Raw genomic sequence first — 54,818 nt, forward strand, 5'->3', positions numbered from 1 at the left:
AGGTAGGCCCAATAACCCGTGCCCGCTATGGGATCGAGCAACCTGCCTTCGGCGTGGTCGGCCACGAACTGCACGGTGTCGGGATCGGGGATGGTCCAGCAGTAGCGGCGTACCAGCCATTGCCGGTTCGGCGAGCGGGCCATGTTCTCTTCGACCGTGCAGTTCGTGGCCGACCACGCCGAAGGCAGGTTGCTCGATCCCATAGCGGGCACGGGTTATTGGGCCTACCTGCTGACCCAGCTGGGCGTCGACGCCCAGATCGTCGCGAAGGATTGCGCCGAAGCGGCGGCCCTGCACCCAGACCGAACACTGTTTCTCTCCTGGCCGCCCCACGACCAGGACGTCGGAGCGCGAATACTGCTGGCCTACAACGGGAATCGTCTCATCTACGTCGGCGACGGCCGCGGCGGCGGCACGGGTGACGACCAGATGCATCAGATTCTCGAAACACGGTGGAGCGAAGTCGATTCCCGCCAACCGGTGCTGTGGTGGGGCCAACGCGACCGGGTGACGGTGTACGAACGGAGGGGTCCGTAAAGGGCTTGGGAGCCGCCGCCGAGTAGGGCATGCTGGCGGTATGCATGTGATCAACGGAGTGCGTGACCCGGCGGCGAGCTTTCCCCTCGACAACGCGGCGGACGACGCCGGCGAGCGCCGACAGGCCAATCGCGCCGTTGCCGTCAGCGCCGTCGGACTGGCGCTGACCGGCCTGGTCGAATTGGTCATCGCGCTGCTGTCCGGCTCGGTGGCGCTGCTGGGCGACGCGCTGCACAACCTGTCGGACGTCTCCACGAGCGCGCTGGTGTTCATCGGCTTCCGCGCGTCGCGCAAGCTGCCCACCGAGCGGTATCCCTACGGCTACGAACGCGCCGAAGACCTCGCCGGGATCGGGGTGGCGCTGGTGATCTGGGGCAGCGCCGTCGTCGCCGGTTTCGAAAGCGTCACCAAGCTGCTTCGTCACGGCGGAACCGGTTACGTGGGCTGGGGCATCGGCGCGGCGGTCGTCGGCGTGCTCGGCAATCAGCTGGTGGCCCGCTACAAACTGGTGGTGGGCAGGCGAATTCGGTCGGCGACCATGGTGGCCGACGCCAGGCATTCGTGGCTGGACGCGTTGTCGTCGGGCGGTGCGGTGCTCGGGCTGATCGCCGTGGCACTGGGCTGGGGCTGGGCCGACGCGGTCGCCGGGATCGTGGTCACCGGGTTCATCTGCCACGTCGGCTGGGAGGTGACCGCCGACATCGCGCACCGCCTTCTCGACGGCGTCGACCCCGACATCATCACCACCGCCGAGGCCGTCGCCGCCTCGGTTCCCGGTGTGACGCATGCGCACGCCCGGGCCAGGTGGACCGGGCGGACCCTGCGCGTCGAGGTGGAGGGATTCCTGAACGCCGGCACGTCGCTGGCGGCCTCCGACCAGATCGGTCGCGGCGTCGCCGCGGCACTGGCGCCACAGATCCCGCAGATGCAGAGCTTCACCTGGACGGCACGCGCGGCCTAGCCCTTCAGCGGCGGAACCTCTCCCGCAGCTGCGGGTCGTTCTCCCACCAAAGCCCCGACGGCGCAGGGGGTTCACTGTCCGGCCCCTCGGTCTGGGCGCTTCGCGCCTCGGCCTCGTCCAGTTCGGCGTCGACTGCGACCGCGTGGGCCTTCTCGTCGCGAGACATGGCGCGCATCAGCAGCAGCACGAACGGCCACCCGACCAGATCCCCGAGGATCCACAAGACGCCGGCACCGATCGTCTGGTCGAGCCGCGGGTCGGGGCCCCAAGTCCGTTGCAGTCCGGCGTAATACGCCGCGCCGATCAACGAGCCCTGCCAGATGACCAATCCCAGGACACCGTCGCCCAGTGCCTCGGCCACGCTGATCAGCAGCGAGATCGACTGCGGGTAGCGGTGCGGTACCGGGTCTTCCTGCAGCCGGGCATAGAAGTAGCAGAAGCCCAAGGCCACCAACAGGATTCGCGTGGGCGCACCGATCCACTCGGTCCGCAGGGCGGCGGTGTACCAGGGCGTCAGGTACAGCAGCCACGGCGTGGCGAGCATCGCCACCGACGTGGTCGCCGGATGCACGAGCACGCGCGCGAACCGCGTCGCCAACAACCGATCGATGCGGTCACGGCCCGCCGGCCCGACGGCGTCGCGGAAGACGGTGACCGGCTTGGCCTGTGCGATGAGAAACGGCACGACGTAGAGCAGCAGCAACACCTGCAGCGCGCGCACCCAGAACAGGACGTATGCGTAGGCACCGAGCGCACTGATCGTGGCCAGCAGCCACATCAGCATGGCCGCACCGAAGCAGGCGGCATTCGCGGCACGGACCGGACGTTCGGCGCCACGGGTGCGCCGGTAGCACCAGGCATATCCGGTGGCGAGCACCGCGACGACGGCCGCGGAGACGAGGTCGACATGCCAGGTCGCAGCGGCCGCGTCCCAAGTCAGCGGTCCGGGATCGACGCGCACGGCCACCAGCCTATTGCGGGCGCGATCGGCTCAGTTGCCGACGGCCCCATCAGGCTTCGGACCGCGGTCCTCGCCGGTGATGTACTTCGGGCAGTAGTGGGCGGCAGCGAGGTAGGTGAACTTGGCCGCGGCGGCGCCTTGGAAGGCGGGATTCTGGTTGCGCAGGTCGGTCACGATCTTCGCGTCGGACTGGCCGTCGTCGAGCAGATCGCACACAGACTTGCCGATGGTGATCGCGTTGCCGCCGTCCTGGTAGGTGAGGCCCGCGTCGCGGAGGTCTTTGAGGAAGTCCTGGTCGTTGTCGATGTCCGCGTGCGCAGGCGCGGCCAAGACGATCATGGTTGCGAGGCTGGTCAGCCCCAGGAGAAATCGCATAACGCAGTGATTGTCGCAAACCCGTCGGTGATCGGCATCTCGAAGCTGGACCGGGGCGTGAACTCTCGCCCGCGCGCTTGCCCCGCTGTGGCGCACCGTCTGCGGTCGCGGTGGACGGCAACGCGCCGTGGGCCCCGAAATCGCGGACCTCGACTGCGCCGGGCGGACGCATCGCGGGTGGTCCCGAACGACCACTCAGCAAATCGATCGGACGTGCGCCTGAGACGCTCTCCCGTTCAACGTCTGCCGTATCGATCACCGAGATACTAAGGGTGAGATGTTGACGACAGATTTCGTCAACTCCATGTTGGCGCGCGGAAGTGTAAAAACCAGATCAAATTCACCGCACACGGGTCGCGCGCGAGCGAGCACCTACGACGAACCTGTGGTGGTCACGCTGGTGGCGGACGAGCTCTTACTCACCACGTATGGGCAGTACGCATTGGCGGCGATCGCCGCGAATGCGTTCGCCTTGTCATCGCTCAGGTCGGAGTTCTTCGATTCCAAGGTGCTCACGACATCCGACATCCCCGTGCCGTTTACTACCGTCTTACACACCCATTTACCCGCCCCGACGGCCGCATCGGAGTCGGAATAGGTGATGCCGGCCTTATCCAGTGACGCGATAAATGCGTCGTCAGTGTCATCGGCGTGGGCGGGCACCGCCATTCCGACTGCGGCGGCGATGCTTGCCACAATGAGAAGGAGTTTCATGTACCTCAGATTGACAGAGAAGCGAAGGCCACGCATCTCGTAGAGCAAACTTTGACGCACGTCGTACGGCCAGCCCCATCATGTGCGCGGCATGGCTCACGACCTCGTCAACCTGAGGTTGACAGTGCCCGGGCGTCAACCTAGCGTTGACGCCATGCCCGAGCCTGTCCGCATCGCCTACCCGATCCGCCTCGACGAACTCATCGACGCCATCAAGTCCACCCGACCCGACGTGCTGGACCAGCTGGCCGACGCCGTCCTGGCCGCCGAGCACCTGGGCGAGATCGCCGACCATTTGATCGGCCACTTCGTGGACCAGGCCCGCCGCTCCGGCGCGTCCTGGACCGACATCGGCAAGAGCATGGGCGTCACCAAGCAGGCCGCCCAGAAACGCTTCGTCCCGCGCGCCGAGGCCGCCGCCCTCGATCTCGAACAGGGGTTCGCGCGCTTCACCCCGCGGGCGCGAGGCGCGGTGGTGGCGGCGCAGAACGCCGCGCACGAAGCGGGCAACGGCGAGATCACCCCCGATCACCTGCTGCTCGGTGTGCTCGGCGATGCGGCCGCCCTGGCGACGGTGCTGCTGCACCTGCAGAAGGTCGACACCGAGGCGCTGCGTGCCGCCGCGACCGGGGCGATCTCCGCGCTGCGCGCGGATGCCGAACCCCCACAGCTCATTCCGTTCAGCGGGCCGGCACGCAAGGCGCTCGAACTGAGCGTGCGCGAGGCACTTCGCCTCGGCCACAACTACGTCGGCACCGAGCACCAGTTGCTTGCGCTGCTGGAGTTGGAGGGCGGGGACGGCCCGCTGCACCGATGCGGCGTCGACAAAGACCGGATCGAGGCGGATCTGATCGCGGCGCTGCAAACCCTGTCCGGCGGCGGGAATCTCGCGCCGGGCACGGCCGGAGGCGGCTGACGGGTGCGGCCGACCCCTCCCTTCAGCCTCACCGCGTATGCGATCATGCGAGGGTCCCTGCAACGGCGCCGAGGAGGCACGACATGGCGAAGACGCACCGCTGGCCGATGATGGCGTCCGCCTTTTTGGTTGCCGTTGCCGGCGTCATCACCGTCGGCGTGGGCGCGGTTCCGCTGCCCCGCGCGTGGGCCGGGGATGCGCCGATCGGCCACATCGGTGACACGCTGCGGGTGGACAACGGCACGTTCATCGCCGACGTCACCGTGAGCGGCGTGGGTCCCTGCGACCCGCCACCCGGATTCGGCTACACCCGCGAAGGCACCTACAAGGGCTTTCCGGGCAGCACGGTCGAGCGCGCCGACGTGACCATCCGCGCGATCCGGGTTCCCAACCCGTACGTCATGGCGACCGTGATGGATTTCAACGGCGTGACCCCCAACGCCGACGCCTACAAGCCGCGGGCCTCCGATGCGCCCGACGCGCTGGACAACGTGCTCGTTAACGCCCCGAACGGGGCGATCGTGCGCGGCGGCGTGTATTGGGACGCCTACCGCGATCCCGTCTCCACCGTCGTCCTGCTGGACAAGAAGACGGGCTATCACCTCGCGCAGTGGAACCTCTGACCGGAACGTTGCAGATCGCGCCGGCGGATTCCGGTGACGCCCTAGACCTGGCCGCCGTTGCGGCACAGACCTTTCCGTTGGCATGTCCGCCGTCGGCGACCGCAGACAACATCGCGTCGTTCATCGACGCCAACCTCTCGGCCGCCCACTTCGCGCGGTATCTGGGCGATCCGGATCGGGCCATCGTCACCGCGCGCCAGGACGGCCGGATTATCGGTTACGCCATGCTGGTTCGCGGTGTCTCCGAGCACGCCGGCGTGCAGCAGGCCGTCGAAATCCGCCCGGCCGCCGAGCTGTCGAAGATGTATGTCCTGCCCGATCACCATGCGAGCGGGGCCGCGGCGGCGCTGATGGAACACATGCTGGCCCTCGCCGCCGACTGGGGCGTTCGCTGCGTCTGGCTGGGCGTGAACCGGGCAAATCAACGGGCCCAACGCTTTTACCTCAAGAGCGGGTTCACGATCACTGGCACCAGGACGTTTCAACTCGGCGCCGGCGTCGAGCGCGACTATGTCATGATCCGCGAGCTGGATTAGCCGCCGCGGTCAGCGCCAGCAGCCGGGAAGTGGCCCGCAGATACTTCTTTCGGTATCCCCCGGCCAGCATCTCCTCGCTGAAAATGGTGTCCAGCTTGGTGCCCGAGGCCACCACGGGAATGCCCGCGTCATAGAGCCGATCGGTCAGCGCCACCACCCGCAGCGCGACGTTCTGATCGTCGAGGCCGTGCACGCCGGTGAGGAACACCGCGCTCACCCCCTCGATCAGCGTCAGATACCGCGACGGGTGCATGGTGGCCAGGTGCGCGCACAGCGCATCGAAGTCGTCGAGCGTCGCGTTGTCGACCCGCGCGGCGCGCGCGGCCACCTCGTCGTCGGACAGCGGCTGCGGTGCGGGCGGCAGCCCGCGGTGCCGGTAGTCGGGCCCCTCGATCCGCACCGTCGTGAAAATGCTTGCCAGCGTGTTGATCTCGCGCAGAAAATCCTGCGCCGCGAACCGGCCCTCACCGAGCTGCTCGGGCAGCGTGTTGGAGGTGGCGGCCACCGAGACCCCGCGCTCGACCAGCGACGAGAGCAGCCGCGATATCAGCGTGGTGTTGCCCGGGTCGTCGAGTTCGAATTCGTCGATGCAGACCGCCGTGTAATCGGCCAGCAGGTCGATGCACTCGACGAAGCCGAACACCCCGGCCAGCTGGGTAAGCTCACCGAACGTCGCGAACGCCTTGGGCGCCGGGCCATCCGGTGACCCGCCGGGACCGTCGCCGGGCAGCTCGTAGTAGGCCGAGGCCAGCAGGTGCGTCTTGCCGACGCCGAACCCACCGTCCAGGTAGAGCCCGACGCCGGGCAGAATCTCCCGTCGGCCCAACAGTTTTCGCCGTCCGGCGCGACGCTCGACGGCCTGCCGGCAGAAGTCTTGACATGCCACCACCGCGGCGGCCTGCGTCGGCTCCGCCGGATCGGGCTGATACGTCGCGAAGCTCACGTCGGCGAAGGTCGGGGGTGGTCGCAACTGAGCGATCAGCCGCTGCGGCGACACCGTCGGGTGCCGATCCACCAAATGAGCCACGCCGCCCGAAGCGCCCGCGGAGGTGGACCCGTGCATGCAGGAACTGTAGCGGCGTGCTGCAATCAGACCCATGCCCGACTCTGGCGGCCCGGAGACTTCCGCGACGTCCGCGAACTCGGAGACGCCGCTGTCACTGCTCGGCTCGGTTCGCGGACTCGACGACGGCGACCTCCCCCGGCTCTACGAGTATCCCGAACACGACGGGACGTGGGTGCGCGCGAACTTCATCACCAGCGTCGACGGCGGGGCCACCACGGGCGGCAGCAGCGGCGCGATGGGCGGCCCGGGCGACCGGTTCATCTTCAACCTGCTGCGCGAGCTCGCCGACGTCATCGTGGTGGGCGCGGGCACGGTGCGGATCGAGGGCTACTCGGGCGCGCAGGTCGGCGCCGCCGAGCGTCAGCGGCGGCAGGCCCGCGGCCAAAGCGAGGTCCCGCAGCTGGCGATCGTGACCGGCTCGGGCCACCTCAACCGGGATATGGCGGTGTTCACCCGCACCGAGGTGCAGCCGCTGGTGCTCACCTGCACCGCGGCGGCCGAGCAGACGCGCCGCGCGCTCAGCGGCCTGTGCGAGGTACTCGACTGCTCCGGCCGCGATCCCGAGAAGGTCGACGAGGCCGCCCTGCTGGCGGCCCTCGGCGCGCGCGGCATGCGCCGCATCCTCACCGAGGGCGGGCCGACGCTGCTGGACTCGCTGATGCGGCGCGACATGCTCGACGAGCTATGCCTGACGATCGCGCCCTGCCTCGTCGGCGGCCAGGCACGACGCATCGCGACCGGCTCGGGGCAGCTGCTCACCCGGATGCGGTGTGCCCACGTCCTGACCGACGACGCCGGCTACCTTTACACCCGCTACGTCAAGGCCTAGCTACTGTGGTCGGCATGAGTCGGCCGTACACGTGCGCCACGATCCTGGTTGCGGTGACCGCGTTGCTGGCCGGCTGCGTCCCGGGCCTGGCCGCAGATCCGCGGTTCGCCACCAATTCCGGTGCGCGACCGCAGGGTGCGGCGACCTCGAAGCCGGCGCCGAGCGGCCCACCGCCGATCGCCGCGCCCAAGAACGACTTGGCGTGGCACGACTGCACCTCGAGGGTGTTCGCCGACGCGGCCGTCCCCGCCGCCGCCGGCGTTCAGCTGGACTGCGCGAACTACGACGCCGACCTGGACCCGGTCAACGGCGGGGGCGGCACCCTGAGCATCGGCGTGGTGCGCGCCCGCTCCGACAAGACACCACAGGACGCCGGGCCGCTGGTCTTCACCACCGGCTCGGATCTGCCGTCCTCGGCGCAACTGCCGGTCTGGCTGTCGCGGGCCGGCGCCGACGTGCTCGCCACCCACCCCATCGTGTCCGTCGATCGCCGCGGCATCGGGATGTCGAGCCCCATCGACTGCCGCGACAAGTTCGACCGTCAGCAGATGCGCGACCAGTCGCAATTTCAGACCGGCGACGACCCGGTGGCGAACCTCTCCGAGATCTCCAACACCGCCACCACCAACTGCGGCGACGCGGTCGGGATCGGGCCCAACGCATCCTCCTACGACGACGCGCACGCCGCCTCCGACATCGAGCGGTTGCGCGCCCTGTGGGACGTGCCCACCCTCGCGCTGGTCGGCATCGGCAACGGCGCGCAGGTGGCGCTGGCCTACGCCGGATCGCGGCCCGACAAGGTCGCCCGGCTGATCCTGGACTCACCGGTTGCGTTGGGCACCAACGCAGAAGCCGCCGCCGAGCAGCAGGTCAAGGGGCAGCAGGCCGCGCTCGACGCGTTCGCCGCGCAGTGCATCGCGGTGAACTGCGCGCTGGGCGCGGATCCGAAGGGCGCCGTCAGCGCCCTGCTGGCCGACGCCCGTGCCGGTAAGGGCCCCGGCGGCGCGTCGGTGGCGCAGGTGGCCAACGCCATCACCGTCGCGCTCGGCTACCCCGCCGGTGGCCGCGTCAACGCCACCACCAACCTGGCCAACGCGCTCGCAAGCGCCCGCTCCGGCGACACCAACGCGCTGAACAATCTGATCAACCACGCCAACGCCATCCAGGACTCCGACGGCCAGTTCGTCAACGTGTGCAGCGACGCGGTCAACCGCCCCACCCCGGACCGGGTGCGCGAGCTCGTCGTCGCCTGGGGCAAGCTCTACCCCGACTTCGGGACCGTCGCCGCGCTCAACATGGTCAAGTGCGTGCACTGGCCCACCGGGTCGCCGCCGCCCACGCCGAAGACCCTCAAGGTCGACGTGCTGCTGCTCGGCGTGCAGCACGATCCGATCGTCGGCACCGACGGCGTCGCGGCGACCGCGGCCAGCATCATCAACGCCAACGCCGCCAGCAAGCGGGTGATGTGGCAGGGCATCGGCCACGGCGCCAGCATCTTCTCGGGCTGCGCCGTTCCGCCGCTGATCGGCTACCTCAGCAGCGGCAAATTGCCCAACACCGACACCTACTGCCCGGCCTGACGCTGCTTTCCGGCGTCCGTGGGCGCCGGTGTACGGTGCGCTGGTGACGGCAGCTGAATCGACCCGAACCGGCTTGCGTGATTGGACCCTGACCACCTTTGGCCCCCGCACCGGCCCGCTGAGCACGTCGACGGTGCTGCGGATGGCGCTCTGGCCGGTAGCCATCATGTCGGTGTTGCACCGCAGCATCATCCTCACGCTCAACGGCAACATCACCGACGACTTCAAACCGGTGTATCGCGCGGTCCTCAACTTCCGGCACGGCTGGGACATCTATAACGAGCACTTCGACTACGTCGACCCGCACTACCTGTACCCGCCGGGCGGCACGCTGTTGATGGCGCCGTTCGGATACCTGCCCTTCACGCCGTCGCGCTACCTGTTCATCCTGATCAACACCGTGGCCATCCTGATCGCCTGGTATCTGCTGTTGCGGATGTTCAAATTCACGCTGTCCTCGGTGGCCGCGCCCGCCCTGCTGCTGGCCATGTTCTGTACGGAAAGCGTGACCAGCACGCTGGTGTTCACCAACATCAACGGCTGTGTGCTGCTGGCGGAGGTGCTGTTCTTCCGGTGGTTGCTGGACGGCAGGGTCGGGCGCCAGTGGTGGGCCGGCTTGGTGATCGGCCTGACGCTCACCCTCAAACCCGTACTGGGCCCACTGCTGTTGCTGCCGCTGCTGAATCGCCAGTGGCGAACGCTGGTGCCGGCCATCGCGGTCCCCGTCGTCGTCAACGTGGCCGCATGGCCTTTGGTGAGCGATCCCATGGACTTCGTCACGAAAACGGTGCCCTACTTCCTGGGCACCCGGGACTACTTCAACAGCTCCGTCGAGGGCAACGGCGTGTACTTCGGCCTGCCCACCTGGCTGATCGTGTTCATGCGAATCCTGTTCACCCTGCTGATGATCGGTGCGATGTGGCTGTTGTACCGCTACTACCGCACCCGAGACCCGCTGTTCTGGTTCACCAGCTCGTCGGGTGTGCTGCTGCTGTGGTCGTTCCTGGTGTCATCACTGGCCCAGGGCTACTACTCGATGATGCTGTTCCCGTTCTTGATGACGGTGGTGCTGCGTAACTCGCTGATCCGCAACTGGCCGGCCTGGCTCGGGATCTATGGCTTCATGGCGCTGGACGACTGGCTGATCTACAAGTACATGAGATACGGCCGCGCGTTGCATTATCTCAAGATCACCTACGGCTGGTCGCTGCTGCTGATCGTCGCCTTCACCGTGCTGCTCTTCCGCTATTTGGATGCCAAGGCCGAGAACCGGCTGGACGACGGCATCGATCCCGCGTGGCTGACGGCCGAGCGCGAGCGCGAGGCGATCGCGCCCGCGGCGGAGCCCGGCGCAGCGGCTCACGTCCGCTGAGCCTCACGCCGATCGCGGACGCTGCCGGCCCGGGCGCGGCGGATCGCCGCCATGCGCGCTAGCGTGGATGCATGACCTCCCCCGACGTGTCGCAGCCCAAGGTGCAACTGAGCGACGACGAGTGGCGCAAGAAACTCAGCCCGGAAGAGTTCCACGTACTGCGCCAGGCCGGCACCGAGCGGCCCTTCACCGGTGAATACACCGACACCAAAACCGAAGGCGTGTATCAGTGCCGGGCCTGTGGTGCCGAATTGTTCCGCAGCACAGAGAAGTTCGAGTCGCACTGCGGCTGGCCGTCATTCTTCGACCCGGCGAAGTCCGACGCGGTGATCCTGCGGCCCGACCATTCCATGGGCACGACGCGCACCGAGGTGCTGTGCGCGAACTGCCACAGCCACCTGGGCCATGTGTTCGCCGGCGAGGGCTACCCGACGCCGACTGACCAGCGGTACTGCATCAACTCGGTCTCGCTGCGGCTGGTGCCCGCGGGCGGATAGCCCGGGGGCCGTCTCCCATAGTTCGTCAACGCCGCGACACGTAAACCACGCACACGACACGCCGAAATCCGGCGCCGTGGTTTAAGTTTCGCGGTACCCGGGGCGGCTGTGAGCCCTCTCAGTCCACCCGGGTGGCGTGCACTTCCCAGAACGGGGCGTGCGCCCGCACGCCCTCGAGCCACGGCTCGATCACCCGGAAGCGCTCCAGTAACTTCTCCGCCTGGTCGGCCACGTCGGGGTTGCGCTTTGCCATCGCCTCGATGGACTCGACGCTGACGTTGACCCGATAGGTGGTCGTGCCCAGATAGGTGATCTCCCAGCCACCGCCCGGCAGCACATCGCGAAAGTCGTTCTCGGACAACGACCGCAGCATCTTGAAGCCATTGACGTTGTGCTCGCCGAACTCGAACATGTACAGCCGCGCGCCCGGCTTGGTGGCGCGGTGCAGCGCCTCGACATAGGACCGCCGCAGCTCGGGCTCGGTACTGAAGGTGTGGTAGAAGGCGCAGTCGACCACCGTGTCGAACCGGCCGTCGAACCCCTCCAGCTTCGTCGCGTCGGCCAGCTCGAAATTGACCAAGACCCCGGCCTTTTGGGCGTTCTCCCGGGCCCGCTCGATGGCGCCGGCGGACCCGTCGATGCCGGTCGCCGAATATCCCTTGGACGCGTAGTAGATGGCGTGATGGCCCGGGCCGGTGCCCGGGTCGAGCACCTCGCCCTTGATGGCGCCCAGCGCGACGAGCTGCTGGACCACCGGCTGCGGTCCGCCGATGTCCCACGGTGTGGCGGCCGGCAGGCCGTGCGATGTCCGCTGATCGCGGTACATCTCCTCGAAGCGGGTGGGATCGGTCGGGTCGAATGGCGTTGTCATTTGGCGCCGCTTCTCCTCATCGCTTCGCTCTGCATCGTCGCCGGCGCGGTCATGGCAGGGCGTTCACCAGCTGCTCGACCGCAACCCGGGGACCGGTGAAGAACGGCGTCTCCTCGCGGGTGTGCCGGCGCGCGTCGGTGGCGCGCAGTTCCCGCATCAGGTCCACGATGCGGTGCAGTTCGGGAGCCTCGAAGGCCAGCAGCCATTCGTAGTCGCCGAGCGCGAACGCCGGGACCGTGTTGGCGCGGACGTCCTTGTATTCGCGCGCGGCCATGCCGTGCTCGGCCAGCATGCGGCGGCGTTCCTCGTCGGGCAACAGATACCACTCGTAGGACCGCACAAAGGGATACACGCAGATGTAGGCGCCGGGTTCCTCGCCGGCAAGGAACGCCGGGATGTGGCTCTTGTTGAACTCGGCCGGCCGATGCAACGCCACGCTGCTCCACACCGGCGAACTGGCCCGCCCCAGCGCCGTGGTGCGCCGGAAATCGGCGTAGGTGGCCTGCAGCGCCTCGACGCGTTCGGCGTGGGTCCAGATCATGAAGTCGGCGTCGGCCCGCAGCCCCGCGACGTCGTAAAGACCGCGCACCACGACTCCGCGCTCCTCCTGCTGCTTGAAGAACGTCGACGCTTCATCGATGACGTCGTCGCGCTGGTCACCGAGCTCACCGGGCTCTACGGAGAACACCGAGAACATCAGGTAACGGATCGTGGAGTTGAGCGAGTCGTAGTCGAGCTTGGCCATGGAACCTATCGTGCCACCTGCGCATCCAAGTCACCGATGGCCCTGATCACACGCTCGGCCGCGCGACCGGCAGCGCCGACGCAGGCCGGCACGCCGATGCCGTCGAGGTAACTGCCGGCCACCGCGAGCGTCGGGGGCAGGCCCGCCCGCACCTCGGCGACCAACTCGGCATGGCCCGGCCCGTACTGCGGCATCGCGTCGGTCCAGCGCTGAATGCGGACGTCGACGGGGTCGACGGTCAGCCCGAACACGGTGGCCAGGTCGCCCAGCGCCCAGGTCAGCAGCTCGCCGTCGGAGGTGTCGGCCGCCACGCGGTCGCCGAACCGCCCGAACGACAGCCGCAGCAGCTGCGCGTCACCCCGGGCACCCCACTTGCGCGACGAGAGCGTGATGGCCTTGGCCCGCAATCGCTCACCGGTGGCCACCAGCACACCCGAACAGTCCGGGAACGCGGTATCGCCCGGCACGGCGAGCGCCATCACCACCGACGATGCGCTGGCGATGCGGCCGGCCGCGGCGACGCTGCGCGGGGCGATCTCGCTCAGCAGCCGGCAACACTGCCCCGCCGGCACGGCCAGGATCACCGCGTCGGCGGCCCAGCGCGCGCCCGTGGCGTCGAGCACCGTCCAGCCGGCGTCCGCGGGCTCGAGCCGCGACACCGCCGCGCGCACCCAGCGCGGGCGCCCGCGAGCGAGCAGCTCATCGATCAGCACCTGGTAGCCGCCCTCGAGCGACCCGAACACCGGGGCGCCGGTGGCCGGCGGCAGCGCCCGCCCCACGGCGTCGGTGAGGCTGGTGGCGCCGCGGTCCAGCGCCGCCGCCACGGCCGGGGCGGCGGCGCGCAGGCCGATGGTGGCCGACGAACCCGCATAGACCCCGCTGAGCAGCGGATCCACCGACCGGGCCACCACCTGCTCGCCGAATCGCTCGCCCACCAGGTCGGCCACCGCGGGATCGCCGCCCGGTTCCCATGCCAGCGGGCGGGTGGGCTCGGCTTCGATGCGGGCCATCGTGGCCTCGTCGACCAGTCCCGCCACCGACGCCGCCGACGACGGGATCCCGACCACGGTGCCCGCGGGCAGCGCACGCAGTTCCTGCCGGCTGTAGATCAGCGGGCGCGCGCCCGTCGAAACCCGTTGGCGTCCAGACAAATTCAGTTCGTCCAGCAGTGCGGGCATTTCGGGTCGGCGCAGCACGAACGCCTCGGCACCCAGGTCCATCGGCACCCCGCCGACCACCTCGGTGCGCAGGACGCCGCCGAGTCTGTCTCCCGGATCGAACAGCGTGATCGCGGCGTCGTCGCCGACGGCCATACGGAGCCGATAGGCCGCCGTCAGACCCGAAATACCGCCCCCCACAACACAATACGCGGGAGAAGTCATAGGGAGTGGACCAGCGACACCAGGTCGGTCAGCACGCCGGGATCCGTTTCGGGCAGCACGCCGTGGCCGAGGTTGAAGACGTGACCGGCGGCGCCGGCGTCGATCGCCCGTCGGCCGTCGTCCACGACCGCGCGCGCCGCGCGCTCCACCACCGGCCAGCCCGCCAGCGCCACCACCGGATCGAGGTTGCCCTGCAACGCCGTACCGGGCTGCACGCGGGTGGCCGCGTCGGCCAGGGAAGTGCGCCAATCCACGCCCACCACATTCGCCCCGACCGACGACATGGCGCCCAGCAGTTCGGCCGTGCCGACCCCGAAGTGGGTCATCGGGACGCCGTAGTCGGCCAGCGCGGCGAACACCCGGGCGCTGTGCGGCTGCACGTAGCTGCGGTAATTCGCCAGGGACAGCGCACCAGCCCACGAGTCGAACACCTGGATGGCGTCCACTCCGGCCTCCAGCTGCACCCGCAGGAAGCCCACGGTGATGTCGGTCAGCTTCTCCATCAGCGCGTGCCACGTGTCCGGCTCCGCCAGCATCATCGCCTTGGTGCGCGCGTGGTGTCGGCTCGGGCCGCCCTCGATCAGATAGGACGCCAACGTGAACGGGGCGCCCGCGAAGCCGATCAGCGGGACGTCGCCGAGCGCGGCCACCAGCAACGACACCGCGTCGGACACCGGCTGAACCCGTTGCCGCTCAAGGGGTTTGATTGCGGCCACGTCGGCGGCGGTGCGCACCGGCGACTCGATCACCGGCCCGACCCCGGCGACGATGTCCAGGTCGATGCCCGCACCGAGCAACGGCACCACGATGTCGGAGAACAGGATCGCCGCGTCGACGTCGTGGCGACGCACCGGCTGCAGGGTGATCTCGCAGACCAGCTCGGCGTCGAAGCAGGCCGACAGCATGTCGGTCTGGGCCCGCAGCGCCCGGTATTCGGGCAACGAGCGACCGGCCTGCCGCATGAACCACACCGGCACCCTGTTGGGTTTGCGGCCGCTCACGGCCGCCAGATACGGCGACTCGGGAAGGTCGCGGCGAGTACTCATCAGCCTCAATGCTGCCATGACCGGAGAACACCGAACTGCGCTGCGTACGATCAACGACCGCGACCGTTTGAACGTCAGGAGCTCGGAGATGCCAGTGAGTCAGCCCCCAGCGAATTACGACGCGTTTCCCAGCCTGCGCTGCGAACTCGGAGACAACGGGGTGCTGACGCTGGTTCTCGACTCCCCCGGCCTGAATTCGGTCGGGCCGCAGATGCACCGCGACCTCGCCGACATCTGGCCGGTGATCGACCGCGATCCGGCCGTGCGCGCAGTGCTGGTCCGCGGCGAAGGCAAGGCCTTTTCCTCCGGCGGCAGCTTCGACCTGATCGACGAGACGATCAACGACTACGAGGGCCGGCTCCGGATCATGCGCGAAGCCCGCGACCTGGTGCACAACATGATCAACTGCGACACCCCCGTCGTGTCGGCCATCCGGGGGCCTGCGGTGGGCGCGGGCCTGGTGGTGGCCCTGCTCGCCGACATCTCGGTGGCGGGCCGGACCGCCAAGCTGATCGACGGGCACACCAAGCTGGGCGTGGCGGCAGGCGACCACGCCGCCATCTGCTGGCCCCTGCTGGTCGGCATGGCCAAGGCCAAGTACTACCTGTTGACCTGCGAGACGCTGCTGGGCGAGGAAGCCGAGCGGATCGGGCTGGTGTCCACCTGCGTCGACGATGACGACGTGCTGTCCACCGCCACCCGCATCGCCGAGAATTTGGCGCAGGGCGCGCAGAACGCGATCCAGTGGACCAAGCGCAGCCTCAACCATTGGTATCGCATGATGGAGCCCACCTTCGAGACCTCGGTGGGCCTGGAATTCCTCAGTTTCAGCGGCCCCGACGTGCAGGAAGGCCTGGCCGCGCACCGCGAGAAGCGCCAGGCGCGTTTCACCCGCTGACCGCGGCCTGAGCTGCACATATAGCTTTGGTGGAGGCCTGGTAACGGCTTGGTCGCGGCCGGTTTGAAACGCGGCGCGCCTGTCGCGGCGTGTCGGGCTGTAGGTCTAGCGTCGATCCCTGTGACCCGTGCCGTGACGACGCAGAACGGTCGGGATGAACAGGAGCGGCGCCAAGTGACCTCATCCGAACCGGCCCCCTTCCGCGAGGCGGTGGAGGCGATGAACGCCGTCGTCGTGCGGTCGGAGATCGAGTTGGGTCCCATCCGGCCGCCGCAACGCTTGGCTCCCCACAGTTACGCCCTGGGCGCCGAGGTCAAACATCCCGACAGCGACATCATTCCCGAGCGGTCCGACGGCGACGCCTTCGGACGGTTGATCCTGCTGTACGACCCCGAGGGGGCCGACGCGTGGGACGGGACCATCCGCATGGTCGCCTACATCCAGGCTGACCTTGACCCCAGTGAGGCGGTCGACCCGCTGCTGCCCGAAGTAGCGTGGAGCTGGCTAGTCGAGGCACTGGAGTCACGTATGGAACAAGTCGTCGCCCTGGGCGGCACCGTCACCGCCACCACATCGGTGCGCTACGGAGATATCTCCGGGCCGCCGCGCGCCCACCAGCTCGAGCTGCGTGCGTCGTGGACCGCGACATCGCCCGCGGTCGGCGGGCACGTCGAGGCGTTCTGCGAGGTACTGGAGCACGCCGCGGGCCTACCCCCCGCCGGAGTCACCGACCTGAGCTCGCGGTCACGCGCCTAGCATGGGCGAACCGTCGGCCGACGGGCCGGGCGGCAGCGTGCCCGGCGACGTCGGCACCGACCCCGCGCCCACCCCGCTGCCGCACCCTACCGAGGGGGTGCCGCCCATCTCGGTAAGCGTGCACGAGATCGAGGCCGCCGCGCAGCGACTGGACCGCGGGCGCGGACCGTTCGCGGTGGACGCCGAGCGGGCGTCGGGTTTCCGCTACTCCAACCGGGCCTACCTGATCCAGATCCGCCGGGCCGGTTCCGGCACCGTGCTGATCGATCCGGTGAGCCACGGCGCCGACCCGCTCGAAGCCCTGCGGCCGGTAGCCGAGGTGCTGGGCAGCGACGAATGGATCCTGCACTCCGCCGATCAGGACCTGCCATGCCTGGCCGAGGTGGGCATGCGGCCGCCGGCGCTCTACGACACCGAACTCGCCGGACGGCTGGCCGGATTCGAACGGGTGAACCTGGCGACCATGGTCGAGCGGCTGCTGGGTTTCGGGCTGGCCAAGGGGCACGGCGCGGCCGACTGGTCCAAGCGGCCCCTGCCCGCCGAGTGGCTCAACTACGCCGCGCTGGATGTGGAACTGCTCATCGAGCTGCGCGCCGCGATAGCCGACGTGCTGGCCGAGCAGGGCAAAACCGATTGGGCCGCACAGGAATTCGACTACCTGCGCGACGCGGGTACGAAAGATCCGGCCGCCGCCGTGCGGCGGGACCGGTGGCGGCGAACGTCGGGCATCCATCGGGTGCGCGATCAGCGAGGCCTGGCCGCGGTCCGCGAACTGTGGTTGACGCGCGACCGGATCGCGCAGCGCCGCGACATCGCCCCGCGCCGCATCCTGCCCGACTCGGCCATCATCGATGCCGCCCTGGCCAACCCGACGACCGTCGAGGAGCTTGTCGCGTTGCCGGTGTTCGGTGGGCGCAATCAGCGGCGCAGCGCCGCGACATGGCTGGGGGCGCTGGACGAGGCCCGGCGGAACAAGAACCCACCCGGAGACAGCGAGCCGCCGAACGGTCCGCCGCCGCCGGCGCGGTGGAGCAGGCGCAAACCGGAGGCCGCCGCCCGGCTGGAGGCCGCGCGCTCGGCGCTGTCCGAGGTCTCCGAGCGGGTGCACGTCCCCACCGAGAACCTGGTGTCGCCGGACCTGGTGCGACGGCTGTGCTGGGACTGGGCGCCCGCGCCCGATCCGTTCGACGCCGTCGAGACGTTCCTGCGCGCCGGGCAGGCGCGGCCGTGGCAGCGGGAATTGGTGGATCCCGTTCTGGCCCGGGCGTTACAGGACCCGCCTGCGGAGTCCGAGGACTAGTTGCGCGGTGTTGGCGCTTTGAGTGTGAATCGTGGGCCTCGGGTGTGAGCGCTGGGCGGAAAAATCGCCGAAATCCCGCCCTGAGCGCACACTCAAAGCCCTGGATGCACTCGCGATCGCGGCCTTAGTCGAGGTGCTCGCGGATCTCCGCTTCGGCGACACCGCTGCCCAGCGCGGCGACCCAACCGGTGATGCGGCGGGCCACGTCCTGATCGGTCAGCGCCAGATCCGACAGCAGCTCACCGCGTGAGGCGTGCTCGTAGAACTGCTGCGGCAGCCCCACATCGCGGCACGGAACGTCGATCTCGGCGCGGCGCAGGGCGGCGGACACCGCCGAGCCCACCCCGCCGTTGACCCCGTTGTCCTCGCACGTGACCACGAGCTTGTGCTGGGCCGCCAATTCCAGAACGCTCTCCGAGACCGGCAGCACCCAGCGCGGGTCGATGACCGTGACGCCGATCCCCTGGTCCTGCAGCCGCCTGGCCACCGCCAGCGCCATCGGCGCGAACGCGCCGACGCCGATCAGCAGCACGTCGTGGTTGCAACCGGCGGCCGGGCCCGCGAGGACGTCGACGCCCGAGATGCCCGATCCGCGGCGCTCGATCGCCGGGATGTCCTCGCCCACATCACCTTTGGGGAAGCGCAGCGCCGTGGGGCCGTCGTCGACGTCGAGCGCCTCACCGAGTTCCTCGCGCAACCGGGTGGCGTCGCGGGGTGCGGCCACCCGCATGCCGGGCACGATGCCCAGCATCGACATGTCCCACATGCCGTTGTGGCTGGCGCCGTCCGAACCGGTGATGCCGGCCCGGTCGAGCACCAGGGTGACGGGCAGCTGGTGCAGCGCCACGTCCATCATGATCTGGTCGAAGGCCCGGTTGAGGAACGTCGAATAGATGGCCACCACCGGGTGCATGCCGCCCATGGCCAGGCCGGCCGCCGACGTCATCGCGTGCTGCTCGGCGATGCCGACGTCGAACAAGCGGTCCGGGAACTGCTGCCCGAACGGGGTCAGCCCGGTCGGGCCGGGCATGGCCGCGGTGATGGCCACGATGTCGCGGCGCTTCCGGGCGTAGCCGATGAGGGCGTCGGAGAACGTCGCCGTCCAGCCCGGGCCGGCGACCTTGGTCGCCTGGCCGGTGACCGGATCGATGACGCCGCAGGAATGCATCTGCTCGGCCTCGTCGTCCTCGGCCGGCGCGAAGCCCATCCCCTTGCGGGTCACCACGTGCACGATCACCGGGCGGCCGAAACCGCGGGCGTGGCGCAGCGCGGCCTCCACCGCGCGTTCGTCGTGGCCGTCGACCGGGCCGACGTACTTCAGGCCCAGATCGGTGAACATCAGCTGCGGCGACAGCGAGTCCTTGATGCCGGCCTTGACGCTGTGCATGACGCGGTACGCGATCTTGCCGACCAGCGGCAGCGCGCGCAGCGCGTCGCGGCCCTTCTCCAGCGCCTGCTCGTAGGCCGGCTGCAGCCGCAGCGAGGCGAGATGGTCGGCGACACCGCCGATCGTCGGGGCGTAGCTGCGGCCGTTGTCGTTGACCACGATGATGACCGGGCGGCCGGAGGCGGCGATGTTGTTCAGCGCCTCCCAGCACATGCCGCCGGTGAGCGCGCCGTCGCCGACCACCGCGACCACGTGCCGGTTGCGGTGCCCGCTCAGTTCGAAGGCCTTGGCCAGGCCGTCGGCGTAGGACAGCGAGGCGCTGGCGTGGCTGGATTCCACCCAGTCGTGCTCGCTCTCGGCGCGCGACGGATATCCGGACAGCCCACCCTTCTTGCGCAGGCTTTCGAAGTCGTGGGAGCGGCCCGTCAGCATCTTGTGCACGTAGGCCTGATGGCCGGTGTCGAAGATGATCGGATCGTGGGGTGAGTCGAACACCCGGTGCAGGGCGAGGGTCAGCTCGACCACGCCCAGATTCGGCCCCAGGTGTCCCCCCGTGGCAGCAACCTTGTGAATCAGAAACTCGCGAATCTCGGCGGCCAGTTCGCGAAGTTCATGTTGGGAAAGGTGCTGCAGATCGGCGGGCCCACGGATCTGTTCCAGCATCCAGTCAGTCTACGCAGCGGCGGCGAGCACACCAGGTAAGCGGCCGGCGGCCGGCCTAGGGCGGCCCGAAGAGGTCGGCCAGGGTGCCGTGAAGTTCGGGATCCGCCAGGATGACGACCTCGTCGCCGGTCTGAAGTTCGGTGTCGCCCCGCACCGGAACCAGGCCGGTGGCCCGGACCACGATGCTCACCCAGATGTCGCCGACACGATCACCGAGACCCTCGACCGTGCACCCCTGCGCCTCAGACCCGGAGGCAACGCTGAAGCGGTGGACACCCTCCGGTTCGTCCGCGAGCCGGACACCGATCTGCCACGGCTGGGTCTCGACCGTGCGCATGGGCAGACGCAACAGCCGAGCGACACCCGGCACGGAACCGCCTTGCACCAGTACCGAAAAAATGACGACGACGACGACGATGCCGTAGAGGCGTTCCGCGTCGGCGACGTGCGCGGCCCGCAGGAATTCGCCCAGCAGAATCGGCACCGCGCCCTTGAGCCCGGCAAAGAGGACGAAGATGCGTTCGTTTCGCTCGAGCCGGACGCGAAACAGGCTGGACCCCACCGCCAACGGTCGGATCACCACCGTCAAGGCCACACCGAGGACCAGCCCCGGGATCCAAACATCGGGATGGGCAAGCACATTGAGGTCGACGGTCAAACCCAGAACGACAAACGCGACGATTTCAGCCAGTCCGGCCAGGGCAGCGTGGAAACGCTTGATCTCCGGCTTGTAGGGCGCGCGGGCGTCGCCGATCACGATGCCGGCGACGAACACCGCGAGGAATCCCGAGCCGTGCGCCAGGGTGGCGATGCCGTACAACATCAGGCAGGATGCCAGCGTTCGCAGCGGGTACAGACCTTCGCTCGGCAATGCCACCCGGCGCATGAACGCGAGCAGGGCACGGCCGCCAACCACCCCGACCGCCAGGCCGATCGCCATTTGCAGAGCGAATTTAGCTCCCACGCCGGCGAATCCGGCCGCGCTGAGACCACCGGCGGCGATCAGGCTCGACATCAAGGAGATGCCGACCGGATCGTTGGCACCGGACTCGCCCTCCAGGATCGTGCCGATGCGCCCCCTGATCTCGCGTTTGCCCAACACAGAGAAGACCACGGCGGGATCGGTAGGAGCCACGGCTGTGGCCACGAGTACCGCCGGGAACCAGCCGATTCCGCAGACGTAGTGCACGATCAGTGCCGCCCCACCGGCGGTGAGCGCGGTTCCCAGCACGCCCACCGACAGGATCGGGACGGCCGCCGCGCGAAAGCGCGCCGGCCCGATATGCATGCCGCCGTCGAACAACACCAACACCAGCGCGATGGTGATGACCCGCTCCACGGTCCGCTCGGACGGTGGTTGTACCGCGGGCAGCGCGCGCACCGCCACGGCGGCTCCGACGAGCACCAGCAGGGCCACCGGGATCTTCACCCGCTCGGTGAGGCGGTTCGCCAGCACCGCGACCAAACCGACTGCGCTGGATAACAAGACGACCAGCGCGTAACGAATTGTTTCGCTCACAACGGCCGCAATCGCGTGCGGCTGAGCCCATATCGTGCATCCGACCGGCACGACCCGACGGTCGCGGCGCGATCTCTGGTGGTAGACACCCAAGCCTTTCGGTTGGTCGACAAAGACATCGCCGACCAGACTTCCCGGCACACCGCAACGGAGTTTAGCCGCTCCCGGGAAGAATCTCCCGTAGAGGCATGGCGGCGACGGGTCTAGCGTCGGCGCTCACCTCATCGTGGACTCCCGACCTCTCTTTCACTTGCGGGTCAGCAGCGCGACGCATTCGGTGTGATGCGTCAGCGGGAAGGCGTCGAAGACTTTGATCTGCTCCACGGTGTATCCGTGCCCGAGGTAGATGCCGATGTCGCGGGCGAAAGATGCCGCCTCACAACCGATGTGCACCACCCGCGGAATGCCGGCGGCGGCCAGCAGATCGATGACCTCGCGCCCGGCCCCCGCCCGCGGCGGATCCAGCACCGCGACGTCGGCGCGCCCGCGCTGCGCCACCAGCGCGCGCCGCACCGAGTCGGTGACGATGTGCACCTGCGTCAGATCGGCCAAGGCGACCCGGGCGGCCCGGGTCGACGCGCGCGACGTATCGACACTGAGCACCCGCCCGGACGGGCCCACGGCATCACCGAGCACCGCGGCGAAAACCCCTGCGCCGCCGTACAAATCCCACGCACGCATGCCGGTGCCCAGCTGCGCCCAGTCGGCGACCAGCTCGCTGTACACCCCCGCCGCGTCGCGGTGCGCCTGCCAGAAGGCGGTTACCGGCACCTGCCAGCTGCGCCCGGCCACTCGCTGCACCGCCTCGTAGCGACCCTCCACCACCTTGGTCGCGGTCTGCCTGCCCTGCCGCAGCGTGCGCACCACGTGGCGCGCGCCGTCGTCGTCGACGGCCACGTGCAGCTGGGCGGCCGGCGGCCACTCGAGGTCGGCGATCCCGTCGAGCATCCCCGCCGGCAGCTGCGCACAACGCAGGTCGGTCACCAATTCGTCGCTGTGGTACCGGTGAAAGCCCGGGCGACGGTCGGGGCCCACGTCGAGACGAACGCGGGTGCGCCACCCGGTCGGCGCGGAATCCGCCAACGGCTCGGCCTCGCCGCTCCACGCATGCCCGCCGAGGCGCTCGAGCTGGTTGGCCACCACCTCGGCCTTCAGCGTGCGGGTCACCTCGGGGTCGGCGAACGCCAGGTCGCAACAACCGGCGCCGTCCACCCCGGCGATTGGGCACAGCGACGCGATACGGCCGGCCGCCGCATCGATGACCTCGATAACCTCTGCGTGCCAATAGGATCCGCGATCCGCGGTGACCCGGACACGCACCCGCTCACCGGGCAACGCATACCGGACGAACACCACACGGCCTTCGTGGTGCGCGACGCAGCTGCCGCCGTTGGCCGGGGCGCCGGTGGTCAGGGTCAGCTCCCCCACGGCGGGTGGGGTCGCGCGCGGCGCACGGGTCGATTCGCGGGTCAATCGAAGATTCCCCGACGAGCGTCACCCGGCGCCACATGCGGCTGCAGGGTCTTGCGCCGTTCCGACGAACTCAGCTGCCACGGAACCGAAGTCACCATGACGCCCGGCATGAACAGCAGGCGGCCCTTGAGCCGAAGAGCACTCTGGTTGTGCAGCACCTGCTCCCACCAGTGGCCCACCACGTACTCCGGAATGAACACCGTCACCACGGTGCGCGGCGACTCCTCCCTGGCCCGTTTGACGTATTCCAGGACGGGACGGGTGACTTCACGATACGGCGAGGCAATGACCTTGAGCGGGACGCTGATATCGCTTTCTTCCCACTTGCGCACCAGCTCGCGGGTTTCCGCGTCGTCGACGCTGACCGTCACGGCCTCGAGAACGTCGGGCCGCGTGGCCCTGGCGTAGGCCAGCGCGCGCAACGTCGGCAAGTGCAGCTTCGACACCAGCACCACCGCGTGATTGCGGCTGGGCAGGACCACGTCGTCTTGGGCAGCGGCCTGCTCTGCCAGTTCGCGGTTCACGGTGTTGTAGTGCCGGTGAATCATTTTCATGATTCCGAACAACAGGCTCATCGCGAACAGCGCGATCCACGCCCCGGACGCGAACTTGGTCACCAGGACCACCAGCAACACCGTGCCGGTGGACAGCAATCCGACCGTGTTGACCACTCGCGAGCGCATCATCTTGCGCCGCGCCCGCGGATCGGTTTCGGTGCGCAGCAACCGGGTCCAGTGCCGCACCATGCCGATCTGGCTCAGGGTGAACGAAATGAACACGCCGACGATGTAGAGCTGAATCAGGGCGGTGACCTCGCCGCGGAACGCGATGATCGCCAGCAGCGCCGCGCCCGACAGGAACAGGATGCCGTTGGAGAACGCCAATCGGTCTCCGCGGGTGTGCAATTGGCGCGGCAGATAGCTGTGCTGCGCCAGGATCGAGCCGAGCACCGGGAACCCGTTGAAGGCGGTGTTGGCCGCCAGCACCAGAATGAGGGCGGTCACCGTGGCGATCAGCAGGAACCCGATGTGGAAGCTGCCGAACACCGTTTGCGCCAGCTGGGTGACCAGAGTCTTCTGGTAGTAGCCCTTCGGCGCCCCGCCCAGTTGCGTCGCGGGATCCTCGACGAGCTGGACCCCGATCTGCTGGGCCAGCACGATGATGCCCATCAGCAGGGTCACCGCGATGCCGCCCAGCATCAGCAGGGTGGTCGCCGCGTTGCGCGACTTGGGTTTCTGAAACGCCGGCACCCCGTTGCTGATCGCCTCGACACCCGTCAGCGCCGCACACCCCGACGAGAACGACCGCGCCACCAAGAACGCCAGCGCGAAACCGACGATCTGGCCGTGCGCCGAGTGCATCTGGAATCCGGCGGATTCGGCCCGCAGCGGATTGCCCAGCACGAAGATCCGAAACAGACCCCAGCCGATCATCACCAGCACGCCGACGATGAAGGCATAGGTCGGGATGGCGAACGCCAACCCGGACTCGCGCACCCCACGCAGGTTCAGCGCCATCACCAGCAGGATGGACACCACGCAGAAGAACACCTTGTGCTGGGCCACGATCGGGATCGCCGAGCCGATGTTCGCCATCGCCGACGCCGTCGAGACCGCAACGGTCAGAACGTAATCCACCATCAGCGCGCTGGCGACGACGAGCCCGGCGGTGTCACCGAGATTGGTGGTGACCACCTCGTAGTCGCCGCCGCCGGACGGGTAGGCGTGCACGTTCTGCCGGTAGCTGGCCACCACCACCAGCATGACCGCGGCCACCGCGAGCCCGATCCACGGTGTCAGCGCATACGCCGTCACCCCGGCCACCGAGAGCATCAGGAAGACCTCCTCGGGCGCGTAAGCAACCGAGGACAGCGCGTCGGAGGCGAACACCGGCAAGGCGATCCGCTTGGGCAGCAGCGTGTGACTCAGCCGGTCGCTGCGAAACGGCCGACCGATAAGCAACCGACGGGTGGCGGTTGAAAGTTTGGACACGAGAGCCAAGAGTAAGCCCAGACAGGTTTGGCGGTAGCGTTCGTAGGAGAATGTTCGCCGACCGAAACGGCTGGCCGACGTGGGTTGCCGGAGAAGGGCGCAGGACGCGGTCGAGAGGACCTCAAGTTGCGAGTAGTGGTGATGGGCTGCGGCCGGGTCGGTTCTTCGGTCGCTGACGGGCTCTCCCGCATCGGTCACGACGTCGCGGTCATCGACCGTGACAGCACCGCGTTCAACCGGCTCAGCCCCGAATACGCCGGCGAACGGGTGCTGGGGCAGGGATTCGACCGAGATGTGCTGCTGAGGGCCCGCATCGAGGAAGCGGACGCGTTCGCCGCGGTGTCCTCCGGCGACAACTCCAACATCATCTCGGCCCGGCTGGCCCGGGAGACGTTCGGCGTCAAGCGGGTGGTGGCCCGCATCTACGACGCCAAACGCGCCGAGGTCTACGAGCGGCTGGGCATTCCCACCATCGCGACCGTGCCCTGGACCACCGACCGCCTGCTCAACGCGCTGCTGCGCGAGACCGAGACGGCCAAGTGGCGCGATCCGACCGGCACCGTCGCCGTGTCCGAGGTCGTCCTGCACGAGGATTGGATCGGCCATCGGGTCACCGACCTCGAGCAGGCCACCGGCGCCCGGGTGGCATTCCTCATCCGTTTCGGGGCCGGCGTGTTGCCGGAGCCCAAATCGGTTATCCAGGCAGGCGACCAGGTGTACGTCGCCGCGATCTCCGGCCGCGCCGCAGAGGCGGTGGCCATCGCCGCCCTACCACCCAGTGAAGACCTGTGATGAATTCGAGCATTGAGGAGCGGCGCAGATGAAGGTAGCTGTAGCCGGCGCCGGCGCGGTCGGCCGCTCGGTCACCCGCGAACTCATCGGCAACGGCCACGATGTGACGCTGATCGAACGTAATCCCGATCACGTCGACGTCGACGCGATCCCGGCCGCGCACTGGCGGCTGGGCGACGCCTGCGAACTGAGCCTGCTGGAGTCGGTGCACCTGCACGAATTCGACGTGGTGGTGGCGGCGACCGGCGATGACAAGGCCAACGTCGTGCTAAGTCTTTTGGCCAAAACCGAATTCGCGGTGCCGCGGGTGGTGGCGCGGGTCAACGATCCCCGCAACGAATGGCTGTTCACCGACGCCTGGGGGGTCGACGTGGCGGTGTCGACGCCGCGCATGCTGGCGTCGCTGATCGAAGAGGCCGTCGCCGTCGGCGATCTGGTACGGCTGATGGAATTCCGCAAGGGGCAGGCCAACCTGGTCGAGATCACGCTGCCCGACGACACGCCGTGGGGCGGCAAGCCGGTGCGCAAACTGCAACTGCCGCGGAACACCTCGCTGGTGACGATCCTGCGTGGCCCGCGGGTGATCGTGCCCGAGGAGGACGAGCCGCTGGAGGGCGGTGACGAGTTGCTGTTCGTCGCGGTCGCCGAGGCGGAAGAGGACCTGCAGAAGCTGCTGTTGGGCAGCCACAATCCGGCCGGCGGCTGATCAGTCGGTGACGGCGCCGGGTTCCACGTCCACCGCGGGGCCATCGGCGGCGATGGCCCGTTGCGCCGACTTGATCGCCGCATAGGTGGCCAACGCGGCCAGCACGGTCAGCGGCCAGCCCATCGCGATCCGCGCCACCGCCAGCCATCCGGTCCGGTCGGCGTCATAGAGCAGTCCCTGAACCACGAACCGCGCGGCGAACACCAGCACCCAACCCACCGAGGCGATGTCGAACGCATAGACGGCCCGGGGCACGCTGCGCCAGCCGTCGCCACGCCCGGTTGCCCAGCTCCACCCGTAGCCGACCAGGGGACGGCGGATCAGCACCGACGCCGCGACCACCACGGCCCACACCAGCGACATCCAGATGCCCAGCAGGAAATAGCCCTTGGACTCCCCCAGCACGTAGGCGATCAGCGCGCACAGCGCGACGCCGAAGAACCCGGAGAACGCGGGCTGTGGGGATTCGCGGCGAATCAGCCGCCACACCAGGATCAACGCGGCCACCGTCAGCGCAGCCACGATCGCGGGAATCAGTCCCGACACACTCGAGGCGACGACGAAGACCACCACCGGCAGCGACGAGTAGATGACACCACTCACCCCGCCTGCCTGTGCCAGCAGACGTTCCGGGTTGATGCGGTTAGAGGTCATTTGTTTTGATGCGCCCGACTCCCGCGGGGTTGCCCCCAGATCTTGGGGGTCGGTCACCGCTGAATTTCGTAGTGCGGGTTGTAGATCGCCTTGGTTCCGTTCTCCAGCTTGCCGAGGCGCCCACGCACTCGCAGGGTGCGGCCCGAGTCGATGCCGGGGATGCGGCGCTGTCCCAGCCAGACGAGCGTGACGGTGTCGCTGCCGTCGAACAGTTCGGCGCGTACTCCGCCGGCGCAGGCTCTGCCGTTGCACTCGACGCTACGGAGCGTGCCCACCATCGTGACCTCTTGGCCACGCTCGCAGTCGATCGCGCGTTGCGCGCCCGTGCTTGCGACCTCGTCGGAAAGTTCGTCCGAGTCGAGCTGCTCCGGATCCTCCGTCAACCGACGGGTGAGGCGGCGCAGATATCCTTGGGCCCCCATGGCCACTCCTGACAATGCTGATAAGCCTCGATGCTTCCATTTATGCCAACGGACACCGTAGACCTCTTGGTTCCCCAGCGCCAACCGACTCAAACGTCGTGTTGGAGGGCGGGTGAACGGCGGGGCACTATCGAGAGGTGGTGGTCGATCTGCGCGGTGTCACGACGGTGTTGTTGCCCGGAACCGGCTCCGACGACGACTACGTTCACCGGGCATTTTCCGGCCCCTTGTCCGAGCTCGGCGCGCGGCTGGTGACCCCGCCGCCGCGGCCCGACCGGTTGATCGAGGGCTACCTTGCGGCGCTGGATGACGCGGGCCACCAGGGACCGGTCGTTGTGGGCGGGGTCTCGATCGGGGCCGCGGTGGCGGCCGCCTGGGCGCTGGCCCATCCGGACCGGACGGTCGCGGTGCTGGCCGCGCTGCCGGCGTGGGCGGGCGCGCCCGGGGCCGCGCCCGCGGCGCTTGCGGCGCGGTATTCGGCGTCACAGTTGCGCGCCGACGGCCTGGCGGCGACCACGACCCAGATGCGGGCGTCCAGCCCGCCCTGGCTGGCCGACGAGCTGACCCGGTCGTGGGGCGCCCAATGGCCGCATCTGCCCGTTGCCATGGAGGAGGCGGCCGCTTACGTCGCGCCGAGCTGCGACGAGCTGGGCGGGCTGGCGGCGCCGCTCGGCGTCGCGTCCGCGGTCGACGATCCGATCCATCCGTTGCAGGCCGGGCTCGACTGGGTCGCCGCCGCGCCGCGTGCGGCGCTGCGGACGGTGACGCTGGATCAGATCGGCGCGGACCCGGCGGCCCTGGGGGCGGCCTGCCTGGGGGCGCTGGCCGACCTGTAGCCGGCTCAGCCGCCGGTGGTGGTGCGCAGCTGCTGCATCGCCGACCCGTCGACGCTGCGGCGCGCGGCCGGTTCGTTGGGCGGTGCCTGCTGCCCCTCGGCCTGTTGGGCGTCGTCCTGCTGCGCAGCCTGTTGCGCGGCGGCGGCCTCGCGCAGCTGCTGTGCCATCGGCTCGGGCAGCTGCACGGTCAGCGGCGTGCGCACCGGAAGCGGCGTGTCGCCACGCCGAACCACGGTGTCCGCCAAGGCCGCTCGCGCCTCCTGCTCCAGGGCTTCCATCGTCTCGTGTGGGCCGTTGATGACGCAGCGGATCATCCACCGGTAGCCGTCGACGCCGATGAAGCGCACCACGCCGGTCGCGGTGCCCACCACCTCGCGACCCCACGGCCCGTCCTTGATGCTGACCTGGGCCGAGTCGTTGCGCAGCGATTCGGCGAGCTCGCCGGCCACTTCGCGCCACAGGCCGCCGGTCTTGGGCGCGGCATAGGCGGCGATGGTGAAGCGCCCGTTGGGCGTGACGACCCAGACCGCGCTCGGCACACCGGTTTCGGTCAGCTCGACCTGCAGCTGGCCGGCCTCCGGCATGGGGATCAGCACCGAGCCCAGGTCGAGCCGCGCCAGCTCCGCGACCGCAGGGTCGTCGAAGTCCTCGATGTCGAACGGGCCCTCGAGCTCCTCGGGGGACGGCTCGTCGTCGGGGGCCGCGACCTCGTCGGCCGCCGAGGTGTCGGCGCCGGAGGTGTCGTCGTCTTTGGGTGTGCGTTTACCGAATGCCATCACAAACTCGCATGTCCGCCGGAGGAACCGTGACCACCATCGCCACGGGATGTTTCGGCCAGCCCGGCCTCGTCGAACGACGACACCTCGACCAACTCCACTAATTCGACTCGCTGCACCAACAACTGGGCGATGCGATCGCCGCGGTGCACCACGATCGGCTCGCTCGGGTCCAGGTTGATCAGCGCAACCTTGATCTCGCCGCGATAGCCCGCGTCGATGGTACCCGGACTGTTGACGATCGAAAGTCCAACTCGCGCAGCCAGTCCCGAGCGTGGATGCACCAAGCCGACCATTCCGAACGGGATGGCGACCGCGACCCCCGTCCGCACCAGGGCACGTCGCCCGGGCTCCAGTTTGACGTCTTCGGCGCTGAACAGATCGATCCCGGCGTCGCCCTCGTGGGCGCGGCTGGGCAGCGGAAGCTCGGGGTCAAGACGGACGATGGCCAGACTGGTCGACACGGGGCCACAGACTACCCTTGACTGCGTGTCCGATACGCGCGTCGCGCCGCACAACGTGCGGTATCGCGAACGATTGTGGGTTCCGTGGTGGTGGTGGCCACCGGCCTTCGCGCTGGCCGGCATCATCGCCTTCGAATTCAACATGGGCGTCACCCGCGACTCGTCGTGGTGGCCGTACGCGACGCTGTTCGCGGTGGCGGCCGCGGCGCTGCTGTGGCTGGGCCGCATCGAGATCCGGGTCACCGCCGACCCGGCGGCGCCGGGCGAGGTGCAGTTGTGGGCCGGCCAGGCGCATCTGCCGGTCACCGTGATCTCCCGGTCCGCGGAGATAGCGCCCTCGGCGAAGTCCGCCGCCCTGGGCCGGCAACTCGACCCAGCGGCGTATGTGCTGCACAGGGCATGGGTAGGGCCGATGATCCTGGCGGTACTCGACGATCCGGACGATCCGACGCCGTACTGGCTGGTGAGCTGCCGTCACCCCGAGCGGGTGCTGTCGGCCCTGACACGGTGAGTGCAGCTATCAGGCCGCGCAGTCGGTACAGATCATCACGCCGTTCTTCTCGCTGGCCAGCCGGCTGCGGTGTTGCACCAAAAAGCAGCTCGAGCAAGTGAACTCGTCGGCCTGCTTCGGAATCACGCGAACCGACAGTTCTTCACCAGACAGGTCGGCACCAGGCAGTTCAAAGTTCTCAGCGGATTCGGATTCGTCGACGTCGACGACGGCCGACGCCGCCTCGTTCCGTCGCGCTTTGAGCTCCTCCAGCGAGTCCTCCGAAACGTCGTCGGTCTCGGTACGCCGTGGAGCGTCGTAGTCGGTAGGCATTGCCCTATCCCCTCACATGCCCTCGTTATCCAAGCATCGCTTTGTACCAGCGTCGAACGCATCCACCAAACGATTCGTGCCCGTATCGCGGCCCATTAAGGTGTGATTTACGTCACACCCCTATTTTTACCCTTGCGCTCGTGTCTGAACAGTGGGTTTAGCGTGCGGCTAGAGTGCAGCTGTGGTCACGCAAATCACCGAGGGTACAGCCTTTGACAAGCACGGCCGCCCTTTTCGGCGGCGCAACCCCCGGCCGGCCATCGTCGTGGTGGTGCTTCTCGCGGTGGCCACCGGCGTGATCTGGACGATCGCGCTGACCCGGCCCGCCAAGGTGCACGAGGCCGTGGTGTGCAACCCCCCGCCCCAGGCGGCGGCCGGCTCGGCGCCGGCCCAGCTCGGTGAGCAGGTGTCGCGCAGCGCCATGATGGACGTCACACCCGCCAAGCTCGCCGACACCAAGGTTCGCGTGCTCAACGCCAGCGGCCGGGGCGGGCAGGCCGGCGATGTCGCCGGGGCGATGAAAGACCTCGGCTTCGCGCAACCGACCGCCGCCAACGACCCCCTCTATGCGGGCACCAGACTCACCTGCCAGGGCCAGATCCGTTTCGGCACCGCCGGACAGGCCACCGCGGCGGCCGTGTGGCTGGTGGCGCCGTGCACCGAGCTGTTCAACGACAACCGCGCCGACGATTCCGTGGACCTGTCCCTGGGCACCGACTTCAGCGCGTTGGCCCACAACGACGACATCGACGCGGTGCTCGCCACCCTGCGTCCCGGCGCCACCGAACCCTCAGATCCCACGCTGCTGGCCAAGATTCACGCCAGCAGCTGCTGACGCGGGCGGTCAATCCAGAATCGGATCCAGGCCGTTGAAGCGCTCCAGGACGGCCAGCAGTTCGTCGGCGATGCCGGGCGCGGCGGCCAGTGCCAGGCCGGCCCCGCTCACGCCGGGCGCGGGCAGCACCACCCGGGCCCCCGCCTCCGCGGCGATCAGCGCACCGGCGGCGCGATCCCACAGCTGCAGCCCATGCTCGTAATAGGCGTCGAGCCGGCCCGAGGCGACCATGCACAGATCCAGTGCGGCCGAACCGATGCGACGGACATCGCGGACCACCGGCAGCATCCGGGCCAACAGCGCCGCCTGCGCCGCGCGGCGCTGCCGCGAATAGCCGAAACCGGTGCCCAGCAACGCCATCGACAAATCGTCGACGGCGTTGCTCTGCAACAGCTGCGTTCCCTCGTCGTCGGTGACATGCGCACCCAGGCCCAGCGCCGCCGAGTACACCCGGTTTCCGACCACGTCGGCGACCGCCCCGGCCACCGACTCGCCGTTGACCTGTGCACCGACCGACACCGCGTAGGCGGGCACGCCGTAGACGAAATTCACTGTGCCGTCGATGGGATCGAGCACCCAGGTGACCGATCCGGCCGGTGTGCGCGCCGGATCGGCGGGCCCGCCGCCCTCTTCGCCGAGAATCGGGTCCCCGGGCCGTAATTCGGCCAGCCGGTCGCGCAGCAGCCGTTCCGTTTCGGTGTCGACCACGGTCACCGGATCCGTCGGGGTGCTCTTCGAGCGCACCGCGCCGCTGTCTGGTGTTTGCAAGCCGCCCGCCTCAGCGCCGAAAACCTCTGCCCGCCGACGCCTCACGAACGAGGCGGCCTCCGTGGCCAGGGTTTCGGCGACCGAGCGCAGCCGTAGGAGCTCGTCATCGGAAGGGGTCACCGGTCTATCGCATCACAGTCGCCACGGCCGCGCAGACGCCGCGGGCGCCACCGCCGCGGCGCTAAGGTGGGCGGACAGCCCAGTCACGCCGAGGAGATTCGATGACCAGCACCGACTCGACCACGGACACGCCCGGCACCGCCGTCGCCGACGGCAGGCCGCAGCGTCGCGGATTCGGCATCGACGTCGGCGGCAGCGGCATCAAGGGCGGCATCGTCGACATGGACACCGGGCAGCTGATCGGCGAGCGGGTCAAGCTGCTGACCCCGCAGCCCGCGACGCCCTCGGCGGTGGCCAAGACCATCGCCCAGGTGGTCAACGCCTTCGAATGGACCGGCCCGCTCGGGGTGACCTATCCGGGAGTCGTCACCCACGGCGTGGTGCAGACGGCGGCCAACGTGGACAAGGCCTGGATCGGCACCAACGCGCGCGACGTCATCAGCGCCGAGCTGAACGGCCAGGAAGTCATCGTCCTCAACGACGCCGACGCGGCCGGGCTGGCCGAGGAGCACTACGGCGCGGGCAAGGGCCAGTCCGGCCTGGTGGTGTTGCTGACCTTCGGCACCGGGATCGGCTCCGCGGTGATTCACAACGGGACGCTGATACCCAACACCGAGCTCGGCCATCTCGAGGTCGACGGCAAGGAGGCCGAGCAGCGGGCGGCGTCCTCGGTGAAGGAGAAGAACGACTGGTCCTACGAGAAGTGGGCCAAGCAGGTGACCAAAGTGCTGGTGAGCATCGAGAACGCGGTGTGGCCGGACCTGTTCATCGCGGGCGGTGGAATCAGCCGCAAGGCCGACAAGTGGGTGCCGCTGCTGACCAACCGCACCCCGGTGGTGGCCGCGGCCCTGCTCAACACCGCAGGGATCGTCGGCGCGGCCATGGCCGCCACCTCCGACGTGACCCACTGATTTCGCCCGGCAGGGCCGTAGTACCGCGCACTGTCGTTACAATGGTCCTCGGCGAACGCCCAACCGATAGCGTGCACCTACCACGCTGATACCAACGCCGACATCGACATAGCAGACACTTTCGGTTAACCATGCCCACTACCCACCGAAGGTGAGCCCAAACGAAGGGGTGTAAGTGGCAGCGACGAAAGCAAGCCCGGCGACGGATGGGCCGGTGAAACGCACCGCCACGAAGTCTCCGTCGTCCCCCGCCAAGCGACCGGCGGCCAAGGCCGCCAACGGATCGGCACCCGCGAAGCGGGCCACCAAGGCAACGCCGTCCACCAAGCCCGAGGCCGACGCGGCCGACCCCAAGAAGACCCGCGCCGCCGCGAAGGGCGCCAAGGGCCCGACAGCGCGCGGAACCAAAGCGGCCAAGGGCGGGCCGGCGGATCCGGACGCCCTCGATTCCGACGGTGCCGTCGAGGATCTCGACAACGAACCCGACCTCGAGGGTGAGCCCGGCGAAGACCTCGAGATCGACGCCGACCTCAGCCTCGACGACCTCGAGGACGACGTGGCGTCCGACGGCGAGGACTCCGACGAGGCCGAGGCCGACTCCGACGAGGCCGAGGCTGACGAAGAAGCCGCCGCCAAGCCCGCCGCCAAGGCCGGCGCGGCCGCCGCGGAGGACGACGAGGAAATCGCCGAGCCCAGCGAAAAGGACAAGGCCTCCGGCGATTTCGTGTGGGACGAGGACGAATCCGAGGCGTTGCGGCAGGCCCGCAAGGACGCCGAGCTGACGGCCTCCGCCGACTCGGTTCGCGCCTACCTCAAGCAGATCGGTAAGGTCGCGCTGCTCAACGCCGAGGAAGAGGTCGAGCTGGCCAAGCGGATCGAGGCCGGGCTGTACGCCACGCAGCTGATGACCGAGCTGACCGAGCGCGGCGACAAACTGCCCGCCGCCCAGCGCCGCGACATGGTGTGGATCTGCCGCGACGGCGACCGCGCGAAGAACCACCTGCTGGAAGCCAACCTGCGACTGGTGGTGTCGCTGGCCAAGCGCTACACCGGCCGCGGCATGGCGTTCCTGGACCTCATCCAGGAGGGCAACCTGGGCCTGATCCGCGCGGTCGAGAAGTTCGACTACACCAAGGGTTACAAGTTCTCCACGTACGCGACGTGGTGGATCCGTCAGGCCATCACCCGTGCCATGGCCGACCAGGCCCGCACCATCCGCATCCCGGTGCACATGGTCGAGGTCATCAACAAGCTGGGCCGTATCCAGCGCGAGCTGCTGCAGGACCTGGGCCGCGAGCCCACGCCCGAAGAGCTGGCCAAGGAAATGGACATCACGCCCGAAAAGGTGCTGGAGATCCAGCAATACGCCCGCGAGCCGATCTCGCTGGACCAGACCATCGGCGACGAGGGCGACAGCCAGCTCGGCGACTTCATCGAGGACAGCGAGGCCGTGGTGGCCGTGGACGCGGTGTCGTTCACGCTGCTGCAGGACCAGCTGCAGTCGGTGCTGGAGACGCTGTCGGAGCGCGAGGCGGGCGTAGTACGGCTGCGTTTCGGTCTCACCGACGGCCAGCCGCGCACCCTGGACGAGATCGGGCAGGTTTACGGCGTGACCCGTGAGCGCATCCGCCAGATCGAGTCCAAGACGATGTCGAAGCTGCGCCACCCCAGCCGTTCGCAGGTACTGCGCGACTACCTCGACTAGTTGAATCGGCAGTCGATCGAAAACGGTTGCCCCGCAAGCAATCTCGAGAGTCGCTGAAATTCGGCTGCGCCCGCCGCGCGGGGCGTCGTACGGTGACGTCCATGTCCGCGGAGCGCACCCTCGTCTCGTCAGGATCCGACTTCGAATCGGCGGTCGGCTACTCGCGCGCGGTGCGGGTCGGCCCGCATGTGGCGGTGGCCGGGACGACCGGCAGCGGGCCCGCCGGCGACATCGCCGCCCAAACACGAGATGCTTTGCGCCGCATTGAGATTGCGTTGCACCAAGCGGGTGCCGCGCTCACCGACGTGGTGCGCACCCGCATTTACGTCACCGACATCTCGCGCTGGCGCGAGGTGGGAGCCGTGCACGAGCAGGTCTTCGGCGCCATACGCCCGGCGGCCACCATGGTCGAGGTCTCGGCGCTGATCGCACCCCAGCTAATGGTGGAGATCGAGGCCGACGCCTACGTGGACTCCCCTTCGCCGGAGAGCGGCGCGAAGGAGCCGTCGCAGGCCGGCGGGTAGGCGGTGACCCGGACCACGGCGGCCACCGGCAGAGGGCCGTACAGATGCGGGAACAACATCGACTCCGGATCGGTTACTACCCCCGGCTCCCACCGCACCGGCGCCGCAAGCCGGGCCGGGTCGATGTGCAACAGGACCAGGTCCTCGCGACCGCGGTAGAGCCGGTTGGCCGGCAGGTGCACCTGCTCCGGCGTCGACAGATGGATGAACTCGCCACCGCCGGCGGCGTCCGGGTGGATGGCGCCCTGCCGGCGCGCCCGCGCCCACTGCTCGGTCCCGCACAAATGCACCAGGGTGTCCGGAACGGAAGTCACAACTTCGACACCTTAGAGACGTGCAAACCAAACCTGACCTGCCCGTGAGAAACGACACACCCGATAACGATCGGGGAACAAGGCGAAAACGCCATACGTCTGAGAAAGTGAATGTACGAGAAACGGAGAAGCCATGAATGCAACTCTGACGAGTCCAGAACTGACCCGCGCCGACCGCTGCGACCGCTGCGGTGCTGCGGCTCGGGTACGCGCCAAGCTGCCTTCCGGACTGGAGCTTCTCTTCTGCCAGCATCACGCCAACGAGCACGAGGCGAAGCTGACCGAGCTGGACGCCGTGCTGGAGTTCAGCGAAAGCTAGCCCGCAGCCGAACTCGCCCATCGCCAATGTGGGCGGTGCGAGCGATTTTCGGTAATGCTGGACGGGTATGACTGAGCAGGTCGCGAAACCGTCGCGCCACCACATTTGGCGAATCACCCTGAGGACCCTTTCCAAGAGTTGGGACGACTCGATTTTCTCGGAGTCGGCTCAGGCTGGTTTCTGGTCGGCGTTGTCCCTTCCGCCGCTGCTGCTTGGGCTGCTGGGCACCCTGGCCTATGTGGCGCCGCTGTTCGGTCCGGACATGCTCCCCAGCATCCTGCGCCAGCTGATCTCGACGGCGCACAGCGTGTTTTCCCGCAGCGTGGTCAACGAGATCATCGAGCCGACCGTGCGCGACATTGCCAACCACGCCCGCGGCGAGGTGGTCTCGCTTGGTTTCATCATCTCGCTGTGGGCGGGGTCGTCGGCCATCTCGTCATTCGTCGATTCCGTGGTAGAGGCGCACGACCAAACGCCGTTGCGCCACCCGGTACGCCAACGGCTCTTCGCGCTGTTCCTCTACGTGGTGGGGCTGGTGTTCGTGGTGGCGACCGCGCCGTTGGTGGTCTTGGGACCGCGCAAGGTGGGTGAGCACATTCCGGTCAGCCTGGCCAACCTGCTGCGCTACGGCTACTACCCCGCGTTGATCCTCGTCTTGATGGTCGGAGTGGTGATCTTGTACCGGGTGTCTTTGCCGGAGCCGCTGCCGACGCATCGGCTGCTCTTCGGCGCGGCGCTGGCCACCGCGGTGTTCGTGATCGCCACCCTGGGCCTGCGGATCTACCTGCAATGGATCACCAGCACGGGCTACACCTACGGCGCGCTGTCCACGCCGATCGCATTCCTGCTGTTCTCGTTCTTCGGGGGCTTCGCGATCATGATCGGCGCCGAACTCAATGCCGCCATCCAGGAGGAATTCCCCGCACCCCGGACACATGCGCACCGGCTGCGCAAATGGCTGTTGTCACACTCGCCCGCGCTGGCGAAGGCTGCGGACACGCTGTCGAATCCCGTGACGACGAATCCCATCACCGCGCAGCGCGACGTCGCGCCGGCGGAGCCACCCGGCTGATCAGCCCTTCTTCATCCGGTCGTAGATCTGCTTGCAGTCCGGGCACACCGGTGAGCCCGGCTTGGCGGCCTTGGTGACGGGAAAGACCTCGCCGCACAACGCCACGACGTGGTTGCCCATCACCGCGCTCTCGGCGATCTTGTCCTTCTTGACGTAGTGGAAGTACTTCGGGGTGTCGCTGCCGGTCCCGTCGTCGACGCGTTCGTCGGTCTCGGTGCGTTCGATCGTTTGGGTCTGCATACCTGACATTGTGCACTGCCCAGCAGGCCCGGAAACCGGCCGAGCCGGAATCGGCCAGTTGTGGGACAGTGGAGAAATGAAGCACGGCTCCGATCCGGGGTTCGATGACTTTGACGGCAACAAAGGCCGCCCAGTACTCATCACCGCCGCAGCGACCTCGTATGAGGAGCAGCACCGTGCGCGGGTCCGTAAGTACCTGACCTTGATGGCTTTCCGGATCCCGGCGCTCATCCTGGCCGCGGTCGCCTACGGCGCCTGGCACAACGGGCTGATCTCCCTGGCGATCGTGGCGCTGTCAATCCCATTGCCGTGGATGGCCGTTTTGATCGCGAACGACCGGCCGCCGCGCAGCGCCGACGAGCCGCGCCGGTTCGACAACGCCCGCCAGCGCACGCCCCTGTTCCCCCGGGCCGAACATCGCGCGCTCGAGGCCCCGCAGCACCCGCAGCCGGAGTGGCCGCCAGGTGCCCGGGGCGGAATCGATCACGGCTAGCTGTCGTTTCTGCTGAAGGTGCCGCCCCGGCGGACTTCTCAGGACATTCTCAGGTCTGCGGCACATTTCTGCACGTCAAGACGTGTGAGATGGCGAATCGCTGGGAACTCTCAGAGCTGATCTGTCGTTGAACTCGATGACAGAACAAAGCCGAACGGGAGGTCGCTATGGCGAACGCCAGCACGAGCAGATTTGACGGCGATCTGGATGCTCAAAGCCCCGCAGCGGATCTAGTGCGCGTATATCTCAACGGAATAGGTAAGACGGCACTTCTCAATGCGGCCGGCGAGGTGGAGCTGGCCAAGCGCATCGAAGCCGGGCTTTACGCCGAACACCTGCTTGGAACGCGTAAGCGCCTCGGGGAGAACCGCAAACGCGATCTGGAGGCCGTGGTTCGCGACGGCCAGGCGGCGCGCCGTCACCTGCTGGAAGCGAACCTGCGTCTGGTGGTGTCGCTGGCCAAGCGGTACACGGGCCGCGGCATGCCGCTGCTGGACCTGATCCAGGAGGGCAACCTCGGGCTGATCCGCGCGATGGAAAAATTCGACTACACAAAGGGATTCAAGTTCTCGACCTACGCGACGTGGTGGATCCGTCAGGCCATCACCCGCGGCATGGCCGACCAGAGCCGCACCATCCGGCTGCCGGTTCATCTGGTGGAGCAGGTCAACAAGCTGGCGCGGATCAAGCGCGAGATGCACCAGAACCTGGGCCGCGAGGCGACCGACGAGGAACTGGCCGCCGAGTCCGGCATCCCGGTGGAGAAGATCAACGACCTGCTCGAGCACAGCCGCGACCCGGTAAGCCTGGACATGCCCGTCGGCTCCGAGGAGGAAGCCCCGCTGGGTGACTTCATCGAGGACGCCGAGGCGATGTCCGCCGAGAACGCGGTGATCGCCGAGCTGCTGCACACCGACATCCGCAGCGTGCTGGCCACCCTGGACGAGCGTGAGCACCAGGTGATCCGGTTGCGTTTCGGCCTGGACGACGGCCAGCCGCGCACCCTGGACCAGATCGGCAAGCTGTTCGGTCTGTCCCGCGAGCGGGTCCGGCAAATCGAGCGGGACGTAATGTCCAAACTCCGCAACGGGGAGCGCGCCGACAGGCTACGGTCGTACGCGAGCTAACACCTCTTACACAAGCTAGGTAGCAGTCAGTATGCCCGCCGCGTCAGCGGCGGGCATACTGCTTGCCTGGGAGGCGTTACAACCATTCACGCAGCTGGCCAAGTAGACTCAGCGTCGACGGAGGGTGCTGAATGAACGATCTGGTTGACACCACCGAGATGTACTTGCGGACCATCTACGACCTCGAAGAAGAGGGCGTGACGCCGCTTCGTGCCCGCATCGCCGAGCGCCTCGATCAGAGCGGGCCGACTGTCAGCCAAACCGTGTCGCGCATGGAGCGGGACGGTTTACTTCACGTGGCCGGTGACCGCCACCTCGAGCTCACCGACAAGGGCCGGGCGCTGGCGATTTCCGTGATGCGCAAGCACCGCCTCGCCGAACGTCTGCTGGTCGACGTCATCGGCCTGCCCTGGGAAGAGGTCCACGCCGAGGCGTGCCGCTGGGAGCACGTGATGAGCGAGGACGTCGAGCGGCGCTTGGTGAAGGTGCTCAACAACCCGACCACCTCGCCCTTCGGCAACCCGATCCCCGGGCTCCTGGACCTGGGCGTGGGCCCCGAGTCCTGGTCCGAGGACGGCCCCCTGGTCAGGCTGACCGAATTGCCCGCCGGCGCGCCGGTGGCCGTGGTGGTGCGCCAGCTGACGGAACATGTCCAGGGCGACATCGACCTGATCTCCCGCCTGAAGGACGCCGGTGTCGTCCCGAACGCGCGCGTCACCGTCGAGAACGGCTCCGCCGGGGTTACCATCGTCATTCCGGGCCACGAGAACGTCACCCTGCCGCACGAGATGGCGCACGCGGTCAAGGTCGAGAAGGTCTGACCCGGGTTCTTCGCGCCCACCTATCCCGCCCTGCGGCCGAACGGCCGTCGCGGCGGTAGCTGCACGCCGAACCGCTTGGCCAGCCGGTAGCCGGTCAGCGCCAGGTCCCGGATGTCCTCGGGCCGCAGCCCCGACTGCAACGCGGTGTCCAGCATGCCCGCCATCCGATGGTCGGGCGCACAGCGCAGCGCCTCCTGCAGCGAAACCCCGGCGAGCGGGCCGTCGCCGCGGGCGTACGCGCTGAATGCGATCAGCACCAGCGCCTCGACCCGCCACGGCGGCGGCAGCGTGCGCGCCAGCAGCGCCCACAACGACTCGACCTCGCCGGCGCTCTCGCCGACCGCGAGGGCATACAGGATGTCGCGCACCTGCGCATCGGCCAGCGCACAGCCCAGCGTCGCCATCTCGCTGTCGGACAGCGGTTCCCCGGCCGCGACCCGAGCGGCGGCGGCCATCGCCGTCTCCACGTCGCCGCGGGTGCAGCGAACCGGATGCGCGCGATACGCCGCCCGTCGCCGGGCGGCCTGCTGCCGGACCGCGTCGGCCAGCGCGGCGGTGCGTGCCGGGTCGTCGGGCGCGATGACCGCCTGCAGGTCGGCACGCCGCGGATACAGCCGCCTGCCATCCAGCACCGCCGCGGCGGCCAGCGGGGAGGCCGCGGGATCGTCGACCGCGCCGCTCGACCCGCAACCCTCGGCGCAGTGCCAGCGGCCGCCGAGGGCCACCTGGTCGACCACGTGTGTGGCCCACAGCTCAATGTGGTGCTGCGACAAGGCTTCTGCGAGCGCCGCCGCCAGCTGCCGATATTCCTCGTTGCAGCTGGGACAGTAGGCCCCGTCCGCGTCGACGATCACCGCGATCACGGCTTCGGGGGCCGCCGCGGCGGCGACCTCCGCCAGGTGCTCCACCCCGTCGGCAAGTTCCTCGGAGAGGTCGACGCGCATCACCGAGCCGAGTTCCCCGTCGCCCAAAGACACTAATACCAATGAATTTTCGGGAACGAAGCCGAGAACGGCCGGCAGCGCGGCGATGAGTGCACCGGGGCGGGAAAGTTCGAAGTCTTCTCGAGGCGTCGTCATGAGCACCAACGCTGACGGCCGCCACCGTCAACCGGTGCGCGCGTGCCCGGGTGCGGCGGCGGACCTGTGGATGAACCCAGCACTGTGCGTTGTGCTGCCTTACTGTTTAAGCCATGAGTTCGGCGCAAGAGTACGACATGGTGGTCATCGGGTCCGGGCCCGGCGGGCAAAAGGCCGCCATCGCGTCGGCCAAGCTCGGTAAGTCGGTCGCCGTCGTCGAGCGCGGCCAGATGCTCGGCGGCGTGTGCGTCCAGACCGGCACCATTCCGTCAAAGACGTTGCGCGAGGCAGTCCTCTATCTCACCGGGATGAGCCAGCGCGAACTCTACGGCGCGAGCTACCGCGTGAAGGAGAAGATCACCCCGGCCGACCTGCTGGCCCGGACCCAGCACGTGATCGGCAAGGAAGTCGACGTGGTCCGCAACCAGCTGATGCGCAACCGCATCGACCTGCTGATCGGCCACGGGCGTTTCGTCGATGCACACACCATCGAGGTCGAGGACCCTTCGCGGCACGAAAAGATAACCATCACAGGCAAATACGTCGTCATCGCCACCGGCACCCGGCCGGCCCGGCCCTCCGGCGTGGAGTTCGACGAGCACCGGGTACTCGACTCCGACGGGATCCTCGACCTCAAGTCGCTGCCCACCTCGATGGTGGTGGTCGGCGCCGGTGTCATCGGCATCGAGTACGCCTCGATGTTCGCCGCGCTGGGCACCAAGGTCACCGTCGTGGAGAAGCGCGACGACATGCTCGACTTCTGTGACCCCGAAGTCGTCGAGGCACTGAAGTTCCACCTGCGCGATCTGGCGGTGACGTTCCGGTTCGGTGAGGAGGTGACCGCGGTCGACGTCGGCTCGGCGGGCACCGTCACCACCCTGGCCAGCGGCAAGCAGATCCCCGCCGAGACGGTGATGTACTCGGCCGGGCGGCAAGGCCAGACCGATCACCTCGACCTGCACAACGCCGAGCTGGAAGCCGACAACCGCGGGCGGATCTTCGTCGACGACAACTTCCAGACCAAGGTGCCCCACATCTACGCCGTCGGCGACGTGATCGGTTTCCCCGCGCTGGCCGCGACGTCGATGGAGCAGGGACGGCTGGCCGCCTACCACGCGTTCGGGGAAGCGAGCGACGGCATCACCGAGCTGCAGCCGATCGGCATCTACTCCATCCCCGAGGTCTCCTACGTCGGCGCCACCGAGGTGGAGCTGACGAAGAACGCGGTGCCCTACGAGGTCGGCGTGGCCAGGTACCGCGAGCTGGCCCGCGGCCAGATCGCCGGCGACTCCTACGGGATGCTCAAACTGCTGGTGTCCACCGAGGACCTCAAGGTGCTCGGCGTGCACATCTTCGGCACCAGCGCCACCGAGATGGTGCACATCGGGCAGGCCGTGATGGGCTGCGGCGGCACGGTGGAGTACCTGGTGGACGCGGTGTTCAACTACCCCACGTTCTCCGAGGCCTACAAGGTGGCGGCGCTGGACGTGATGAACAAAGTCCGGGCGCTCAACCAGTTCCGCCGCTAACCCGATGGTGCCGACCTAACAGGCGTCTGAGAGGTCGTTCGGGACCGGATCGCCGGGCCCACCGACCTCGGCGCGATGCAGCAGCTCCGCCGTCTGCGCGTCGAACGGCGCCGAATACGACATGTTCGCCGCGCAGCCGCCCCGCTCGAGACCGCCGATCAGCCCGATCAGCGTCGTGCCGCTGACCCAGGGCGCACCGCTGGTGCCGTCCACCAGGCCCTCGCAGGCCAACGCGGGGAACCCGGTGTCGGTGACGGACGTGCTGGCCTGACACCCGATGGGCGAGCCACCCACGCCCGCCGGATAGCCGAGCACGGTGACGCGGCTGCCCGGCGGGGGCGTCACACCCAGCGTCAGCGCCAGGCCGACCCGGGACTCGACGGGAGCACCGGCCTCGTTGCTGACCCGCGCGATCGCGTAGTCGGCGTGCGGGTCCTTGCTGGCCATCCAGCGTGGATCGAGGTAGACCGCATCGGCCTTCCACACGTCGGCGGGACCGGGTGCGGCGTCCCCGGCGAAACCGGGGACGAAGGTGATCAGCGAAGCGCCGGCCAGGCAGTGCGCGGCGGTGATGATCAGGTTGCCGCCCGTCGAATGCACCACCGAGCCGGTGCAGACGTGCAGCGGGCCACCGTCGATGAAGATCGCCCCGATGCGCCGATCCGGCTCGACCGGGCCCGCGACGGCCTTCTGCTCGGGCTGGCTGAGCCGCTGGACCGGGCCGCCGACGCGCGGGGCGGACACCGGCGCACCCGACGCATGCTGGACCGGAGGACGACAGGCCGTCAGCGACGTAGCCACCCCCACCACCAAGCAGAGCATCAGGATCCGAATGCGCATCGTCTTCATCATGCCTGACCGGTGGTCGACTAGCCGACTTCCATACACTGCGGTGCGCCACGGGGTTTGCTGGCGCGCGCCGCCGGCCCCCGCGGCGTCGTTCGCGGATTACGCCTGGGGATTATCGCGTTTCAGCTCACAGCGTGACTGCGAAGTTCGCTGATAGATGTTGGTGCCGCCTGATTCAGGGGACACTTGGTAGGGCACCCTGGAGAGACCTCGAGAGGAGGCGATCGCAGATGGCTCACCACCGAGACCCAGGTGATCAGTACCAGCCAGGGCAGGCTGGGATGTACGAGCTCGAGCTGCCGGCACCGCAGTTGTCGACGTCCGACGGCCGCGGTCCCGTGCTGGTGCACGCCTTAGAGGGCTTTTCCGACGCCGGTCATGCCATCAAGCTGGCGGCCGCGCACCTGAAGGCGGTGCTGGACACCGAGCTGGTCGCGTCCTTCGCGATCGACGAATTGCTGGACTACCGCTCACGGCGGCCGCTGATGACGTTCAAGACCGACCACTTCACCCACTACGAGGATCCCGAGCTGAGCCTCTACGCGATGCGCGACACGATCGGCACGCCGTTCCTGTTGCTGGCCGGCATGGAACCGGACCTCAAGTGGGAGCGCTTCATCACCGCCGTTCGGCTGCTTGCCGAGCGCCTCAACGTGCGCCAGACCATCGGCCTCGGCACGGTTCCGATGGCGGTCCCCCACACCCGGCCGACAACCATGACCGCACACTCCAACAACCCGGAGCTGATCGCCAACTTCCAGCCGTGGATCTCGGAGATCCAGGTTCCCGGCAGCGCGTCCAACCTGCTGGAGTACCGGATGGGCCAGCACGGTCACGAGGTCATCGGCTACACCGTGCACGTCCCGCACTACCTCACCCAGACCGATTACCCGGCCGCCGCGCAGGCGTTGCTCGAGCAGGTCGCCAAGACGACGTCGCTGGAGCTGCCGCTGACGGCGTTGGCCGAAGCGGCCGAGGTGATTCGGGCAAAGATCGACGAGCAGGTGGAAGCGAGCGCGGAGGTCGCTCAAGTGGTGGCCGCGCTGGAGCGCCAGTACGATGCCTTCATCGACGCTCAGGAGAACAGATCGTTACTGGCTCGCGACGAGGATCTGCCTAGCGGCGACGAGTTGGGCGCAGAGTTCGAGCGATTTCTGGCCCAGCAGGCGGAGAAGAAGTTCGACGACGACGACAAGGCCTGACCCGCTGAGCACGACGCCCCAGCCAGGCCGCCCTTTGCCCGGCCCGACAGCAAGGTTGGCGATATGACCGAGCGGAAGCGCAAGAGCACGCTCCGCCCGGTGCGTGAAGTGACCGCACCCAAACTCGAGTTCCGCACCATCCACGGCTACAAGCGGGCCTACCGCATCGCCGGCTCCGGTCCGGCGATTCTGCTGATTCACGGCATCGGCGACAACTCCACCACGTGGAATGCCGTGCAGGCCAAGCTCGCCCAGCGGTTCACGGTGATCGCCCCGGATCTGCTGGGCCACGGACAATCCGACAAGCCGCGCGCCGACTACTCGATTGCGGCGTACGCAAACGGGATGCGTGACCTGCTCAGCGTGCTGGACATCGAGCGGGCCACCATCATCGGTCACTCGCTCGGCGGCGGCGTGGCCATGCAATTCGCCTACCAATTCCCGCATTTGGTGGAACGGCTGATCCTGGTCGGCGCCGGCGGCGTCACCAAGGACGTCAACTTCGTGCTGCGCTGGGCCTCGCTGCCGATGGGCAGCGAGGCGATCGCCCTGCTGCGGTTGCCGCTGGTGCTGCCGGCGGTTCAGGCCATGGGACGCGTCCTGGGCCTGGCGTTCGGCAGCACCGGACTGGGCCACGACCTGCCCAACGTGTTGCGAATCCTCGACGACCTGCCCGAGCCGACGGCCTCCGCGGCGTTCAGCAGGACGCTGCGGGCGGTGGTGGATTGGCGTGGGCAGATTGTCACCATGCTCGACCGGTGTTATTTGACCGAAGCCATTCCGGTGCAGATCGTCTGGGGCACAAAGGATGTGGTGGTTCCGGTCCGGCATGCGTGGATGGCGCATGCGGCGATGCCGGGCTCGCGGCTGGAGATCTTCGAAGGCTCCGGACACTTCCCCTTCCACGACGACCCGGCGCGGTTCATCGACGTCGTCGAGCGCTTCATCGATTCCACCGCCCCCGCCGAATACGACCAGGCGAGCCTTCGCGGCCTGCTTCGCACCGGCGGCGGCGAGCGGGCCGTCTCGGGTCCTGCGCCCACTCGCGTCGCGGTGCTGAACGCCATGGGGTCCGACGAGCGCAGCGCCACCTGATCACCTTGATCGATTTGGCCGGATGCCGCGTCGTACAGTCGGGCCATGGGGATCGACGTGACGGTGCTGCGGGTGTTCACCGATTCGGACGGCAATTTCGGTAACCCGCTGGGTGTGGTGGACGCCGGCCAGGTCGAGGCCGCGGCCCGGCAGCGGCTGGCAGCCCAATTGGGCTACAGCGAGACCGTTTTCGTCGGCCTTCCGGCTCCCGGCTCCGCCACCGCGCACGCCACCATCTACACGCCGCGAACCGAACTGCCGTTCGCCGGGCACCCGACCGTCGGCGCGACGTGGTGGCTGCGCGAGAACGGTTCGCCGATCAACACGCTGCAGGTGCCGGCCGGGATCGTGCAGGTGGGTTACGACGAACACCGCGCCGGCATCAACGCCCGCGCGGACTGGGCGCCCGAATTCGCACTGCACGAATTCGCTTCGGCCGATGAGGTTCTCGCCGCCGACCCGTCGGACTATCCCGACGACACAGCGCACTACCTGTGGGCCTGGACCGACCGTGCGGCCGGGTCGTTGCGGTCGCGCATGTTCGCCGCCAACCTCGGTGTGGTCGAGGACGAGGCGACCGGTTCGGCGGCGATGCGGATCACCGATTACCTGAGCCAGAGCCTGCGGATCACCCAGGGCAAGGGCTCCGTCATCGACACGACGTGGAGCGCCGAAGGCTGGGTCGGGGTGGCCGGGCGGGTCGTCAATGACGGTGTGAGACACCTGGACTGAGGGCGGCCGAGGTCCCCGTTCAGCGCTGCCGGTGCAGCACCGCGGCGAGGTGGTCCTGCAACGGTTGCCCGACCGCACCCATCTGCACCGTGTAGGAGAACTCGTCCCCGTCGATGCGGAAGGAACGCCCAAGCGCCGTCACCTCTTTCGCGCTGGGAGTGAGCCCGACCGTCGTCGTCGACATCTGCATTTCGATGAGGTCGCCGGTGACCGAATAGGTGCCGACCTCGATTTCGGTGATTCCGCTGGGATGCGCCAGCACCAGTTCGACGTGACCCGGTTGGGGCACGCGGAGATAACCGGTTTCGGCGTGCAACGGCTTGCCGTCGGCAACCGCCTTGGTTTTCTGGCCGTAGGCCAGAAACGGCTTACCGACGTGGGCGAACACCACTTCTTCGAGATAGTCGAAGGGCGGGATCGTCGGGTACTTACCCGAGCCCCGCCCGGCCCAGGTCCCCAGGAGCGGGGCCAGCGCCGCAAGATCGGGATGCAAGTCAGGGGGCATGAAGCGAGCCTAGGCCGGGACGGCTCGTCGGGTTCCGTCAGCCCGGCGTCGCCACTCCGCGATGATCGCGCAAAGCCTGGATCTCGCGCTCGAAATCGTCCGCGGACTCGAACGACCGATACACGGAGGCGAACCGCAAGTAGGCCACCTCGTCGAGGTCGCGCAGCGGCCCGAGGATGGCGAGGCCGACCTCGTGGCTGGGAATCTCGGGCGAGCCCGCGGCGCGCACCGTGTCTTCGACCTGCTGGGCCAGCAGATTCAGCGCATCGTCGTCGACCTGGCGCCCCTGGCAGGCCCGGCGGACGCCGCTGATGACCTTCTCCCTGCTGAACGCTTCGGTGACGCCGCTGCGCTTGACCACCGCCAGGACCGCGGTCTCCACGGTGGTGAAACGTCGTCCGCACTCGGGACAGGATCGGCGGCGCCGGATGGCCTGCCCCTCATCGGTTTCGCGCGAGTCGATCACCCGGGAGTCGGGATGGCGGCAGAACGGACAGTGCATGACCGCTCCTTCATCGCGCCGACAGGGTACCGCTGGACTTTGAGCGTACCCGCGCGCTGACCTGCGCGGCTAATGGAGCGACCGGGCGTACCAACTCACCGCCGGCCGCCGGCGACGGCCGATCCAGAGCCGTGCTGGCACAACGGTTGTCAGCCGACTGGAGCGATCAGGGTCTGGCCCGCCATCAGGTTGGGCGAGTGCAGATCGTTGAGTTCTCGGATCCGGTCGGCGACCTGGGTGGTCGGCGCGTCGGGCGCCACCCGGTGTGCGAAGTCCTGCAGCGACTCCCCCGCATCGACACGCACGACGGCGAGTCGGTCGGGAACGTGGGCCGCGGAGTTCGTGGCGTCGCCGTTGAGCACCTGACCGACGTTCGCGACGAGACCCAGCCACAGCGTGATCGCCCCGGCGGCCAGCGCCAACCCGATGGTGGAGGCCCAGGTGGTGACGCGCCTGCGGTGCGGAGCGACCGACATCGCCACCCCGGTGCCGTAGTAGCGCGTCGCCGCTCCCGCCGGCCGCGACGGTGCGGGCCTGCGGGACCTGGCCAGGCCGTCCCGCCCGTAGCGAGCCCCTTGCGCGGGTCCGTTGATCGGGCGCCGAAGACCGCTGGTACGCGGCGCAGGCGTATGGATCACTGTCATCTTCGTTCCTCCGGTCAACTAGCTCTCGCTCGTGTGTTCGACTGTAATCGCTTGTATGTTCGAAACCCGAACATTTGAGCGAAGCGTGTCGCACGAGCAAACGCTAGATCACACCACCGACAAGTTCGTCGGCCTCTACCACTGTCACGAGGCACAAATACCCGATCTTTCGAAGAGTTACACATTTGTGATTCCCCCGACTTTCGGCCTTTTTCGCGGGCGATCCGGACGGCACGACACGCCACTCGAACACATGTTTGATTCTTGTTCGCGGTGCGGCTACATTCAGTGCCATGGGCGACAGCAACGACATCTCATCGGCCGGCCCCGAGGGTCGGTTGCACTCCGTGGACTCCTCGCTGACCGAACGGCAGCGCACCATTCTGAATGTCATCCGCGCCTCGGTCACCAGCCGCGGCTACCCGCCGAGCATCCGGGAGATCGGCGACGCCGTCGGTCTGACGTCGACGTCATCGGTGGCGCACCAGCTGCGCACCCTGGAGCGCAAGGGATACCTGCGCCGCGACCCCAACCGCCCGCGGGCCGTCGATGTCCGCGGGGCCGACGACGATGTGACGGTGCCCGCCACCGAGGTGGCCGGCTCGGACGCCCTGCCGGAGCCCACGTTCGTCCCGGTGCTCGGGCGCATCGCGGCCGGCGGACCCATCCTCGCCGAAGAGGCCGTCGAGGACGTCTTTCCCCTGCCCCGCGAATTGGTCGGTGAGGGAACGCTTTTCCTGCTCAAGGTGGTCGGCGACTCGATGGTCGAGGCCGCGATCTGCGACGGCGACTGGGTGGTGGTCCGCCAGCAGAACGTCGCCGAAAACGGCGACATCGTCGCGGCGATGCTGGACGGCGAGGCCACCGTCAAGACGTTCAAACGCGCCGGCGGTCAGGTCTGGCTGATGCCGCACAACCCGGCGTTCGACCCCATCCCCGGCAACGACGCGAGCGTGCTGGGCAAGGTGGTCACGGTCATCCGCAAGGTCTGACCCAGACAGCGGGCCGGGTCAGTCGGCCCGAGTGAATCCGTTGGCCTGGGCGACTTCCTCGCTCGACAACCAGATTTCGGCGAGCGTGTCCTTATACAGGTCGCTGCCCGGCGTGTAGTACAGGCCGTAGCGCGCGCTCGCCTTGATCGGGTATCCATCTGGCGCCTGGTACGGGTCGTCGAGCGGCAGGTGGATCGTGGGTCGGCCGTCCGGGCCCGCCAGGCCGTTCTCCGAGGCGTCCTCGGCGTCCGCGGCGGCGTGCCGACCGCTTCGTCCCGTGGTCCCGGCCGCGACCGCGCCCGCGACCACGGGCTCGGCTGCGTCCGCCCCCGCCGGGGTGTCCGCCGCGGGCTCGGCTGCCGGCTCGACATCGGGCTCCGGCGCCGCGAGCTCGGCGTATTCGTCCTCGGGTTCGGCGGCTTCCAGGGCGCCGGTCACGGCGTCGCTGTCCGGCGGGGTGTGCGGAACGGCGACGTCGGGATATTCGTCCTCCGCCGGATACACCTCCTCTGCGTAGCCGGCGTCGAGGTCCTCGGCGTCGACGTAGGCGGCGTCGTCCGCCGTCTCGGGTTCGGCGACGTCGGGAACGGCATCGGTGTAGTCGGTGTAGTCGGCTCCGGCGTCGGAATACTCTGCCTCCGACAGCATCTCCTCGGAGACCACCGGGATGGAATCGGTGTCGACGGCGTCGGGGTCATCGTCGGCGAACCCGTACTCGCTTTCGGCGGGGACCTGACGTTGCCAGCTGACCCGCCCGGCGTCGGGTTCGGGTTCAGGTTGGTGCGGCGCGCTGAGGGCGAACGACTGGGCGTCGTGGTCGGATTCGTCATGTCCCCAGCGTTCGTCGGCGTCATAGCCGAAGTCGCCGCGTTGATCGGGCGCGTAGCCCGCGGCGTCCTCGTGCCCGGGCCGGCGCCGGCGCCGGGCAAACAGCATCCACACCAGCAGCACGAGCAACGCCAGCACCGGGATGGCGACCATCAGCCACCACCAGTGCCAGGTGAACTTCTTCGGGTGCGCCGGCATGGCCGAATTGCTCGGCTGGTTCTGGCCGGACACCTGCAGGCCGGACAGCAACGGCGCCAGGTTGGCCGGTTCCGTGCTGAACGTGTTCTTGGCGCGGTTCCACGAGATCTTGCCGCCGGTGAACTGCTGCGAAATCACGTCGCCGTTCACGGCCTGGTCGCCGACGGGTGCGCCGAGTTTGCCGGCGGGGGCGCGCAGCTTGTCCCACGCGGCCTTCATCGCCCCACGCACGACGAACGCGCCGCGGTCGGACGTCCAGAAGATGACCGGCTTGTCGGCCGCCGAGAACGTGACGATGCGGCTGGAAGGCCCTATGCCGCCGTCGGTTTCGTTGGTGGTGGGGAAACCCAGGTCGCTGCCGACCGGTCCGCCCAGCGACTCGTATTTGAACAGGATGTCGTTCTCGACGGCGTTCGCGCCGGTGGCCGGGGTGAAGAAGACCTTGCCACCGGCGAAGTTCTGGGCGATTCCGTCACCGCCGACGGGATATTGCCCGCCCTGCTTGGCGCCCAAGGGTCCCGTGGGTCCGCCGGCCGCGCGCCAGGCCGTGTTGATCGCCGCCGTGGGATCGATGGCTACCTGCAGGCCCTTCAACTGGTCGGCCAGCGCCGGGGGTTCGGTGGTGAACTGCTTTGTTTGCCGATTCCACGAGACCAGCCCGCCGCTGAACTTCTGCGAGGACACCTCGCCGTTGTAGGTCTCGTCACCGACCGGCACGCCGAGAACGCCACCCGAGCTGCCCAGCTTGTCCCAGGCGGTGTTCATGGCGCCGCGCACCACGAACGGGCCGTGCTCGGGCGTCCAGAAGATCACCGGCTTGTCGCTGGCCGCGAAGGTGATCACCCGGCTGTCCGGGCCGGACAGACCGGGCACTTCGTTGATGGCCGGGAAGCCCAGGTCGCTGCCGGCCGGCCCGCCGAGCTGCTCGTACTTGTCCAGCACAGGCCCGTAGGCGAATTTGGCCCCGGTGGCCGGGGTGAAGAACATCTTGCCGCCGTCGAAGTCCAGGACGAAACCGTCGCCGACGGGGTAGACGTCGCCCTTGCGGGCGCCCAGCGGCGAGGTGTCGCCGCCGGCCTTGTCCCATGCGGCCATCATCGCCGCCTCGGCGTCGCCTATCGGACTCGCTACCGCGGTGGGGGCCAGCAAGACGGCGGCCAGTGCTGTGGTCGTCATGCTGACCAGCGCGCTTCCGATCAGCTTGCGCATATGACCTCTCTGCACCTTCACCAAGCCTCCCAGCCGGCGGATATGGCTCTATCTGCGGCTATGCCCTTACCTGCATAACCGGCGAGCGGGCGGTCCTTGCGCGGAGAATGGACCCGCGCACGATCAGCCTTATCGCCGGGCTCGCATAACTTTGCTCCAGCCAACAAGAAATGCGAAGTCAAATCACGAATTTTACAAAAACGGATACCACACCGATGTCGAAATGATGCCTGCCCCTGGCCCGATCGCGACCCACTGCGGCAACATTCGCGCAGCCGTGCGGATAGCGCACCGAAAGGCGGCGGGAACGCGGGATCGAGTAACGCCGCCGGACTGCCGACTCGCACAGCGGAATTGCGTCGGACGCGGCGGCGCAGGGCGCAAGAGCCGTCGCCGGCACCGCGATCACGGGCCTGATTACGTGTGACTGCGCGGTCGCCACACCCGAAACACATGCGCCGACGGTATGTGAACCATCGAACCATTCACGTGCTCTCCCCGACGCGACGGACCAATCACGCGGATGGGTGTCGCTCACCGCCAATAGCGCAGCGCTGGTTGACCGGCCGAATGTTCGTCGCGCCTTTTCCGCGAGCGCGGCCGCTATCCAGCAAACGAAACGCTATACGCCGAGGCTGCGGCCGATGATTTCCTTCATGATCTCGGTCGTGCCGCCGTAGATGGTTTGCACCCGGGCATCCAGATAGGCGCGGGCAACGGGGTATTCGCGCATGTAGCCGTAACCGCCGTGCAGTTGCAGGCAGCGGTCGATCAGGTGCACCTGCTTTTCGGTGCAGTACCACTTCGCCATCGCGGCCTGTTCGGCGGTCAGCTTGTGATCCAGGTGCAGGCGGACGAACTCGTCGACCATCATGCGGACCACGGTCGCCTCCGTCGCCAGCTCGGCGAGCACGAAGCGGCTGTTCTGGAAGCTGCCGATCGGCTTCCCAAATGCCTTGCGCTCCTTGGTGTATTCCAGGGTCTGCTCCAGCACCTGCTCCATGGCCGCGGCCGCCATGATGGCGATCGAGATGCGTTCCTGCGGCAGGTTCTGCATGAGGTAGATGAACCCCATCCCCTCCTGACCCAGCAGGTTCTCGGCCGGCACCTTGACGTCGGTGAAGGACAGCTCGGCCGTGTCCTGGGCGTCCAGCCCGATCTTGTCCAGGTGGCGACCGCGCTCGAAGCCCTCCATGCCGCGCTCGACGGCGAGCAGCGAGAAGCCCTGCGCACCCTTTTCCGGGTCGGTCTGCGCGACCACGATCACCAGATCGGAGTTGATTCCGTTGGTGATGAACGTCTTTGAGCCGTTGAGCACGTAGTGGTCGCCCTGCTTGACCGCGCGGGTCTTGATGCCCTGCAGGTCGCTACCGGTGCCCGGCTCGGTCATCGCGATCGCCGTAATCAGCTCTCCGGTGCAGAATTTCGGTAGCCAGCGCTGCTTCTGCTCCTCGGTGGCCAGGGCCAGCAGGTACGGCGCGACGATGTCGTTGTGCAGGCCGAAACCGATGCCGCTGTAGCGTCCGGCGGTGGTCTCCTCGGTGATGATCGCGTTGTACCGGAAGTCCGGGTTGCCGCCGCCGCCGTACTCTTCGGGCACCGCCATGCCCAGGAAGCCTTGCTTGCCGGCCTCCAGCCACACACCGCGGTCGACGATCTTCGCCTTCTCCCACTCGTCGTGGTAGGGCGCGACGTGGCGCTCCAGGAAGCCCCGGTAGGACTCACGGAACAGGTCGTGCTCTGGCTCGAAAAGCGTGCGCTGGTATTTGATGGCGCTGCCCATTAAAAGACCTCCGGCGACTGGGGATTCTGCAGCCCAAGATATACCAACCGGACGGTTGGTCGGCAGCCGGCGGGGTCGCCCACCGTCACCTCGAGGGGGTCTGACGGGCCCTGCGCTGCACGGATCGCCCGAGATACCGCGCGAATGCCGGTCAGTCGGCCGAGAACTCGCGCAGCCGTCCGGCCAGCGCCATCGGAACCCGGGCCCTGATGCGGGTGCCCTCGGCGTTGTGCTCCTCCTGCTGGACGCGTCCGTCGGAGTGCAGGCGGGCCACCAGGTCGCCGCGGTGGTATGGGATCACCACGTCGACGGCGGTGTCGGCCGGGACGGCGAGCTCGGCGATCCGGCGGCGCAGGGCGTCGATGCCGTCGCCGGTGCGCGCGGACACGAACATGGCGCCCGGCAGGGCGTGACGAAGCTTGGCCAGCGTCAGATCGCTCGCGGCGTCGACCTTGTTCACCACCACCAACTCCTGCGGCGCGTCGCCCTCGTGGTCGGTCCCGTAGTCGGCGACGACCTCGGAGATGACCTGGCGGACCGCGTTGATCTGCGCCAGCGGGTTGACGTCGGAGCCGTCGACGACGTGCACCAGCAGGTCGGCGTCGACCACCTCTTCCAGCGTGGAGCGGAACGCCTCGACCAGCTGGGTGGGCAGGTGCCGGACGAATCCGACGGTGTCGGTGAGCACGAACGGGCGGCCGTCCTCGAACTCGGCGCGCCGGGTGGTGGGCTCGAGGGTGGCGAACAACGCGTCCTGTACCAGCACCCCGGCCCCGGTCAGCGCGTTGAGCAGGCTCGACTTGCCGGCGTTGGTGTAGCCGACGATGGCGATCGCGGGCAGGTCGCTGTGCACCCGCCGGCTGCGCTGGGTGTCGCGGACCTGCTTCATGTCTTTGATCTCGCGACGCAGCTTGGCCATGCGCTCACGGATGCGCCGCCGGTCGGTCTCGATCTTGGTTTCACCGGGACCGCGCAGTCCCACTCCTCCCCCGCTGCCGCCCGCGCGGCCACCGGCCTGCCGGGACATCGATTCACCCCAGCCGCGCAGCCGCGGCAGCATGTATTCCATCTGCGCCAGCGCGACCTGCGCCTTGCCCTCCCGGCTGGTGGCGTGCTGGGCGAAGATGTCCAGGATCAGCGCGGTGCGGTCGATGACCTTGACCTTGACGGCCTTCTCCAGCGCGGTCAGCTGAGCCGGGGACAGCTCACCGTCGCAGATGACGGTGTCGGCACCCGTCGCCAGCACCACCTCCCGCAATTCCTGCGCCTTGCCCGAGCCGATGTAGGTCGACGGGTCGGGCTTGTCGCGGCGCTGGATCAGCCCTTCGAGCACCTCGGAGCCGGCGGTTTCGGCCAGGGCGGCGAGCTCGGCCATGCTGGCCTCGCTGTCCGCGGCGGTGCCGTCGGTCCACACGCCGACCAGGACGACCCGCTCGAGCCGGAGCTGGCGGTATTCGACTTCGGAGACGTCGGTGAGTTCGGTCGACAGGCCGGCGACGCGGCGCAGCGCGGACCGATCTTCGAGGGCGAGTTCGCCCGTGCTGGGCTCCGCAACTGCCGGAGCGTGATCACGAAATTCTGGTTCTGTCATAGGCAATAAAAGATGATGCACGCCAAAACGGTGTCGTGCACCTGATTTAACGCTGCTGTGCGCGCCACCATTCCTCGCTGAGTTCTCCTTGGGCTAGAAGTACGGACGGTCCTCGCAGGAAGCTGGTGGCGTCTGTGATGGTGACGACGACCTCGCCGCCGGGCACGCGAACGGTCAGGGCGCCGGTGGCCGTCCCGGCACTAGCCAGCGCGGCGACCGCGGCCGCGACCGTTCCGGTGCCGCAGGAGCGCGTCTCGCCGACGCCGCGCTCGTGCACGCGCATGTGCACCGCCCCCTCGGCGGGTGCGGTGACGATCTCGACGTTCACCCCGTCCGGGAACTGGGCGGCATCGAAGCTCA

General features: G+C 68.3%; 58 protein-coding genes and 1 pseudogene (1 of these 59 running past the window's edge). 30 read left to right on the forward strand and 29 right to left on the reverse strand.

Translation table 11 applies throughout. The annotated features are described in order from the left end of the window. The first annotated feature begins 141 nt into the window (after nucleotides 1-141). The gene (locus A5708_RS00800; RefSeq protein ID WP_065026806.1) at nucleotides 142-537 is read left to right on the forward strand and encodes a hypothetical protein; all 396 of its coding nucleotides are present in this window, start codon (nucleotides 142-144) and stop codon (nucleotides 535-537) included. A gap of 40 nt (nucleotides 538-577) precedes the next feature. Continuing rightward, entirely contained in the window at nucleotides 578-1,498 is a 921-nt protein-coding gene (locus tag A5708_RS00805; RefSeq protein WP_065026807.1) for a cation diffusion facilitator family transporter, read from the forward strand. 4 nt (nucleotides 1,499-1,502) lie between these two features. Here A5708_RS00805 and A5708_RS00810 read toward each other — a convergent pair whose 3' ends face one another. From A5708_RS00810 to A5708_RS00820, 3 genes are all read right to left on the reverse strand, one after another. Continuing rightward, nucleotides 1,503-2,459 carry a cytochrome c oxidase assembly protein gene (locus A5708_RS00810; RefSeq protein ID WP_065026919.1) on the reverse strand — a complete coding sequence of 319 codons (957 nt, stop codon included), beginning with the start codon at nucleotides 2,457-2,459 and terminating at the stop codon, nucleotides 1,503-1,505. A 30-nt stretch (nucleotides 2,460-2,489) separates the two neighbouring features. Beyond that, nucleotides 2,490-2,834 (reverse strand): DUF732 domain-containing protein, encoded by a 345-nt coding sequence (locus A5708_RS00815; protein ID WP_065026808.1) that lies wholly within the window; start codon nucleotides 2,832-2,834, stop codon nucleotides 2,490-2,492. A gap of 372 nt (nucleotides 2,835-3,206) precedes the next feature. After that, nucleotides 3,207-3,548 carry a DUF732 domain-containing protein gene (locus A5708_RS00820; protein WP_065026809.1) on the reverse strand — a complete coding sequence of 114 codons (342 nt, stop codon included), beginning with the start codon at nucleotides 3,546-3,548 and terminating at the stop codon, nucleotides 3,207-3,209. Nucleotides 3,549-3,702: 154 nt separating this feature from the next. Between A5708_RS00820 and A5708_RS00825 the strand changes: the two genes are divergently transcribed. From A5708_RS00825 to A5708_RS00835, 3 genes are all read left to right on the forward strand, one after another. Then, nucleotides 3,703-4,464, forward strand: a complete 762-nt coding sequence (locus A5708_RS00825) for a Clp protease N-terminal domain-containing protein (RefSeq protein WP_065026810.1) — start codon at nucleotides 3,703-3,705, stop codon at nucleotides 4,462-4,464. A 107-nt stretch (nucleotides 4,465-4,571) separates the two neighbouring features. Further along, nucleotides 4,572-5,087, forward strand: a complete 516-nt coding sequence (locus A5708_RS00830; RefSeq protein WP_155765833.1) for a DUF1942 domain-containing protein — start codon at nucleotides 4,572-4,574, stop codon at nucleotides 5,085-5,087. After that, nucleotides 5,075-5,623: a GNAT family N-acetyltransferase gene (locus A5708_RS00835; RefSeq protein ID WP_065026812.1), complete on the forward strand. Its 549-nt coding sequence runs from the start codon at nucleotides 5,075-5,077 to the stop codon at nucleotides 5,621-5,623. Before A5708_RS00830 ends, A5708_RS00835 begins: the two co-directional genes overlap by 13 nt. On the opposite strand, the gene zapE is transcribed toward A5708_RS00835, so the two are convergent. Then, complete coding sequence (zapE, locus tag A5708_RS00840) at nucleotides 5,601-6,722, reverse strand: cell division protein ZapE (protein WP_155765830.1); 1,122 nt, start codon at nucleotides 6,720-6,722, stop codon at nucleotides 5,601-5,603. The genes A5708_RS00835 and zapE overlap by 23 nt on opposite strands. On the opposite strand from zapE, the gene A5708_RS00845 reads away from it, so the two are divergent. The 4 genes from A5708_RS00845 to msrB all read left to right on the forward strand — a co-directional run bounded on the left by A5708_RS00845 (nucleotide 6,721) and on the right by msrB (nucleotide 10,967). After that, the gene (locus A5708_RS00845; protein WP_065026814.1) at nucleotides 6,721-7,518 is read left to right on the forward strand and encodes a pyrimidine reductase family protein; all 798 of its coding nucleotides are present in this window, start codon (nucleotides 6,721-6,723) and stop codon (nucleotides 7,516-7,518) included. The genes zapE and A5708_RS00845 overlap by 2 nt on opposite strands. Before the next feature lie 14 nt (nucleotides 7,519-7,532). Continuing rightward, nucleotides 7,533-9,098, forward strand: coding sequence for an alpha/beta fold hydrolase (locus A5708_RS00850; RefSeq protein ID WP_065026815.1), 1,566 nt, complete (start codon nucleotides 7,533-7,535; stop codon nucleotides 9,096-9,098). Between the two features lie 28 nt (nucleotides 9,099-9,126). Further along, on the forward strand, nucleotides 9,127-10,470 hold the full coding sequence (aftC, locus tag A5708_RS00855; RefSeq protein ID WP_065026816.1) for an arabinofuranan 3-O-arabinosyltransferase: 1,344 nt from the start codon (nucleotides 9,127-9,129) through the stop codon (nucleotides 10,468-10,470). A gap of 71 nt (nucleotides 10,471-10,541) precedes the next feature. Beyond that, on the forward strand, nucleotides 10,542-10,967 hold the full coding sequence (gene msrB / locus A5708_RS00860; protein ID WP_065026817.1) for a peptide-methionine (R)-S-oxide reductase MsrB: 426 nt from the start codon (nucleotides 10,542-10,544) through the stop codon (nucleotides 10,965-10,967). Nucleotides 10,968-11,085: 118 nt separating this feature from the next. Here the strand turns inward: msrB and A5708_RS00865 are convergent, their stop codons facing one another. The 4 genes from A5708_RS00865 to hemE are packed head-to-tail and all read right to left on the reverse strand — an operon-like array spanning nucleotide 11,086 to nucleotide 15,011. Further along, nucleotides 11,086-11,838, reverse strand: coding sequence for a class I SAM-dependent methyltransferase (locus A5708_RS00865; RefSeq protein ID WP_065026818.1), 753 nt, complete (start codon nucleotides 11,836-11,838; stop codon nucleotides 11,086-11,088). 49 nt (nucleotides 11,839-11,887) lie between these two features. Beyond that, a complete protein-coding gene (gene hemQ, locus A5708_RS00870; protein WP_007774838.1) occupies nucleotides 11,888-12,583 on the reverse strand; it encodes a hydrogen peroxide-dependent heme synthase in 696 nt (231 codons plus the stop codon). Between the two features lie 5 nt (nucleotides 12,584-12,588). Continuing rightward, the gene (locus A5708_RS00875) at nucleotides 12,589-13,965 is read right to left on the reverse strand and encodes a protoporphyrinogen oxidase (protein ID WP_065026819.1); all 1,377 of its coding nucleotides are present in this window, start codon (nucleotides 13,963-13,965) and stop codon (nucleotides 12,589-12,591) included. After that, nucleotides 13,962-15,011, reverse strand: coding sequence for a uroporphyrinogen decarboxylase (hemE, locus tag A5708_RS00880; protein WP_065026820.1), 1,050 nt, complete (start codon nucleotides 15,009-15,011; stop codon nucleotides 13,962-13,964). Before hemE ends, A5708_RS00875 begins: the two co-directional genes overlap by 4 nt. An 88-nt stretch (nucleotides 15,012-15,099) precedes the next feature. Between hemE and A5708_RS00885 the strand changes: the two genes are divergently transcribed. From A5708_RS00885 to A5708_RS00895, 3 genes and pseudogenes are all read left to right on the forward strand, one after another. Next, nucleotides 15,100-15,909, forward strand: coding sequence for an enoyl-CoA hydratase/isomerase family protein (locus A5708_RS00885; protein WP_065026920.1), 810 nt, complete (start codon nucleotides 15,100-15,102; stop codon nucleotides 15,907-15,909). 89 nt (nucleotides 15,910-15,998) lie between these two features. Further along, nucleotides 15,999-16,665, forward strand: a pseudogene (locus A5708_RS00890) (DUF3000 domain-containing protein). 1 nt (nucleotide 16,666) lies between these two features. Beyond that, complete coding sequence (locus A5708_RS00895) at nucleotides 16,667-17,965, forward strand: HRDC domain-containing protein (protein ID WP_065026821.1); 1,299 nt, start codon at nucleotides 16,667-16,669, stop codon at nucleotides 17,963-17,965. A 124-nt stretch (nucleotides 17,966-18,089) separates the two neighbouring features. Here A5708_RS00895 and dxs read toward each other — a convergent pair whose 3' ends face one another. The 4 genes from dxs to A5708_RS00915 all read right to left on the reverse strand — a co-directional run bounded on the left by dxs (nucleotide 18,090) and on the right by A5708_RS00915 (nucleotide 24,998). Further along, nucleotides 18,090-20,015 carry a 1-deoxy-D-xylulose-5-phosphate synthase gene (gene dxs / locus A5708_RS00900; RefSeq protein ID WP_065026822.1) on the reverse strand — a complete coding sequence of 642 codons (1,926 nt, stop codon included), beginning with the start codon at nucleotides 20,013-20,015 and terminating at the stop codon, nucleotides 18,090-18,092. Between the two features lie 55 nt (nucleotides 20,016-20,070). Further along, entirely contained in the window at nucleotides 20,071-21,534 is a 1,464-nt protein-coding gene (locus A5708_RS00905) for a cation:proton antiporter (RefSeq protein WP_065026922.1), read from the reverse strand. A 246-nt stretch (nucleotides 21,535-21,780) separates the two neighbouring features. After that, entirely contained in the window at nucleotides 21,781-23,007 is a 1,227-nt protein-coding gene (locus A5708_RS00910) for a class I SAM-dependent RNA methyltransferase (protein WP_419538287.1), read from the reverse strand. Then, nucleotides 23,004-24,998: an APC family permease gene (locus A5708_RS00915; RefSeq protein WP_065026824.1), complete on the reverse strand. Its 1,995-nt coding sequence runs from the start codon at nucleotides 24,996-24,998 to the stop codon at nucleotides 23,004-23,006. Before A5708_RS00915 ends, A5708_RS00910 begins: the two co-directional genes overlap by 4 nt. Before the next feature lie 126 nt (nucleotides 24,999-25,124). Between A5708_RS00915 and A5708_RS00920 the strand changes: the two genes are divergently transcribed. Together A5708_RS00920 and A5708_RS00925 are read left to right on the forward strand one after the other, a co-directional pair. Continuing rightward, nucleotides 25,125-25,790 carry a potassium channel family protein gene (locus A5708_RS00920; RefSeq protein WP_120312186.1) on the forward strand — a complete coding sequence of 222 codons (666 nt, stop codon included), beginning with the start codon at nucleotides 25,125-25,127 and terminating at the stop codon, nucleotides 25,788-25,790. Between the two features lie 28 nt (nucleotides 25,791-25,818). Further along, entirely contained in the window at nucleotides 25,819-26,496 is a 678-nt protein-coding gene (locus A5708_RS00925) for a potassium channel family protein (RefSeq protein ID WP_065026825.1), read from the forward strand. Here A5708_RS00925 and A5708_RS00930 read toward each other — a convergent pair whose 3' ends face one another. Further along, on the reverse strand, nucleotides 26,497-27,150 hold the full coding sequence (locus A5708_RS00930; RefSeq protein WP_065026826.1) for a DUF3159 domain-containing protein: 654 nt from the start codon (nucleotides 27,148-27,150) through the stop codon (nucleotides 26,497-26,499). A 53-nt stretch (nucleotides 27,151-27,203) separates the two neighbouring features. Then, complete coding sequence (locus tag A5708_RS00935) at nucleotides 27,204-27,572, reverse strand: OB-fold nucleic acid binding domain-containing protein (RefSeq protein ID WP_065026827.1); 369 nt, start codon at nucleotides 27,570-27,572, stop codon at nucleotides 27,204-27,206. A 137-nt stretch (nucleotides 27,573-27,709) separates the two neighbouring features. Here A5708_RS00935 and A5708_RS00940 point away from each other — a divergent pair, with 137 nt between their 5' ends. Next, the gene (locus tag A5708_RS00940) at nucleotides 27,710-28,408 is read left to right on the forward strand and encodes a hypothetical protein (protein WP_065026828.1); all 699 of its coding nucleotides are present in this window, start codon (nucleotides 27,710-27,712) and stop codon (nucleotides 28,406-28,408) included. A gap of 5 nt (nucleotides 28,409-28,413) precedes the next feature. Here the strand turns inward: A5708_RS00940 and A5708_RS00945 are convergent, their stop codons facing one another. Both A5708_RS00945 and dut read right to left on the reverse strand, forming a co-directional pair. Then, a complete protein-coding gene (locus A5708_RS00945; RefSeq protein WP_419538288.1) occupies nucleotides 28,414-29,184 on the reverse strand; it encodes a DUF3710 domain-containing protein in 771 nt (256 codons plus the stop codon). Beyond that, nucleotides 29,184-29,648 (reverse strand): dUTP diphosphatase, encoded by a 465-nt coding sequence (gene dut, locus A5708_RS00950; protein WP_065026830.1) that lies wholly within the window; start codon nucleotides 29,646-29,648, stop codon nucleotides 29,184-29,186. The genes A5708_RS00945 and dut overlap by 1 nt, the downstream gene beginning before the upstream one ends. A gap of 25 nt (nucleotides 29,649-29,673) precedes the next feature. On the opposite strand from dut, the gene A5708_RS00955 reads away from it, so the two are divergent. Then, nucleotides 29,674-30,159 (forward strand): DUF3093 domain-containing protein, encoded by a 486-nt coding sequence (locus A5708_RS00955; protein WP_065026831.1) that lies wholly within the window; start codon nucleotides 29,674-29,676, stop codon nucleotides 30,157-30,159. A 9-nt stretch (nucleotides 30,160-30,168) separates the two neighbouring features. Here A5708_RS00955 and A5708_RS00960 read toward each other — a convergent pair whose 3' ends face one another. Beyond that, nucleotides 30,169-30,471 carry a DUF4193 domain-containing protein gene (locus A5708_RS00960; RefSeq protein ID WP_036468275.1) on the reverse strand — a complete coding sequence of 101 codons (303 nt, stop codon included), beginning with the start codon at nucleotides 30,469-30,471 and terminating at the stop codon, nucleotides 30,169-30,171. Nucleotides 30,472-30,652: 181 nt separating this feature from the next. Between A5708_RS00960 and cei the strand changes: the two genes are divergently transcribed. After that, on the forward strand, nucleotides 30,653-31,306 hold the full coding sequence (gene cei / locus A5708_RS00965; protein WP_065026832.1) for an envelope integrity protein Cei: 654 nt from the start codon (nucleotides 30,653-30,655) through the stop codon (nucleotides 31,304-31,306). Nucleotides 31,307-31,315: 9 nt separating this feature from the next. Here cei and A5708_RS00970 read toward each other — a convergent pair whose 3' ends face one another. Continuing rightward, nucleotides 31,316-32,194: an inositol monophosphatase family protein gene (locus A5708_RS00970; protein WP_065026833.1), complete on the reverse strand. Its 879-nt coding sequence runs from the start codon at nucleotides 32,192-32,194 to the stop codon at nucleotides 31,316-31,318. A 101-nt stretch (nucleotides 32,195-32,295) separates the two neighbouring features. On the opposite strand from A5708_RS00970, the gene ppgK reads away from it, so the two are divergent. From ppgK to A5708_RS00985, 3 genes are all read left to right on the forward strand, one after another. Beyond that, entirely contained in the window at nucleotides 32,296-33,105 is an 810-nt protein-coding gene (gene ppgK / locus A5708_RS00975) for a polyphosphate--glucose phosphotransferase (protein ID WP_065026834.1), read from the forward strand. 175 nt (nucleotides 33,106-33,280) lie between these two features. Next, nucleotides 33,281-34,810 carry an RNA polymerase sigma factor gene (locus A5708_RS00980; RefSeq protein WP_155765831.1) on the forward strand — a complete coding sequence of 510 codons (1,530 nt, stop codon included), beginning with the start codon at nucleotides 33,281-33,283 and terminating at the stop codon, nucleotides 34,808-34,810. 101 nt (nucleotides 34,811-34,911) lie between these two features. Beyond that, nucleotides 34,912-35,334, forward strand: a complete 423-nt coding sequence (locus A5708_RS00985) for a RidA family protein (RefSeq protein WP_065026923.1) — start codon at nucleotides 34,912-34,914, stop codon at nucleotides 35,332-35,334. Here A5708_RS00985 and A5708_RS00990 read toward each other — a convergent pair. Then, nucleotides 35,274-35,648 (reverse strand): DUF952 domain-containing protein, encoded by a 375-nt coding sequence (locus tag A5708_RS00990; protein ID WP_065026836.1) that lies wholly within the window; start codon nucleotides 35,646-35,648, stop codon nucleotides 35,274-35,276. The two genes, A5708_RS00985 and A5708_RS00990, sit on opposite strands and share 61 nt — an antisense overlap. Nucleotides 35,649-35,781: 133 nt before the next feature. Here A5708_RS00990 and A5708_RS00995 point away from each other — a divergent pair, with 133 nt between their 5' ends. After that, nucleotides 35,782-35,967, forward strand: a complete 186-nt coding sequence (locus tag A5708_RS00995; protein WP_007774888.1) for a DUF7455 domain-containing protein — start codon at nucleotides 35,782-35,784, stop codon at nucleotides 35,965-35,967. 67 nt (nucleotides 35,968-36,034) lie between these two features. Continuing rightward, nucleotides 36,035-37,039: a YihY/virulence factor BrkB family protein gene (locus tag A5708_RS01000; RefSeq protein ID WP_065026837.1), complete on the forward strand. Its 1,005-nt coding sequence runs from the start codon at nucleotides 36,035-36,037 to the stop codon at nucleotides 37,037-37,039. On the opposite strand, the gene A5708_RS01005 is transcribed toward A5708_RS01000, so the two are convergent. Then, entirely contained in the window at nucleotides 37,040-37,279 is a 240-nt protein-coding gene (locus tag A5708_RS01005) for a DUF3039 domain-containing protein (RefSeq protein WP_064879665.1), read from the reverse strand. A gap of 58 nt (nucleotides 37,280-37,337) precedes the next feature. On the opposite strand from A5708_RS01005, the gene A5708_RS01010 reads away from it, so the two are divergent. The 3 genes from A5708_RS01010 (at nucleotide 37,338) to A5708_RS01020 (ending at nucleotide 39,720) form a co-directional block, all read left to right on the forward strand. Next, nucleotides 37,338-37,772, forward strand: a complete 435-nt coding sequence (locus A5708_RS01010; protein WP_155765834.1) for a DUF3099 domain-containing protein — start codon at nucleotides 37,338-37,340, stop codon at nucleotides 37,770-37,772. A gap of 167 nt (nucleotides 37,773-37,939) precedes the next feature. Continuing rightward, complete coding sequence (gene sigB / locus A5708_RS01015) at nucleotides 37,940-38,899, forward strand: sigma-70 family RNA polymerase sigma factor SigB (protein ID WP_064879658.1); 960 nt, start codon at nucleotides 37,940-37,942, stop codon at nucleotides 38,897-38,899. A 131-nt stretch (nucleotides 38,900-39,030) separates the two neighbouring features. Beyond that, nucleotides 39,031-39,720 (forward strand): metal-dependent transcriptional regulator, encoded by a 690-nt coding sequence (locus tag A5708_RS01020; RefSeq protein WP_064951794.1) that lies wholly within the window; start codon nucleotides 39,031-39,033, stop codon nucleotides 39,718-39,720. 20 nt (nucleotides 39,721-39,740) lie between these two features. Here A5708_RS01020 and A5708_RS01025 read toward each other — a convergent pair whose 3' ends face one another. Beyond that, a complete protein-coding gene (locus tag A5708_RS01025; protein ID WP_065026839.1) occupies nucleotides 39,741-40,799 on the reverse strand; it encodes a DUF4192 domain-containing protein in 1,059 nt (352 codons plus the stop codon). Nucleotides 40,800-40,912: 113 nt separating this feature from the next. Here A5708_RS01025 and sthA point away from each other — a divergent pair, with 113 nt between their 5' ends. Next, the gene (sthA, locus tag A5708_RS01030; protein ID WP_065026840.1) at nucleotides 40,913-42,328 is read left to right on the forward strand and encodes a Si-specific NAD(P)(+) transhydrogenase; all 1,416 of its coding nucleotides are present in this window, start codon (nucleotides 40,913-40,915) and stop codon (nucleotides 42,326-42,328) included. Nucleotides 42,329-42,343: 15 nt separating this feature from the next. Here sthA and A5708_RS01035 read toward each other — a convergent pair whose 3' ends face one another. After that, the gene (locus tag A5708_RS01035) at nucleotides 42,344-43,180 is read right to left on the reverse strand and encodes a trypsin-like serine peptidase (RefSeq protein ID WP_065026841.1); all 837 of its coding nucleotides are present in this window, start codon (nucleotides 43,178-43,180) and stop codon (nucleotides 42,344-42,346) included. Between the two features lie 227 nt (nucleotides 43,181-43,407). On the opposite strand from A5708_RS01035, the gene A5708_RS01040 reads away from it, so the two are divergent. From A5708_RS01040 to A5708_RS01050, 3 genes are all read left to right on the forward strand, one after another. After that, nucleotides 43,408-44,379, forward strand: coding sequence for a proteasome assembly chaperone family protein (locus tag A5708_RS01040; RefSeq protein WP_065026842.1), 972 nt, complete (start codon nucleotides 43,408-43,410; stop codon nucleotides 44,377-44,379). A 63-nt stretch (nucleotides 44,380-44,442) separates the two neighbouring features. Beyond that, nucleotides 44,443-45,474: an alpha/beta fold hydrolase gene (locus A5708_RS01045; RefSeq protein WP_065026843.1), complete on the forward strand. Its 1,032-nt coding sequence runs from the start codon at nucleotides 44,443-44,445 to the stop codon at nucleotides 45,472-45,474. A 45-nt stretch (nucleotides 45,475-45,519) separates the two neighbouring features. After that, entirely contained in the window at nucleotides 45,520-46,206 is a 687-nt protein-coding gene (locus A5708_RS01050) for a PhzF family phenazine biosynthesis protein (RefSeq protein WP_065026844.1), read from the forward strand. A gap of 19 nt (nucleotides 46,207-46,225) precedes the next feature. On the opposite strand, the gene A5708_RS01055 is transcribed toward A5708_RS01050, so the two are convergent. From A5708_RS01055 to A5708_RS01065, 3 genes are all read right to left on the reverse strand, one after another. Next, nucleotides 46,226-46,711, reverse strand: a complete 486-nt coding sequence (locus A5708_RS01055) for a peroxynitrite isomerase (protein WP_065026845.1) — start codon at nucleotides 46,709-46,711, stop codon at nucleotides 46,226-46,228. Nucleotides 46,712-46,748: 37 nt separating this feature from the next. After that, entirely contained in the window at nucleotides 46,749-47,213 is a 465-nt protein-coding gene (gene nrdR / locus A5708_RS01060; protein WP_065026846.1) for a transcriptional regulator NrdR, read from the reverse strand. A 149-nt stretch (nucleotides 47,214-47,362) separates the two neighbouring features. Next, complete coding sequence (locus tag A5708_RS01065) at nucleotides 47,363-47,857, reverse strand: LysM peptidoglycan-binding domain-containing protein (protein WP_065026847.1); 495 nt, start codon at nucleotides 47,855-47,857, stop codon at nucleotides 47,363-47,365. 293 nt (nucleotides 47,858-48,150) lie between these two features. Between A5708_RS01065 and lexA the strand changes: the two genes are divergently transcribed. Further along, nucleotides 48,151-48,849, forward strand: coding sequence for a transcriptional repressor LexA (gene lexA, locus A5708_RS01070; protein ID WP_065026848.1), 699 nt, complete (start codon nucleotides 48,151-48,153; stop codon nucleotides 48,847-48,849). Between the two features lie 18 nt (nucleotides 48,850-48,867). On the opposite strand, the gene A5708_RS01075 is transcribed toward lexA, so the two are convergent. The 4 genes from A5708_RS01075 to dapF form a co-directional block, all read right to left on the reverse strand. After that, complete coding sequence (locus tag A5708_RS01075) at nucleotides 48,868-51,084, reverse strand: LGFP repeat-containing protein (RefSeq protein WP_065026849.1); 2,217 nt, start codon at nucleotides 51,082-51,084, stop codon at nucleotides 48,868-48,870. A 622-nt stretch (nucleotides 51,085-51,706) separates the two neighbouring features. Next, nucleotides 51,707-52,867: an acyl-CoA dehydrogenase family protein gene (locus tag A5708_RS01080; RefSeq protein WP_065026850.1), complete on the reverse strand. Its 1,161-nt coding sequence runs from the start codon at nucleotides 52,865-52,867 to the stop codon at nucleotides 51,707-51,709. 151 nt (nucleotides 52,868-53,018) lie between these two features. After that, complete coding sequence (hflX, locus tag A5708_RS01085; RefSeq protein ID WP_065026851.1) at nucleotides 53,019-54,458, reverse strand: GTPase HflX; 1,440 nt, start codon at nucleotides 54,456-54,458, stop codon at nucleotides 53,019-53,021. Between the two features lie 46 nt (nucleotides 54,459-54,504). Beyond that, nucleotides 54,505-54,818 carry the final stretch of a diaminopimelate epimerase gene (gene dapF, locus A5708_RS01090; RefSeq protein WP_065026852.1) on the reverse strand. 559 nt of this gene lie beyond the right edge of the window, so the window shows 314 of its 873 coding nt (coding positions 560-873); the start codon falls outside the window, past its right edge — the gene reads right to left on this strand; it ends in the stop codon at nucleotides 54,505-54,507.

This window comes from Mycobacterium colombiense (assembly GCF_001672755.1).
Taxonomy (GTDB): domain Bacteria; phylum Actinomycetota; class Actinomycetes; order Mycobacteriales; family Mycobacteriaceae; genus Mycobacterium; species Mycobacterium colombiense_C.

Excerpts from the sequence above, each read along its gene's own strand:
- sthA (WP_065026840.1), top strand. The coding sequence starts at position 40,913 with ATGAGTTCGGCGCAAGAGTACGACATGGTGGTCATCGGGTCCGGGCCC.
- A5708_RS01065 (WP_065026847.1), bottom strand. The coding sequence starts at position 47,857 with ATGACAGTGATCCATACGCCTGCGCCGCGTACCAGCGGTCTTCGGCGC.
- A5708_RS00845 (WP_065026814.1), top strand. The coding sequence starts at position 6,721 with ATGCCCGACTCTGGCGGCCCGGAGACTTCCGCGACGTCCGCGAACTCG.
- sigB (WP_064879658.1), top strand. The coding sequence starts at position 37,940 with ATGGCGAACGCCAGCACGAGCAGATTTGACGGCGATCTGGATGCTCAA.
- A5708_RS01045 (WP_065026843.1), top strand. The coding sequence starts at position 44,443 with ATGACCGAGCGGAAGCGCAAGAGCACGCTCCGCCCGGTGCGTGAAGTG.
- A5708_RS00805 (WP_065026807.1), top strand. The coding sequence starts at position 578 with ATGCATGTGATCAACGGAGTGCGTGACCCGGCGGCGAGCTTTCCCCTC.
- A5708_RS00865 (WP_065026818.1), bottom strand. The coding sequence starts at position 11,838 with ATGACAACGCCATTCGACCCGACCGATCCCACCCGCTTCGAGGAGATG.
- ppgK (WP_065026834.1), top strand. The coding sequence starts at position 32,296 with ATGACCAGCACCGACTCGACCACGGACACGCCCGGCACCGCCGTCGCC.
- A5708_RS01025 (WP_065026839.1), bottom strand. The coding sequence starts at position 40,799 with ATGACGACGCCTCGAGAAGACTTCGAACTTTCCCGCCCCGGTGCACTC.
- A5708_RS00895 (WP_065026821.1), top strand. The coding sequence starts at position 16,667 with ATGGGCGAACCGTCGGCCGACGGGCCGGGCGGCAGCGTGCCCGGCGAC.
- A5708_RS00985 (WP_065026923.1), top strand. The coding sequence starts at position 34,912 with ATGTCCGCGGAGCGCACCCTCGTCTCGTCAGGATCCGACTTCGAATCG.
- A5708_RS00935 (WP_065026827.1), bottom strand. The coding sequence starts at position 27,572 with ATGGGGGCCCAAGGATATCTGCGCCGCCTCACCCGTCGGTTGACGGAG.
- hemE (WP_065026820.1), bottom strand. The coding sequence starts at position 15,011 with ATGAGTACTCGCCGCGACCTTCCCGAGTCGCCGTATCTGGCGGCCGTG.
- A5708_RS01080 (WP_065026850.1), bottom strand. The coding sequence starts at position 52,867 with ATGGGCAGCGCCATCAAATACCAGCGCACGCTTTTCGAGCCAGAGCAC.
- A5708_RS00800 (WP_065026806.1), top strand. The coding sequence starts at position 142 with ATGTTCTCTTCGACCGTGCAGTTCGTGGCCGACCACGCCGAAGGCAGG.
- A5708_RS00815 (WP_065026808.1), bottom strand. The coding sequence starts at position 2,834 with ATGCGATTTCTCCTGGGGCTGACCAGCCTCGCAACCATGATCGTCTTG.
- A5708_RS01000 (WP_065026837.1), top strand. The coding sequence starts at position 36,035 with ATGACTGAGCAGGTCGCGAAACCGTCGCGCCACCACATTTGGCGAATC.
- A5708_RS00960 (WP_036468275.1), bottom strand. The coding sequence starts at position 30,471 with ATGCCTACCGACTACGACGCTCCACGGCGTACCGAGACCGACGACGTT.
- A5708_RS00825 (WP_065026810.1), top strand. The coding sequence starts at position 3,703 with ATGCCCGAGCCTGTCCGCATCGCCTACCCGATCCGCCTCGACGAACTC.
- A5708_RS01075 (WP_065026849.1), bottom strand. The coding sequence starts at position 51,084 with ATGCGCAAGCTGATCGGAAGCGCGCTGGTCAGCATGACGACCACAGCA.
- A5708_RS00830 (WP_155765833.1), top strand. The coding sequence starts at position 4,572 with ATGATGGCGTCCGCCTTTTTGGTTGCCGTTGCCGGCGTCATCACCGTC.
- A5708_RS00885 (WP_065026920.1), top strand. The coding sequence starts at position 15,100 with ATGCCAGTGAGTCAGCCCCCAGCGAATTACGACGCGTTTCCCAGCCTG.
- zapE (WP_155765830.1), bottom strand. The coding sequence starts at position 6,722 with ATGGGTCTGATTGCAGCACGCCGCTACAGTTCCTGCATGCACGGGTCC.
- hflX (WP_065026851.1), bottom strand. The coding sequence starts at position 54,458 with ATGACAGAACCAGAATTTCGTGATCACGCTCCGGCAGTTGCGGAGCCC.
- lexA (WP_065026848.1), top strand. The coding sequence starts at position 48,151 with ATGGGCGACAGCAACGACATCTCATCGGCCGGCCCCGAGGGTCGGTTG.
- msrB (WP_065026817.1), top strand. The coding sequence starts at position 10,542 with ATGACCTCCCCCGACGTGTCGCAGCCCAAGGTGCAACTGAGCGACGAC.
- A5708_RS01055 (WP_065026845.1), bottom strand. The coding sequence starts at position 46,711 with ATGCCCCCTGACTTGCATCCCGATCTTGCGGCGCTGGCCCCGCTCCTG.
- A5708_RS00875 (WP_065026819.1), bottom strand. The coding sequence starts at position 13,965 with ATGACTTCTCCCGCGTATTGTGTTGTGGGGGGCGGTATTTCGGGTCTG.
- A5708_RS01005 (WP_064879665.1), bottom strand. The coding sequence starts at position 37,279 with ATGCAGACCCAAACGATCGAACGCACCGAGACCGACGAACGCGTCGAC.
- A5708_RS00850 (WP_065026815.1), top strand. The coding sequence starts at position 7,533 with ATGAGTCGGCCGTACACGTGCGCCACGATCCTGGTTGCGGTGACCGCG.
- dxs (WP_065026822.1), bottom strand. The coding sequence starts at position 20,015 with ATGCTGGAACAGATCCGTGGGCCCGCCGATCTGCAGCACCTTTCCCAA.
- A5708_RS00820 (WP_065026809.1), bottom strand. The coding sequence starts at position 3,548 with ATGAAACTCCTTCTCATTGTGGCAAGCATCGCCGCCGCAGTCGGAATG.
- A5708_RS01050 (WP_065026844.1), top strand. The coding sequence starts at position 45,520 with ATGGGGATCGACGTGACGGTGCTGCGGGTGTTCACCGATTCGGACGGC.
- A5708_RS00925 (WP_065026825.1), top strand. The coding sequence starts at position 25,819 with ATGAAGGTAGCTGTAGCCGGCGCCGGCGCGGTCGGCCGCTCGGTCACC.
- A5708_RS00930 (WP_065026826.1), bottom strand. The coding sequence starts at position 27,150 with ATGACCTCTAACCGCATCAACCCGGAACGTCTGCTGGCACAGGCAGGC.
- A5708_RS01020 (WP_064951794.1), top strand. The coding sequence starts at position 39,031 with ATGAACGATCTGGTTGACACCACCGAGATGTACTTGCGGACCATCTAC.
- A5708_RS00945 (WP_419538288.1), bottom strand. The coding sequence starts at position 29,184 with ATGGCATTCGGTAAACGCACACCCAAAGACGACGACACCTCCGGCGCC.
- A5708_RS00995 (WP_007774888.1), top strand. The coding sequence starts at position 35,782 with ATGAATGCAACTCTGACGAGTCCAGAACTGACCCGCGCCGACCGCTGC.
- hemQ (WP_007774838.1), bottom strand. The coding sequence starts at position 12,583 with ATGGCCAAGCTCGACTACGACTCGCTCAACTCCACGATCCGTTACCTG.
- A5708_RS01040 (WP_065026842.1), top strand. The coding sequence starts at position 43,408 with ATGGCTCACCACCGAGACCCAGGTGATCAGTACCAGCCAGGGCAGGCT.
- A5708_RS01035 (WP_065026841.1), bottom strand. The coding sequence starts at position 43,180 with ATGATGAAGACGATGCGCATTCGGATCCTGATGCTCTGCTTGGTGGTG.
- nrdR (WP_065026846.1), bottom strand. The coding sequence starts at position 47,213 with ATGCACTGTCCGTTCTGCCGCCATCCCGACTCCCGGGTGATCGACTCG.